Genomic DNA, 46,766 nt, shown 5'->3' with positions numbered 1-46,766 from the left:
CGCAAGGAGGCCGCGCGATGATTGCCCCCCTCTCCTGGAAGACCGTCCTCGCCGCCGTCCTGCTCTCCTCGGGCCCGGCCGCCGCCCAGGGCACCACTCCTCCGAAGCCCGCCACCGCGACCACCGCGGCCCCCCAGGGCGTGACTCTCCCCAAGCCCACCACCGTCACGCTGAAGAACGGCGCGCGCGTGCTGCTGGTGGAGCGCAAGGACCTGCCGCTCGTCGCCTTCAGCGCGTGGCTGCGCGGCGGCGCGCTCGCGGACCCCGCTGGCAAGGAGGGCCTGTCCGCCCTCACCGCGGAGCTGCTCCAGAAGGGCGCGGGCACCCGTGACGCCCGCCAGTTCGCCGAGGCCGTGGACGGCGTCGGCGGTGTGCTGGAGACGCGCGCGGAGCTGGAGAACCTGGTCGTCAGCGGCCAGTTCATGTCCCGCGACAGCGCGCTGATGGTGGAGCTGCTCGCGGACCTGCTCACCCGCCCGCGCTTCGCCCAGGACGAACTGGAGAAGACGCGCGCGCGCATGGCCTCCGAAATCACCGCCGCCAAGGATGGTGACCCGCGCGGCCTCATCAACACCTACTTCGAGGCCTTCCAGTTCACCGGCCACCCCTACGGCACCCCCGTGGACGGCACCGAGGCGTCCCTGCCGGGCCTCTCCCGCGACGACGTGCTCGCCTACGCCAAGAGCCAGCTCGGCGGCGACAGGCTCATCCTCTCCGTCGTCGGTGACTTCGACAGCAAGGCGCTCGCCGCGAAGCTGGAGGCCGCGCTCGGCGGCTGGGCCCGCGCCGCCAGCCCCGCCCCGGAGGTCGCCACCACCACCGTCTCCAAGGGCCGCCGCGTCCTGCTGGTGGACAAGCCCGACGCCACCCAGACGTACTTCTCCATCGGCAACACCGGCATCGCCCGGAACGACCCGGACCGCGTCACCGCGAACCTGGCGGGCACGGTGCTCGGCGGACGCTTCACCTCGCTGCTCAACACCGAGCTGCGCGTGAAGTCCGGCCTGACCTATGGCGCCCGCGCCGGCTTCTCCCCGAGCGCCCACCCCGGCCCGTTTGTCATCAGCTCCTTCACCCAGACGGACAAGACAGACAAGGCCATCGACATGGCCCTGGATGTCTTCACCCGCTACCGCAAGTCCGGCATGGATGACGCCATGCTGGCGTCCGCCAAGTCCTACGTGCTGGGCCAGTTCCCGCCCCGGCTCGAGACGGGCGGCCAGGTGGCCGACAAGCTTTCGGAGCTGGCCTTCTACGGCCTGGATGCCAGCGACGTGGATGGCTTCGCCACCGCCGTGGCCGCCACCACCCGCGAGGGCGTGGGCACCGTCATCCAGCGCGCGCTGCCCGCCCCGGAGAACCTCACCTTCGTCCTCATCGGCAAGGCCTCCGCCATCCGGGAGATGGCTCGCAAGTACGGCCCCGTCACGGAGATGAAGATTTCAGACAAGCGCTTCTCCCCGCCGCCCGCGCCCACCAAGCGCTGAAGCAAGCTCCCACGTCATCCGGGCCCGACACACTTGAGCACCCGTCGGGCCCGGGTGTCACACATGGCGCGCAATGCCTTGCGCCGTGAACACGAATGCCCCTGTTGGGCCTCCCCGATGCCATCGGCTAGGGTTGACTGGCCTTACTTGAATTGGGGGCTTCACGTGAAGATGCTGCGTTTTTCTTTCCTGCTGGGCGCGACGTGTGTCGCGGCGCTGGCGGGGTGTGGAAGTGATTCGTCCGTGCCAGGGGGACTCGGAGAGGGCTTGTCCTCCGTGGACACGGATTCCAATGCCTCGGGTGACGGGACGTGGATGGGGGAGCCCGTCGCCGAGGGTTGTGGGCCGGATGCGGGAGTGCCCGGGGATGGTGGCTCGCCCGACGCCGGCGTGGATGGAGGGCCTTCGAATCAGCGCGCGGTGCTGGTGAAGGACACCACCCGCTTCTACACGTCGGTGGGCGTCGCCGAGCGCGAGGAGGACCTGTCAGCGAATCCTCCCGAGGTGCTCGTGTTCAACGGGTCCACCTTCACGCTGTTCCTGGGCTCGGCGGCGAACGGAGGGTGGCTCTTCACGGGGGTTCCGCCGGGGCCGTTCTACCTGCGCACGGGGGGGACCTACCTGGTGACGTCCTCGCGCTACGTGGACATCGGCCGCAACCGCCTGGGCCGGCCGGATGCCGAGTACGCGGATGTCTCCATCTCGCCCCTCCAGGCCAACCTGCTGGGCCTGGCGCCGTGGAAGCCCTACACGGGCAGCTTCCAGCATGGCTCCAGCCTGCAGCTCACCTCCGGGCAGGTGGACCTGTATGCGTCTCCCTTCTTCTACGAGGGGGTTGCCGACGGAGCCACCTCCATCGTCACCTCCCAGGCCGAGCTGGGCTCGAACCTGGGCCACTTCCCCGTCTTCGAGGCGGACCGAGGGGACCGGCTGTACATCAATCAGCTCAGTGAGTTCAGCGCGGGCTCGCTCCCGGATGGACGTCCGCTGGGGTACTCCGCCGTGGAGCGCGCGGTGCAGGCGGGTGCTTTCGACCACAGGCCCGACGGCATCACCCCGATTCCCGTCACGGGTCTGCTCCAGCCGGTGCGGATGCGGGAGTTCCCCCTCGAGTGGCGCCTGCCGGAGTTCGCCCGGCTCACTTCGGAGGTCCATCCCAACGCGCTGCCCGGACTGCCCCGGTTCGATATCGTGCCTGGCCCGCACGGGCTGGCGGACGGGTGGATTGGTTATACCGGTGAGCTGCTCACGGTGGACCTGCCCCGGGGGGCCGCGTATGACTTCACGGCCCGCCTGAAGTTCGGCAATCCCTATCCGTCGAACTGGGGCCTGGTCGGCGTGGTGTCCTACTCGTTCCGGAATCAGGAGGCGCTGCCGGATGGCTCGGGCAGGCTGGGCAGCATCTCCGGGAGCTACACGGCCTGGGATGAGTTTGACCACCTCATCGCGGGGCCCGTGGTGCCGCGGGTGTCGCCGCCCCGGTCCTTCACCATCGACGGCGTGCCCGCGAGCGCTCCGCGCAAGGTGGGCACCGCCAGCCCCGTGCTTGCCTGGGTTCCGCCGGCGATCGGCACGCCCGCGGCCTACCGGGTGTCCATCTCGCGGCTCGACCTGGAGTCCGGCTTCTCATCGACGTGGAGGGCGTTCTACCTGCCCGGCTCGGCCACCCAGCTCCGGCTGCCTCCGGAAGTCCTGGAGCCCGGCACCACGTACCACGCCACGGTGGCCGCCATCGACAGCCCCCAGCTCGACATCGAGTCGTACCCCTTCAGGACCCTGGAGCGGCTGCCCTACCGCTCCGCCAGCACCGTGAGCTCCTACTTCACCACGCCGTGAAGCGTGCGTGACGGTTGATGGAATGACACCCCGGCCCCGGCGTTCTTCATGACGCCGGGGCCTTCGTGTGTCTGGTGTTTCCGGTGGCGCACGCCCCGCGCGCGCGAAACGCTGGTCGCCTGGAGATGTCTCAGGGGCGTCTCAAGTACTTGCGTGGTGAAGGCGGGTCAGGCGTCCCTGGGAGGCTCCATGGTATCGGGAGGGGAGCACGATTCCTCCTGAGACAGGTGTTTCTTCATGATGATGCCGCGGATGTCTTCCCTGCTGGGCACGACGTGTGTCGTGTGGCTGGCGGGGTGTGGAAGTGGTGCGTCCTCCTCCGAGCGGGAGCCCCAGGCGACAGGCCAGACGCTGCTCGCCGATGACACGGTGCTGGTGACGAGCACCACGCGCTTCTACACCTCGGTGGGCATCGCCGAGCGCGTCGAGGACCTGTCGGCGAGTCCTCCTGAAATCTACACCTATGACGGGGTCCGCTTCTCGCGAAACACCGGCTCCGCGGTGCCGGGCGGGTGGCGATTCACGGGCGTGCCGCGAGGGGAGTACTACCTGCGCGCGGACCGCGACAACATGACCGACATCCTCACGTCCGCGCGTCACGTGGATATCGGCATCAACCGTCTGGGGCGTCCTGATGCCGTCTATACGGACGTCGACTGGCTCCCCCTCCAGCTCGACCTGCGAAACCTGTCGCCCTGGGTGCCGTGGACGGGCGACTACCAGCAGGGCTCCAGCTTTCAGGTGGTCTCCTCGGAGGTGGACATGTTGGGGGAACTGGCCCTCTTCGAGGCTGTCCCCGAGGGGGCGACCTCCCTCGTCACCAATGAAGCGGGGCTGCTCTCCTATCTCTGGACCAACATCCCCGTGTTCCAGGCGGACCGGGGGGACCGGCTGTACGTCAATCAGTTCAGTGAGCTCATCGCGGGCAGGACGTCCGATGGGACACTGGTGGGCTACTCCTCCTTGACGCGCTCCGTGCGACTGGCGCCCTTCGACCTGGTGCCGAGCTGGGAGGAACCCTTGCCCCTGCCCATCTCCACGGAGCTCCAGCCCGTGGATGAAAGGGAGGTCTCTTTCGATTGGCGCCTGTCCGAGTTCGCTCGAATGGCTCCGGAGGCCCACCCGCGCGCGGTCCCCAGGGGGTCCTCGTTCGCGGTCCGGCCCGCTCCCCATGGACCGGCGGATGGGTGGGTTGGCTATGCGGGGGAGTTGCTCTGGATGAACATGCCCCAAGGGACGGCGTCTGACTTCCCGACTCGCCTGCGGTTCGGCAACCCGTACCCTTCGAACTGGGGCGTGGTCAGCAGTGTGTCCACCGTTTATTTCTCTCCGACACAACTGCCGAGCAACCCGGCGCGTTTCATCAATCTGGGGAGTTCCTATACCGCGACCGAGGCGATCGAGGACCTCACCGCCGGCCCGGTGATTCCGAAGGTGTCGCCGCCTCGCTCCTTTCGCATCGACCGGAAGCCGGCCAGCGACCCTCAGCGGGTGAGCTCGCTCAACCCCATGATCTCCTGGGTCCCTCCCGCCGTCGGCAAGCCCACGGCCTATGAGGTCAAGGTCAGGCAGTACCTCCCCGAGTTCGGGGCCATGCTGGACCTGGGGTCCATCTATGTCCCCGGCTCGGTCAGGGACGTGCGACTGCCCCCCGGAAAGTTGGAGCCGGGCGCCGAATGCTACGTGACGGTGACCGCCGTCTACGCGCCCCTGTGGGACGTGGAGCATGCTCCGTTCAGCACGCGGGACACGGTGCCCTACCGCTCCGCCGGCGCCTTCAGTTCCTTCTTCACCGTGCCCTGAGGCGGCGCTGATGGCCCCGGCGTTCGTCGTGACGCCGGGAATGTCACTTGGGGCGGGTGACGTTCCGGGGCGGGGCGGGCGGCTTCGTCAGCGCGCTGTAGCGGCCCTGGCACTTCTGGAAGCGCGCATCCACCGAGCGCGCGAACCACGCCGTGGTGCGCTCTCCCTTCAGCTTGGGGCTCTGGAGCGTCACCTGGGGGAGCTGGGCGTACGCGGGGGATTCCCCTGTCTGGTTCGCGTACACGCGCTTCACCGCGCGGAAGGTCTCCGTGGACTCGAAGTCCTCTTCCTTCTCCTTCTTCACGTCGCGGCGGACCTGCCGCTCGCTCAGCTCCGGAGCGTGGTCGCGACGGAAGGCGAGCAGCGCCGCCAGGGATTTGCTGTCCTCCGAGCGGGGGTCGCCGTTCTTGTCATAGAGTTGCAGGTCTCCGTCCAGCACCAGCGACACCCGGGTGAGTTGGCCCACCTGGGCCTGGAGCGCGGCGTTGCGCGAGGCGTAGACGCCAGCGTTGTAGTCGGCGAAGCGGAAGAGGGGCTGGGGATACGCGGCCTCGTAGCCGATCAGCCGCGCCGTGCCGAAGCGCACTCCACCCGCGCGCGTGTACAGCGACTCGCGCACCTTCACCGGGTCCGCGTCCTCGCCTTCCTTCTCCACGGCGTACCGGACGCTCACCTGCATGGAGCCCGCGGTGGTGACGGGGTTGAGGTCCTCCAGACGCCGCGAGGAGAACAGGGCGCTGGCCAGGTTCATCGTCGCGAACGTCGTGGGGTACTCGGCTTCGTAGTACGCGAGCATGTCCCGGAAGAGTCGGTCGAGGTCTCGTTCCGTGCGCACGGTGCGCAGGCGCTCGTCGAAGGTGCGCTTCTGGCCGGCAGCCTTGCCCGCGAGCACCGAGGCCAACGCCTTGTGGCCCAGCGGGCCCAGCGTGTCCGCGTGCTCCTCCAGTCGCGTGCGGACCATGCGCGGGAGGTTCGGGACCGCGGGGTCCGACTGGAAGCCGGATTCCTGTTCGATGACGGCGAGCACGGAGCAAACGGCCGAGGGCGACGGCGGCACGTCCTCCGCTTCCAGCGCGGCGAGGACGTCTCGTGCCCAACCCTCGCGCTCCTTCACGTGGGGCGGGAGGAGCTGGGTGACCTGCTGGACCGAGAGACGCGGCGGTGGTGGCACGGTGGGCTCGGGCGTGCCCACGCCTCGCGGTGTACACGCGGCGAGTGCGCAGACCAGGGCCCAGGCGACGCGTGCACGTCCGCGCCGCCGCGTTCCGGTTCCACCTGGGCCTGGGTCATCCATCCGCTTTGCCTCCGGGCACGACACGAGGTTCCACCGAGGTTCGACGGTGGAACAGCCGGCGCGGCGACATCGTCCCGCCGCCGTGTTCCTCGACGGCGGGGCAGCGGGGCCATTCAGTCCGTGACTCGGGGCGTCATCCTACCTTGCCCCGAGGTGGCGGAGGGAGTGGGTTTCAGGCGGACTTCGGCTCAGCGGCGGATGCGCACGTCGCGCGCCACGGAGCGCCCACCCATGAGGACGAAGCGCGCTCGCACGGGGGTGCCTGCCTGGAGCTGGCGCAGGGAGACGCGCCGTCCCTGGCGCACGCCCTGGCTGCGCTCATCGAGCGTCAGCACGTAGTCGCTGCCGTCGCTGTCGCGCACGGTGATGGTGTCGCGGCTCACGCGGGTGACTCGGCCGCTCACCGCGCTGGAGGCGATGACGACGTCCTCGAGCGCGCGGTTCGAGGTGTTCTCGGGGAGCGCGGCCTGCGCTGCGCGCGCGGCGCCCTTGAACCAGTCTTCATCGTCGCTCGCCTGGACCGCTTCGGTGCCGATCATCACCCTGCCGGCCCCGGGGGCCTGGGTCGTCGTGCCGGCCGTGGCGGTGGTGCCGGTGCCCGTTGTGTTGCCGGCCGCGGTGGTGCCGGTGCCCGTTGTGTTGCCGGCCGCGGTGGTGCCAGTGCTCCTCGTGGCGTTGCCGTTGCCCGGTGCATTGCCGGTCGACGTGCTGCCCGTGTTTTTCGCGGCGTTGCCGGTGCCCGTCGCATTGCTGGCCGACGTGTTGCCCTTGCTCCTCGTGGCGTTGCTGGTGTTCCGCGCCGCCGCGTTGCCCGTGTTCCCGGTCGCCGCGTTGCCAGTTCCCGGTACGGTGCCGGTGTTCCTCGCCGCGTTGCCTGGAGCTTCAGCGGAGTCCCGCGTGGCGCCAGTCTGGCCCGCGACTCCTCCCGCCATGCTCGGAGGTGGCACCGCCTGCTCCGACTGTCCACTCGCGGACCGCGCGCTCGTCGCGGGGTCCTGTCCTTGCCGCTCGGCACACCCAGACACCCACGCGCAGAGCCCCAACATTCCCACCCACGCCCATCGCCTGCCCATCCAGTCACCTCGCGTTCCCATTCCGCGTTACGTGCCAGGAGACCTGTGCAAGAGGCGTGCTCCTATCGACCAGGGCGTGGGCCTGAGCGCTCGTGAGGGCTCACCGCGAAGTGCCTCGGGCAGCCGAGGGACCTTCAACGCTCGGTCGCCTGCTCGCGAGGTGGGGCGGCTGGGGCGCGACGTCCGCGTCGTTCACGCCGTCATCGTGCGAGCCACGGCCTTCACGTGCGTGCGCACCAGTTCCCGCGCCGCCATCAACTCCGTGGCGTTGGCGGGCGTGTATCCCAGGCACAGCACCACGTCGTCCTCGGGTGACGCCCGCACGCCCAGCTTCATGTAATCGAGCATTCGCGGCACCGGCTCGCCCTCCGTGTCGCGCGTGAAGCGGCCGAAGACCGCCGCGTTCGGGTCTCTTCGGGGCGCGGTCTCCTTCAGCGCGAACAGCCGCCGTGTCGCCGCGAGCACGTCCGGCTTCTCCACCATCCGCTCCGGGCGCGCCGGTCCCGCGAGCTCCCACTCAAGCAGCCGCAGGCAGCCGCGCACGAACTCCACGTCGGTGATGACCAGGCCGTACAGGTACCAGTCCGCGCACGCGGCAAGCACCAGTCGCGCCTGCGCGTCCGTGAGCCAGCCGAAGGAGGGGCAGGTGAAGGTCTCGCACACCGATGAGCGGTAGACGCCGCAGTCGCGCAGGTCCGGGCCCCCCGTCACCTTCGGATGCCCCAGGCACCCCACCTGCTTGCGCTCCTTGTCCAGGAAGCCCAGCAGCGGACACACCCGGACGGCGGCGAACATCGGCGCGGCGCGCCGTGCCTCCACCAGCTCCCGCGCCGCCGCATGCCACGACTCCGGCTCCATCGGCGCTCGACGCAGCCGCTCCGTCTGCATGGCGAGCTGCTCCGTCAGCGCGACGCGCGAGTGGTCCTTGAAGTTGTAGAGGCCACAGCAGGCGCCGCACGAGGCGCCTCCACCGGGCTGACACAGGTGGAAGGAAACCGTCACGAGTCACATCTTACGAACACCAACGATTTATGCAGCGGAATCGTAGCGAGCAGGCGGGCAACCGGCCCCAGGAGGGCAGGCGAGCGGGCGCCTCGGCCTGCCTTGGAGGCTCGCTCCACTCCTTCGAGGGTCGCCCCCCGGGAGAAAGACTCCCGGGACTCGGCGTGGCTTCACCCCTTCACCCGGCGGTGGGCGGTGGGCTCAGAACCACTCGGGGCGCATCCGGGCGTAGGAGTCCTCGCCGGTGCGGCACAGGTGAATCAGCAGGGGAATCCGGGGCAGTTCCACGGCGAACCAGTACTGCGCCGTCGCGAGCTTGCCCTCGTAGAAGTCCGCGTCGCCCTGGCCCCGCGCGAGTCCCTCCTTCGCGGCGGCGGCCTGCTCCAGCCAGCGCCACGCCACCGCCAGCACGCTGAACAGGTCCAGGAAGTCCGCGCTGTGGCGCAGCATCAGCTCCACCTCTCCCGCCGCCCCTCGAGCACCCAACTCCGCGACCAGCTCCGCCACCTCGCCCGTGGTGCGCTCCAGCGCTTCACCCCACGTGGCCTCCACGCCGGCCTTCCGGGCCCGCGCCACGGTGCGGCCCACCGCGTCCGCGAACGTCGCCAGCGCCGCGCCACCACCCGCCACCACCTTGCGACCCAGCAGGTCGAGCCCCTGGATGCCCGTGGTGCCCTCATGGATGCTGTTGAGCTTCTGGTCCCTCAGCCACGCCTCCGGCAGGTACTCACTGGAGTAGCCGTAGCCGCCGTGCACCTGCACCGCGAGCGCGTTGGCCTCGAAGCCGCGCTCCGCGGGGAAGCTCTTCGCCACGGGCGTCAGCAAATCCACCAGCAGCCCCGCGCCGCGCCGCGTGTCCTCGTCCTGGGCATGCGTCGCGAGGTCCGCCTGATACGCCGCCGTCACCAGCAGCGACAGGCCGCCTTCGACAATCGCCTTCTGACGCAACAACATGCGCCGCACGTCCGCGTGCTCGATGATGGGGTGCTGCGGGCGCGTGGCGTCCTTGGCTCCCACGGGGCGGCCCTGGGGCCGCTCGCGCGCATAGGCCACCGCCTCGTGGTACGCGACGGACGCGGTGGCCACGCCGTTGAGGCCGACCATGATGCGCGCCTCGTTCATCATCTGGAACATGCACGCCAGCCCGCGCCCGGGCTGCCCCACCATCCACCCCCGGCAGTCGCCCGACTCACCGTAGTTGAGCACGAGGCTGGGGATGCCCTTCCAGCCAATCTTGTGGATGACGCCAGCCACGCGGACATCGTTGTCCACCAGCGCGTCACCCTCGCGCCGCCGCGCCGGCACCGCGAACAGGGAGATGCCTCGCGTGCCGCTCTCCACGCCCTCCGTGCGCGCCAGCGTGAGGTGCACGATGTTCTCGCTGAAGTCCTGGTCCCCACCGCTGATGAAAATCTTGGAGCCCTGGATGCGCCACGTCCCATCCGCCGCCAGGGTCGCGCGCGTCCTCACGTCCGCCAGGCTGCTGCCCGCCTGCGGCTCGGTGAGGGCCATGGTGCCCGTCCACTCGCCCCGGTACAGCGGCTCCATGAAGGCCGCCTTCACCTCCGCGGTGCCGAAGGCCTCCAAGAGGTGCGCGGCGCCGTGCGTCAGTCCCAGATAGGCATACGCGCTCAGGTTGGCCGCCATCAGATAGGCGCTGGCCAGCGCGTGGACGGTGAGCGGGAGCTGCTGTCCGCCGACTTCCGGAGGCCTTGTAGCGGTGAGCATCCCCAGCTCCACCAGGCGCGGATACAACTCGCGCATCAGCGGATGGACGCGGACTCGGCCGTTCTCGAATGTAGGCGGCTCCGCGTCCAGCGTCCGATACGTGGGGTAGAGCACCTCGCGAGCGAAGCGACGCGCGCTGTCCAGGAGCAGGCCGAAGGTCTCTCGTGAGTGCTCCGCGAAGGCGGGCAGTTCGCACAGGGCGGCGACACGCACCACCTCGTCGAGCTGGAAGTCCACGTCGCGGTCCGACAACAACGGATTGGGGCGGGGCGCGGTCATGCCCCGGTTGTTAGCAGGAGCATTACCAGGAGGCGATGGCCACTTCGAAGTCGAGCGCCTCCTCGTCGTGCTCTTCACCCGCCCCGCCGCCGCGCGTTCGCAGTGCGGAACGTCGCCAGCGCTTTCCCGGTCCGCGCGGTGACTGGTGTCGCTCACCCAGGGCTTCCAGAACGGCGAAGGTCATCGGCTCCACGCCCAGTCCCCTGCTGCCCGAGGGCCGACGCATCCGCCCCAGGATTCGGCGCCTCCGAGGTCCTTCATCCCAGCCCGACGCTGATGTGCTCCACATGACAGGCTCCTGCTCCTCGGAGGCATGCGTTTCCACTTGCACGTCTGGCGGCTGAAGTTGGGTCTGCACCTGGGTCCATGCCAGTGTGGGGAGCGCTCGCCCCTTCGCCGTCAGTAGGGAGGGCAACGGAGAGGCCGAGCGATTGTCTGCTCGTCTGCCATGACTCGCCGACCACTCACCCCGAGGACTCGACCGTCCGTCGTGGCTGCCCGCGCGGCGCGGTGTCGGGCACCGGATACTCCCGTCCATGCGACGCACGCTCATGCTCCTGGCCACGGCGCTGACGCTGGTCGCCGTCTTCCTGCTGCTGCACCTGCTGGGAGGACGCCAGTACGTGGGCGCGCTGTCCGGCACGAGGGAGGGCGGCGCGCTGGGGTTCGTCCTGGGCCTGCTCTACGCGCTGGCGTGGTTCGGCGCGGTGCTGTTGGCCCCCATCCTGTTGCTGGCGGGACTGGCGGGAGCCTCGCTCCAGAGAGCTCCCCCCACGCGACGCGGTTGAAAGTCCGCGCGAGGCCCGCGCGTTCTCGCGCATCATCGGGCGCATGAACCGCCCCGCGCTCGGAGCCGTCCTCGTGTCCGTTCTCTGCGTCCTCACTGGCTGTGCCGGCACCGCGCCGAACGTCCGGCACGTTCCCGAGGTGGACGCGCTCTTCGCGGACTACAACGGCCCGGAGCGGCCCGGGGCCAGCCTCGTCGTGCTGCGGGAGGGGAAGGTCGTGCTCAGCCGCGCCTATGGCCTGGCGGACGTGGGCACCCGGACGAAGGCCACGCCGGAGAGTCATTACCGGCTGGCCTCGCTCACCAAGCAGTTCACCGCGATGGCCATCCTGCTGTTGGTGGACGAGGGCAAGCTCCGGCTGGAGGACCGCGTGGTGGACGTGCTCCCCGGGTTCCCCTCGTACCTGGGCGAGGTCCGCATCCACCACCTGCTCCAGCACACCTCCGGCATCTGGGACTACGAGGCGTTCGTCCCGGCCACGCAGACCGAACAGGTGAAGGACCGCGACGTGCTCCAACTGCTTTCGCGCGCGGACCGCACGTACTTCCCGCCGGGGAGCGCGGTGCGCTACAGCAACTCCGCCTACGCGGTGCTCGCCCTCGTCGTGGAGCAGGTGAGCGGCACGTCCTTCGCCGGCTTCCTGCGCGCACGAATCTTCACCCCCAGCGGCATGGCCTCCGCCGTCGCCCACCAGGAGGGTGTCTCCACGGTGTCCCAGCGGGCCTACGGCCATGCGAGCCGCGAGGAGGGTTTCGTCCCCAGGGACCAGAGCAACACCAGCGCCGTGCTGGGGGATGGCGGTGTCTATGCGTCCGGGGTGGACCTGGCCGCGTGGGATGTCGCGTTGGATTCACACGCGCTGGTGGACGCGAAGACGCAGTCGCTCGCGTGGACGCCGGTGAAGCTCCCGGATGGCGCCTCCGGGCGTTATGGCTTTGGCTGGTTCGTCGACGAGGACCAGGGCCGCACGCGCCTGTCACATCACGGTGAGACGTGTGGCTTCACCAACGCCATCGTGAAGTATCCGGACCAGCGTCTCACCGTCATCGTCCTGACGAACCGCGCGGGCGGTGCGCCGTGGACGCTCGCGCAGCAGGTCGCCGACCTGTGGCTGGGCACGGCCGCGACGCCGCGCCCCTGGCCTTTCGAGAGCATGGCCAACGCGCACTGAAACAGCGCGACAAACCTCAGTGGCTCAGCCGCTCCGTCAACCAGACGCGCGCGTAGGCCCAGTCTCGTTTCATCGTGGCCTGCGACACACCCAGCGCCGTCGCCGTCTCGGGGAGGCTCAGGCCCGCGAAGTAGCGCAGCTCCACCAGCCGGGCGAGCCGGGGCTGGAAGGTCTCCAGCTCCGACAAGGCCCCCTCCAACTGGAGGACCTCCAGGTCAGGGCCCGGGGCTTCCAGGTCCAGGTGGCGGATGCTCAGCCACTCCCGCCGCGCGTCGCGACGCTGATGGAGTGAGGCGCGGGCCCGGTCCACCAGCACCCGCCGCAGCGCCTGGACGGCGACCCCGAAGAAGTGGCGACGGTCCTCGGGTTGGAGCGCATCCGTCCCGAACAAGCGCGTCCAGGCATCCTGAATCAGCACGGTGGGCTGTAGGGGATTGTGGGGAGCCATCTCGGGTTGGACGGCGCGGGCCATCCGCCGCAGCTCCCGATAGGTGGCCGCCGTCAGCGCGTCCCTCGCGCCCAGGTCTCCCTCTCGTGCTCCCTCCAACAAGATCGCCAGCTCCGTCGTGCTCATGGTGTCCCCCGCGGCTCCAACCGCGCCGCCCCACGGAAGCTCTCTCCGCGTCCCTCCTTAACGACGGATTCGCGGGAAATCCTTGAGTGGCCGGAAAGTACCCCTCACGCGGAAACCATCAGGCAAGGCCCGGAGATCGGGGTGGACGCCCGGAGCACGGCGCCGGGAGGTCGCGAGCGCTCGGCGGCCGTCCGCGCTTCGATACATCCCGAGTTGATACATCGACACGGACGCGGGCGGGCTTGTCACCGGGCTCAACGCAGCTCGTCGTTTGATGACAGGTCGCTGTTCCATGAACACAGTGGAGTTCTGCTCCAGATGTCGAGCCTGTCGACATGTCACAAGGTATCGCGCGAGGAGTAGACGGGCGGGGCGAGGAGGACCCGTTTACATTCGTGTCCAAGAAGCCCGAGCATCGTGTTCATCCATGCTTTTGCTCCGCGGTTCGTGTCACGTGTCGACAGCTTGTCGTGTCTCGGGTTTTTCAACGTGTCCCCCTGTGCAGGGTGGTTTCGCGGGGAGGGCCGTCTCGGGGTTGGCGAGGCTGGGGTGGATGGTGCTCATGCTGCTCGTGCTCGCGCCCTCGGCGCGGGCGGAAGGCCCGGGCGCGCGGAGCGTGGAGCTGGAGAGCGGGTGGCGGTATCGCTGGGGTGACTCGCCGGTGGGGCCGGATGGCGTGCCCACGTGGGCGCATGAGGCGGACGCGGAGGACTGGCGGCCCATGGTCGCGTTGCGTGAGCCTCCAGGGAAGGGGTCGAACACCTTCCTGTGGCTGAGCCTCCCCGTGCCGCACGGGACGTGGCCGGAGCCCGCGCTCTTCCTGGGCACGGTGGCGAATGCGTTCGAAGTGTACGCCGGGGGCCGCCGCGTCTACGCGAGTGGGACGCTGAATCCGTCGGGCCATGAGTCGATGGAGAACATGGCGTGGAATCTGGTGACGCTGCCTCCCTCGGTGCCAGGCACGCGGGTGCTGCTGCGCATCCAGAGCACCGGGCAGACCATCGGCGCGAGCCGGGAGGCGCGGGTGGGCTCGCGGCACGAGCTGGCCGCGCGGGTGACGCGTGACGGGCTGGCGCCCTTCGTCATGGGCACGCTGCTGCTCGTCGTCGCGGCGGTCTCCGCGGGGGCGGCCCTGCTGCGGCGCCAGAGACGGATGTTGGTGGCGCTCACGGTCTTCGCCGGAGGTTCGGGGCTGATGTTGCTGGGCTCCAGCGGGCTGCTGGTGTCCCTCTGGGACGCGAAGCTCTTGAGCAGCCAGCTCACGCTGCTGGGCGCCTACCTCCTCCTGCCGGGACTGGGGTGGTTCATCTCCGACAGCATCCTGGAGGGCCAACTGCGCTGGTTCCGCTGGGGCGCGACGGTGCTCTCCGTGCCCGCCGCCCTCCAGAGCCTGATGTTGTTCGTGGACCTGGGGACCGTGTATCGGCAACTGCACCTCTTCACGTTCTACTCGCTGCCGTGCCTGTTCCTGTGCGTCATCGTCGCGGCCCGCGCCGCGTGGCGGGGGAGCATCGACGCGCGCATCTTCGTCGTGGGCCTGGGCGTGCTCACCTTCGTGCTGCTGCTCAGCACGCTGCCTTTGCTCGGGTTCACGGAGGTGACGGGCACCTACCACCACTGGGGCTTCATGGCGCTCACGGTGTCCCTGGTGGGCATCGTCGCGCGGCGCTCGACGATGGTGGTGCGCTCATTGGCGTCACACACGCGCCAGTTGGAGGCGCGGAGCAAGGACGTGCGGGAGCTGGCCACGGGCATGGGCCGCGGCGCCGGGGAGCTGGCGACGGTGGTGCAGCAGCTGCGCACGTCGAGCGAGGAGCAGACGGTGGGCATTGGCCGTCAGGCGACGGCGCTCAAGGAGTTGGAGCAGACGGTGCAGGAAATCCGTCAGGGCTCGCTGGTGACGGCGGACAAGACGCGCCTGCTGGCCAGCTCCATCGTCGTCGCGGAAGAGGCGGGTCGCGACGGCGGCGCGGCCATCGACCGGACGTTGAGCAACCTGGAGGCCATCCGGGTGGAGGTGTCGGAGATGGCCCGGCGCATCCTCGCGCTGGATGCGCGCACGCGGGAGATTTCCGGCATCGTCGACACGGTGAAGGGGCTCGCGGACCAGTCCAACATGCTGGCCGTCAACGCGGCGATTGAAGCCGCGCGCAGCGGTGAGCACGGCCGGGGGTTCGCCGTGGTGTCGCGCGAGGTGCGCAGCCTCGCGGACCAGTCCATCCTCGCCACGCAGCGCATCCGCGAGGTGCTGGAGGGGGTGAACACCAGCATGCGCGAGGCCGCGAAGATGAGCGAGCAGGGCGAGCAGCGGGTGAAGGTGAGCCTGGACGCGGTGCGCGTCTCCGGCTCGCAGCTGCAGAAGCTGGCGGGCATCATCGGCGACACCAGCAGCAGCGTGCGGCAGATTTCCATGGCCGTGTCCCAGCAGGACGCGGGCACGTCCCAGATAGCCATGGCCATCCAGGACCTGTCCGGACAGATGCAGCAGACGCTGCGGGTCGTGGAGGAGACGCAGCGGGTGTCGCGCTCGGTGCAGACGCTGGCGGAGAGCATGTCCGGCGCGGCCGGCAAGGCGCTCCAGTCGGGCACGCTGGGCGCCTGAGTGCCCGTGACGACGCGTGGCCACGTGCAGGTGCGTGCCGCCATGGTCGAAGCGCGTTCCCGGCGCGGCGACGAGGGCCAGCGTGGAGTGGGTGTTCACACACGCGGCCAGGGTGATGCCAGGCCGCGTGGTGAACGGGTGCTCCTTCTCCATGCCCACGCCCGGTGGGCCGAGCGAGGACAGGCCATGTCCCAGCTCAGTTCAGCGAGTGGGCTGGCCCGGACAGACGCCGCTCCAGTACCCGACATACGGCGTCGAGGTGTCACCCCACGTGACGACGGTGCCTCGGCACTTGCAGATGATTCCGCCCACCTGCTCGAAATGGGAGGCGTCGCTGTAGAAGTTGTACTCCCACAGCAGCGTGCCGTTGCACGCGTCGAGCGCACCCACCTGGCTGACGTTGGGGGCCTGCTCCGAGTCTTCCTCGCCCGTGACGCCGCACCCCGAGAGGACTCCGAACGCCAGCATGGCTCCGATGAGGTGACGCGACTTCATGTCGAACTCCGTGGGTGGAAGGTCTGATGCCACTGCGTGGCGATAGTAATCGAAGTCAGGGGTCGATGGGGGCGGGGCAGAGGGGGATGACGGAGTCGCACGCGAAGCGCTGGGTGCAGTAGCCGCCCGCCTGCGTGGGCCAGGCGTAGGCCGTCCCGTAGGCGGAGCCCGGGGGACACTCCAGGGTGTGCTCACTGACATGGCACCATTCAGCGGGGTCGCACTCCCAGGGGCCGGAGAGCGACTGGCGGACCGCGGCCTCGGCCTCGGGGACTTGCGATTCAGCGCCTCCTCCACAGCCAGTCAGCAGCAAGGCCACCACGAAGGCACCGCTCCACGTGTGACGATTCATTGAACGCTCCCGGGGATGAGGGAGTGCGACTTCACTTCCAGTGGCGGCTGGCGCCAAGGAGAATCGAGGGGTCGGCGGTCCTGGCCGGGCGCGTCACCACCCGTTGGAGCCACCCCTGTCGCCAGCGCGCGCGTCCCGGCGCGTGTCCCCGAGGAGGCCTGCTCGCTGGGGCATTTGCGTGATTGCCTCGCGAGTGTGGTCGAATCTCCCAAGAAACAGCGCCTCGGGACTCCTAGGGTGGCTCATGGGAGGCCCGGGTAGAGGGAGTGGTTCGCATGCGGCGCATTCGTGTCATCGACAGTCATACCGGGGGTGAGCCCACGCGCGTGGTGACGGACGGAGGCCCGGAGCTGGGAGCGGGCGATCTGGCGAGCCTGCGCGAGCGCTTCCGCGAGAAGTTCGACGCCTTTCGCAAGGCCATTGTCTGCGAGCCTCGTGGGTCCGACGTCATGGTGGGCGCGCTGCTGTGTCCGCCCGTCAGCGCGGCGAGCGTCGCGGGCATCATCTTCTTCAACAACGTTGGCTATCTCGGGATGTGTGGCCACGGGACCATCGGCGTGGTGAAGACGCTGGAGTACCTGGGGCGCATCGGTCCTGGTGTCCACTCGCTGGAGACCCCTGTCGGCGTGGTGAAGGCCACGCTGCATCCGGACGGGCGCGTCAGCATCGCCAATGTGCCGAGCTACCGGTGGGCGCACGACGTAGCCGTGTCCGTGCCGGGGCATGGCGAGGTGCGCGGCGACATCGCCTGGGGTGGCAACTGGTTCTTCCTCTCCCGCGCCACGCACCTGCCGCTGGAGCTGTCACGGACGCCCGCGCTCCTGGCGTACACCTCCGCCATCAAGCAGGCGCTCGCGGACCAGGGCATCACCGGGGAGGGCGGCGCGGAAATCGACCACGTCGAGCTGTATGCCCCGTCTCCGACGCCGGGGGTGGATGCTCGCAACTTCGTGCTCTGTCCGGGGCTGGCCTATGACCGGTCTCCGTGCGGCACCGGGACGAGCGCGAAGGTCGCGTGCCTGGCCGCCGAGGGTGTGCTCGCGGAAGGCGCGACGTGGGTGCAGGAGAGCATCATCGGCAGTCGCTTCGAGGCGCGTTACGTCCGTGACGGTGCGCGCATCCTGCCCACCATCACCGGCACCGCGTCCGTCAACGCGGAGGCCACGTTGCTGGTGGACCCGACGGACCCGTTCGCCTGGGGCATTGGATGAGCGCCTTCGACTGCGTCATCGTCGGCGGTGGCATCGTCGGCGCGGCGCTCGCGGATGTGCTCAGCGCCGACGGTGTGTCGGTGGCGCTCGTGGAGGCGCGGTCCATCGGCGCGGGGACGACGGCGTGTGGCATGGGCCACCTGGTGGCCATGGATGACAACGCGGCGGAGCTCGCGCTGACGTCGTGGTCCGTGTCACTGTGGCGAGAGCTCGCCGATGGACTGCCTCGCACGGTGGAGTACGACGCGTGTGGCACCCTCTGGCTCGCCGCCGATGATGAGGAGATGGCCGCTGTCTCCGCGAAGGTGGCGAACTACCGCGCCGCGGGTGTCCGTGTCGAAGTGCTCGACAGCGCGGCGCTCTATGAGGCCGAGCCCGCGCTTGCTCCGGGACTCGTGGGGGCGCTGCGTGTCGTGGATGATGCCGTGCTGTATCCGCCGCTCGCCGCGCGGACCTTCGCGCTGCGTGCCCAGGCCCGTGGCGCGCGGCTGATGACGGGGTGTCCGGTTCGGGAGCTGCGCCCGGGAAGTGTCGTGCTCTCCAACGGTGACGTGCTGACGGCACGGCACATCGTGCTCGCGGCGGGAGTGGCCAGTCCCGCGCTCTGCCCTGGGCTGCCCATCTCTCCGCGCAAGGGACACCTGCTCATCACCCGGCGCGGGGCTCCCGTGGTGCATCACCAGTTGGTGGAGCTGGGTTACCTCAAGAGCGCGCACGGCACGGACGGCGCTTCCGTGGCGTTCAATGCCCAGCCACGTGTCACGGGGCAGCTCTTGCTGGGCTCGTCGCGACAGCCGGGCGATGCGACGCGCGAGGTGGACGCGGCGCTCCTGGAGCGCATGCTGAAGCGCGCGGCCATGTTCCTGCCGGGGCTCGATGGCTTGCAGGCGCTGCGCGTCTGGACGGGGCTGCGTCCGGCGACCCCCGATGGGCTGCCGTTGCTGGGGCCGCATCCGGAGAAGCCGTGGCTCTGGCTGGCGTGTGGCCATGAGGGGCTCGGTATCACCACGGCCACGGGCAGCGCGCGACTGGTGGCGGACCAACTGCTCGGGCGCACCAGCGCCATTGATGCGCGTCCGTATTCACCCGCGCGCTTCCTGACGGCGTCTTCTCGGGAGACTGCTCATGCGTGAGACAGCGTCGAAGGCCGTCACGCTCGTCACCCTGCGCATCAACGGGCGCGCTGTCACGGTGCCGGTGGGGACGTCTGTCGCGGCTGCGCTGGCGATGACGGACAGCTTCGTCAGCCGCGCGGACTTGAGCGGGCGCCCTCGTGGGCCCCTCTGTGGAATGGGCGTCTGCTTCGAGTGCCGAGCCACCATCGATGGCGTGCCCGAGGTCCTCATGTGCCTGACGCCGTGCCGTGAGGACCAGGAGGTGGTGACCGATGCGTGAGGCCTGTGACCTCTTGGCTGGTGCCGGTCTCGGAAGGTTCGCCGCGGCTTGCCGCTCGGATGAGGTGCGCACCCATGCGTGAGGCGTGTGACCTCTTGGCTGGTGCCGGTCTCGGAAGGTTCGCCGCGGCTTGCCGCGCGGGTGAGGTGCGCACTCATGCGTGAGGCCTGTGACCTCGTGGTCGTCGGCGCAGGACCGGGCGGACTCGCCGCCGCTTGCCGTGCGGCCGAAGCTGGGCTGGATGTCCTTGTCCTCGACGCCCAGCCAGAGCCCGGTGGTCAGGTCTGGCGAGGCGAGGCCCGAAAGGGCACGAATCGTCTCGCGCGTCGGTGGCTCTCCCGCTTCTCCGCGTCGGGCGCTCGTTTTCGTCCAGGCGCCCGCGTCGTCGCCGCCCCCGAGCCGGGCGTGCTCCTGGTCGAAGAGGGTTCCTCCTCGTTCGCGGTGCGCTACGGCCGCGCGGTGCTCGCCACCGGCGCTCGCGAGCGCTTCCTCCCGTTCCCCGGTTGGACACTGCCGGGCGTGCTGGGCGTCAGCGGCCTCCAGGTGCTCGTGAAGGATGGCCTCCCCATGCGCGGCAAGCGCGTGGTGCTCGCCGGCACGGGCCCGCTGTTGCTCGCCGCCGCCGCGACGATTCACGCCCACGGTGGCGAGGTCCTCTACATCGCCGAGCAGGCCTCCGCCGCGAGCCACTGGAGCTTCGCCCTCCAGCTCTGGCGACACCCGGCCAAGCTGCTCCAAGGCGCCCTGATGTCCGCGACGCTCATCAGCGTGCCCACGTCCACGGACGCCTGGGTCATCGCCGCTGAAGGCGAGGACCGGTTGGTGTCGGTCCGCCTGTCCGTACGCGGTCGCGAGGAGCAACTCCAGTGTGACTACCTGGGCGCGGCCTATGGGCTCGTGCCCAATCTGGAAGTGGCCCGGCTCCTGGGCTGTGAGACCTCGGCGGGAGCGGTGGTCGTGAACGAGCGCATGGAGACACGCGTCCCCAAGGTCCACGCCGTGGGCGAACTGCTCGGCATCGGCGGCGTGGACCAGGCGCTCGTCACCGGAGAGCTGGCCGGACTCGCCGCCGCCGAGCAACCCATTCCCATCGAGCTGGAGCGCACCTGGCATCGCGTCCGCGCGTTCGCCGCCCGGCTCGCGCTGCATGACGCGCCCCGCGCGGAGCTGCGACGACTGGCCACGCCCGACACGCTGCTGTGCCGCTGCGAGGACGTGCCCATGTCCGCGCTGGAGGGCTGTCAGAACCTGCGCGAGGCCCGGCTGTACGCCCGGCTGGGTATGGGCGCCTGTCAGGGCCGCACCTGCGGAACGGCGGCGCAAACCCTCTTCGGCTGGTCGGGCGAGGACGTGCGCCCACCGTGCCTCCCGGCGCGCATCGGCAGCCTGCGCCTTCCCTCGGAAGTTTCCTCTACCCACACGAGAGAGTCATGAGCCTCTGGACTGGTGTCCTCCCCGCCATTACCACCCCCTTCAACACGGACCTGTCCGTCGACCACGGCACGGTGCGCTCACACGTGCGCTGGCTGGTGTCGCAGGGCTGCACCGGCATCATCCCCTGCGGCTCACTGGGCGAGGGCGCGACGCTGAGCCTGGAAGAGAAGGCCGCGGTGATGCGCACGTGCGTGGACGCGGTGAAGGCGCCCGTCATCCCGGGCATCGCCGCGCTGTCCACCGCGGAGGCCGTGCGCCTGGCTCGCGCCGCGGAGGAGGCGGGCTGCGCCGGGCTGATGGTGTTGCCCCCGTATGTCTATTCCAGCGACTGGCGCGAGATGAAGGCCCACATGTCCGCTGTCCTGCGCGCCACGAAGCTGCCGTGCCTGCTCTACAACAACCCCGTCGCCTACAAGACGGACTTCACCCCCGCCCACCTCGCGGAGCTGGCCGCCGAGCATGACAATGCGGTCGCCGTGAAGGAGTCCTCCACCGATGCCCGTCGCGTCACCGCCATTCGCGCCCTCCTGGGAGACCGGCTGGCCTTGGGCGTGGGCGTGGACGACTGCCTCGTCGAGGGCGTGGACGCGGGCGCGCGCTTCTGGGTGGCGGGATTGGTCAATGCGTTCCCTGCCGAGTCCGTGCGACTGCTCGAGCTGTCCCTCGCCGGAAAGAAGCAGGCCGCGTTCGAGCTGTACCGCTGGTTCCTGCCGCTCCTGCGCCTGGACACCGTCACCAAGTTCGTCCAGCTCATCAAACTGGTACAGCAGGAAGTGGGCTGGGGCCACGAGCGGGTGCGTGGGCCTCGGCTGGAGCTGGCGGGTGCCGAGCGCGAGGAGTGCCTGCGCGTGTTGCGCGAGGCCCTGGCGAACCGGCCCGCGCTGTAGTGGCCGTTGCGCGGTGCGAAGTGTCCTGTATCGAAGCTGGAGGGGCGATGGGCCCCTCCCGGAGTGAGGTCGCTGCATGAGCTGGATGGGACTGTCCTTGATTGGCGCCGAACGCGGCGAGCCCGGTGGGCCGACATTCACCGGCTGGAATCCCGCGGAGGGCGTGGCGCTCGAGCCTCGCTTCCACGGTGCGCGGCCCCAGGAGGTGGAGCGGGCCTGCGTGCTCGCGGAGCAGGCCGCCCCCACGCTCGCGGCGCTGTCCTCGCGTCAGCGCGCCGTGTTCCTGGAGCACATCGCCGAGGCGCTCCTCGCGGCGGAGGCGGACTTCCTCGCCGTGACGCCGAAGGAGACCGGCCTTCCCCCCGCGCGCATCCAGGGGGAGCTGGGCCGCGCGGCCGGACAGTTCCGTCAGTTCGCTCGGCTGCTGGAGGAAGGCAGTTGGGTGGATGCACGCATCGACCGGGCCCTGCCCGAGCGCCGTCCCCTGCCGCGTGCGGACCTGCGCTCCCTGCTGCGCCCCGTGGGGCCCGTGGCCGTGTTCGGCGCGAGCAACTTCCCGCTCGCGTTCTCCGTCGCCGGAGGTGACACCGCGTCCGCGCTGGCCGCCGGCTGTCCCGTCGTCGCCAAGGCCCATCCCGCGCACCCCGCGACGTCGGAGCGCGCGGGCCTGGCCATCCGCGCGGCCGTGGCGGCGTGTGGGCTGCACGAAGGCGTGTTCTCGCTGCTGTTCGATGCGGGCACGGAGGTGGGCGCCTCGCTCGTGCGTCACCCCGCCATCCGCGCCGTCGGCTTCACGGGCTCTCGTGGCGGAGGTCGCGCGCTGATGGCGCTGGCCGCCGCCCGGCCCGTTCCCATTCCCGTCTTCGCGGAGATGGGCTCCATCAACCCCATCTTCCTCCTGCCAGAGGCGCTGGCCGCCCGTCCCCAGGCGATGGCGGACGCGCTGGCCGCGTCCATCCTCCAGGGCGCGGGCCAGTTCTGCACCTCGCCCGGATTGCTCGTGGCGGTGGAGGGCCCGGGGTACGAGGCCTTCCGCGCGCGGCTCGCGGAGAAGCTGGGGGCCGCGGCGGCCGCGCCCATGTTGTCGCCCGCCATCGCCGAACGCTTTCGAGAGGGCGTGAGCCGTCTCGCCGCTCGCACGGACACGCGGACCTGTGCGCGGGGGGAGTCGAAGGCCGCGCTGGGCGCCGCCGCGCTGTTCGAGGCGGAGGCTCGCGTGGTGCTCGCCGAGAGCGCGCTCACCGAAGAGGTGTTCGGAAGCTGCGCGGTGCTGACCGTGGCGCGTGACGCGGCGGAGCTGGTGCGCGTGGCCTCGCGACTGGAAGGCCAGCTCACCGCGACGGTGATGATGGATGCGGGAGACACGGCGCTGGCCTCCGAGCTGCTCCCCACGTTGTCGGACCGCGTGGGGCGAGTGCTGATGAACGGTGTCCCCACGGGCGTGGAGGTCTGCCCGGCCATGGTGCATGGCGGTCCCTTTCCGGCCAGCTCGGATGGCCGCTTCACCGCCGTGGGAACGGGCGCCATCCGCCGCTTCGTGCGGCCGGTGTGCTTCCAGGATGTGCCGGACGCGCTGCTCCCTCCGGAGCTGCGCGAGGCGAACCCCCTGGGCCTGTGGCGAACGGTGGAGGGTGTACTGCGGCGGGAGTGACTCCCGGGTGCCCCGTCTTCACCCGGGAGTCACTCCCGGGCTTCACGGCGTCGCGTCGAAGCGGGCCTCCAGCTTCACGCCCGCGAACGCCGCGCGGGCTCTCACCATGGCGTAGTAGTAGACGCCGGTCTGCGGCGAGGGGATGTCCACCACCTCGTTGTTGCCGGCCAGATACGGGCGGTAGTCATACGCCGTCGTCGACGGCCACTGGTTGGCGCGGATGTAGAGGTCCGCGTTGCCCGTGCCGCCGCTCATCTGGAAGCGCAGGTTGCGCGCGCCGGCGGGCACCCAGAGGTAGAAGTACTGGATGTTGTTGCCGGCCAGCGGGCCCCGGTAGCAGCCGTTGTCCAGCATCCGCGTGTCCGCGCCCGTGCACGCCGTGCCGGTGCCAGGACCGGGGCCCGGGTCCGGATTCGCGCAGGTGCTCGGGTCGGTCGCGGTGGAGACGCAGTCGATCCACTGGTGGAACTCAGCGTCGTACGCCGAGCCCAGGCCATCCAGCGACGTGCGATACCCGGTGTAGTTCCCCGCGCGGAACTGGCCGACGAAGGTGTCCACCTGCGTCGAGTGGCGCTCGAACATGAAGCGCACCGCGAGGTAGCCCCAGTAGTACACGCGCTCGGTGCCACTGTTGTAGTCGTTGCGCAGAACCTGGCTGAGCTGGAAGCTCTTGCTGGTGCCAATCTCCACCGCGTCCGCGTTGTCGTCCTTCTTGGAGACGTACTCACCCAGGCCCTCAATCCACCAGATGGTGGGCTGGCTGATGCTGTCGCCGAAGTCGCCCTTCATGTCGAAGCGGCCGTCCAGGTAGTGGACGTACTCGTGGCGCAGGTTCCAGATTTCGAACGCGGGCCGAACCCACTCCGCCTCGTAGGCGATGAAGCGGGCCTGATTGCCGGACGCCGCCGGGTCTCCCTCCAGGTACATGCCACCGTTGTTGGTGTCGATGCCGAACAGCGCGCCGGCATACGTCTGGTAGTCCAGGCTGCTGTCGAAGATGACCATCTCCAGCGACGTGTTGTTGTCACTGGCGACGGGCAGGCGGCCCGTCTTCAGCTTGTCGTGGAAGTAGGTCTCCTGCGTGGCGAGCAGGCCACAGCTCTGCGTGAGCTGCGTGGCCGTCATCTCCTGGGCGCGCATGCGCAGCGTGGCGCCGCAGTTGTGCGTCACGCGCAGCACCGCCTGCTCCAGCGTCCTGCGGAAGTCGCAGATGCCGTAGTACGCGCAGTTGGTGCCGTCGTAGTAGTCGGCCATCTCCGCCGCGCCCACCCAGACGCCCGCGGTGGGGCCCGTCATCGAGTGGTTGGTGATGAGCGCCTTCACCTTGGGGCGCGTCTTCGTCTGCACCGTCCCCGGGTACTGGAGGAAGCGGGACAGCTCGCGGGCCGCGTTGACGGTGAGGTACTGGTTGTCGGTGCCCAGCAGGTGCTCGGTGCGCAGGCCGAAGGAGTCCAGCGAGTCGATGATGGACGTGTCCTGCTGCACGGCCGCCACGAAGTCGTCGTTGTAGTGGCCGCGGAACAGGCCGACGAAGACGTTGTTGGTGGCGCTGCGCATGTACCAGGAGGCCAGGGCGGTGTTGTTGAAGCGGTCCAGCAGGCCCTTGAAGGTGCCCAGGTGCCGCGCGTTCTCGCTCGAGCTGTCGATGAGCGTGACGAACTCACTGAGCACCGCGCCGTGGTCGTCGTTGACGTCCCGGAAGTGGCTGTTGGCCACGAAGGCGGCCAGGGCCGGGCGGATGGCGTTGGCCAGCGCCGTGCCGTAGCTGCCCACGACGTCTGGGGCGTAGTACTGCACGTAGTACCCCGCGCGCAGGAACATGATGAGCTGGAGCGTCTGGCCGCTGTTGTTCCCCACATAGGCCTGCGCGCTGGGGGTGAGCGCGTTGGCGATGGTGACCATCTTGCTCTCGATGAACACCTGCCGGGCGAGCGTGCCCGAGACGCTGAACAGCGTGTTGATGCAGTCCGTCGGGGAGCCCTTCACCAGCGTGACGAGCGCCGTGCCGGAAGCGGACCCGAAGGCCGCCGCGTCACACGCCAGCAGGGAGCGCTTCGGCGCGGGCGGGGTGAGCGCCTGACGCAGCTGTTCTGGGGAGACATCCGGCTGCCGTTCGTCGGGCTGGATGCGTTGGTGCGCATGCTCCAGTCCATGGACGCGCTGAGCAGGCTCGGCCGGGGGAGGACCTCCTGGGCGGGCGTCCGCTCCGGGTGCGAACAGGGTGAGACAACAGATGGCGAGGACGATGTGACAGCGACACCAATCCGTGATTGGACTGCGCATGGCTTCGTGCTCCTCGAGTGGGGGGCTTGCCGCACGGTGTCGTCCCTTCCGAGTGACACCGACGTGGGTTTCACGCGGTGTTCAAGGTATTCCTGAGCACGTGTGACGTTCTTGTGTCTTTCCCTTGTGGGGACGAATGGAAACCACCAAAACGCGTGAAACCTTGGAACACTGGCGGATGGGCTTCATGGGGCGGGTGGCGAATCCGCTGTTCGCGGAGGAGCTGTTCGACCGGGTGCCGGACATCGTCTTCTCGGTGAAGGACATCCGGGGGCGCTACGTGTGCATCAGCGAGGCGTGCGCGGAGCGCTGTGGCCTGAAGAGCAAGGCGGCGGCGGTGGGGCGCACGGCGCACGAGCTGTTCCCGCAGCACATGGCGGACCGGTACGTGCGACAGGACGAGAAGGTGTTCCGGACGGGGCGCGCGCTCGTGGACAACCTGGACCTGACGTTGTTCAACAGCCGCGAGCCGGGCTGGTGTCTGACGAGCAAGGTGCCGCTGTTCGACGCCACGGGCGAGGTGATGGGGCTGGCGTGTCTGTCCAAGGACGTGCACGAGCCGGGGCGCGCGGGGCTGGTGGACGAGCGCTTCGCGGGGACCATCGACTACATCCAGGCGAACTATGGGGAGCGGCTGCGCATCGACTCGCTGGCGCGGCGGGCGGGGATGTCCGCGGCGCAGTTCGAGCGGCGGATGCGGCGCATCTTCCAGCTGTCGGCGGGGCAGTTCATCATGAAGACTCGCATCGACGCGGCGGCGGAGCGACTGGTGGAGGATGCGCAGCCCATCGCCGCCATCGCGCTGGCGGTGGGCTTCTGTGACCAGAGCGCGCTGTCGCGCCAGTTCAAACAGGTGACGGGGTTGAGCCCGCGACAGTACCGGCAGCTCGTCGTCGCCACGTCCGTGTCGGGAGCGCCCCGGGGCAAGCGGGCCCGCTGAAGGGAGGGGGCCTTCCCCAAACCCTCGCGGATGTGGTGCGCTGGCGGGCACCGATGAAAGCGACCGCGTTCCCCGTGTCCACCGTCGCATTCCATGTCGTGGCGCTGGCGTTCTTCGGCGGCTGCGCGGCGTGGCTCGTCCAGGAGTCGCAGGCGCTCGGCGGGCGTCGGGGGATGATGGCCCTGGCGGTGGCCGTGGCCTCGGGAGGACAGGTGTTGCTGTCGCTCGTGGCGCTGGTGTCGCTGCTGCGGGCGCGGGCGGTCGTCGCGCTGGGCTCGCGGGCTCGGATGGGGACCTATCTCCAGATTCTCGCGGGGATGGGGCTGCTGGCGCTGCTCGGCGTGCACCTGGTGTATTCGGAGGCGCGGCCGGCGCTGGGGAGCTTCTGTCTGGGGTTGGCGGTGTGGCTGGGCGCCATCGGCCTGCACCTGGTGCCGGGGTTGTTCCTCGCGGGTGACGGCTTCATCGACCCCTTGGGGCGGCGCACGCGCTTCTCGGAGCTGGAGTGGTTCTCCTTCCAGAAGGGCGACGGCGAGCCGCCCCGGGTGTTGCTCCAGGCGGGACGCGGAGCGTCGCTGCGCCTGGAGGCGCGGCTCGCGCACGACGCGGTGGATGACGTGCGAGGACGGCTGCTGAAGGTGGGGCTGTCTCCGCGCGCGCCCGGGCGCTGAGGCTCACTTCTTGGACGGTGGCGCGGGGAACATGGCGGGCGTGGTCCGCTCCTTCCACGGGTCTCCGCCCACGCCGAAGTCGACGAGGTGGAACGGGTTCTCTCCGCCCATGCGCACCAGGCCCAGGCCGGGGACGGCGGCGGACCACTCGGCGGTGATTCCTCCGGAGAAGGTGTACTCCAGCACCTCCAATGTCTTTCCGGCGACGGTCTCCGTCGTCTTCTGGAGGAACTTCCCTTCGCGTCTGGATTTGGCCGCGTCCTTCTTGAAGGGCTCGGCTGTCTCGCGGGACTTCTCTCCGGGAATGGTGGCTCTCATCAGCAGGACGTTGTTGGAGCCGAAGCGGTCGCCCTCGACGAGGAATTGGATGGTGATGCGGCCCGAGGAGGGGACCTCTATCTCCATCTCGAGCCATCGTCCGCGCTTCTCCTGATAGCGCCCCGGCGCGCCGACCTTGACCACGAAGCGCGAAGGGCCGTCCGTGGCGAGGGCTTCGTAGCGCGCCCAGCCTCCCTCGCGCGGAACGATGGGGAGCTCGGGAAAGCCCTGGGGAGTCGCCACCTGGGCCTGGACCAGCACGGCCAGCAGGGAGAGCAGCGCCGCGGCACCCATCATCCACATCCTTCCCATTCGCAACCCCTCGCAGTGGAGGAGGTCTCCAAATCAAAGACATGCATCGGATTGGGGCGCGAGGGGGAACCATATAGGATTGCCCCATGTCCCGCATTCCGACGGCCTTGAGTGTTTCCTTCCTGCTGTTCGGTGCCTGCTCCGACTCCCGGCGGGGGGCGGAGGACGCCGGGCAGGGATTGGCCCTGGTTCCCCTGACGCCGCCGCCCGCCCCACTTCCGGTGGCGGAGGTCGAGGACGCGGGAACCACCGCCCCGGCCGCGCCCATCATGGTGGACCCGTCCCGCCTCAAGGAGGCCCGGGCGCTGGTTCCCGCGCCCTTGCTGTATGGCCAGCTTCGCCCCGTGCTCGGGGCGTGGGTCGACTATGCGCTGCGAAGCAAGGAGACCCAGTCGCGGGTCCGTATCTCCCTGGTGGGGGAGACGGTCCGGGAGGATGGCACGCCGCTGTATCAGCTGGAGCTGGACCATGAGACCTCGCCGCGCACGCTCGTGGTCCTCTGGGTCCGAGGCGGAGCGCGTCCCTTCGTCGACCGGCTCGCCATCTCCGTGCCGCCCCATGCGCCCCTCTCCATTCCGGTGGACCTCCATGTCGACCAGCCAGAGCTCAGGGGTGTGCTGGAGGGGGAGCGGGACACCGTGCTGCGCGAGGGGCCCTTCGCGGGCAAGGCGCGCGAGCAGACCTTCCGTCGGGAGGATGGAGGCCTCGTGGGTGTGGTGAGCACCGAGCGGGTTCCGCTGCTCGGCGTGGAGTCCATCCGCGATGCGGAGACGACCTGGGTGGTCCGGGCGACGGGGACGGGCGCGAAGCCCGCGCTGGACTCGGTCCCCATCGCCATTCCCCGCGTGCCCGGGCAGTGAGGGCGTGCCACTCAGCCCAGGGGATAGCCGAGCACGACGTAGAAGCCGCGCACGTAGATTGTGTACACGGCGAAGATGTCCGGCGCGAAGGCGGACAGACCCAGGGTCCCCACGATGAGCGCCGCCAGCAGCAGGGAGAACTCCGTCAGCGCCTGTCCGCGTGAGCGAGGGCGGCGCAGCCAGCGGTAAGAGGAGGTCAGCCATCCGTTCATGTTCAGGGCTCCTGAGCTGAGTCGGTCCGTTCGAGGACCACGGTCACGAGTGTCTCCCCCGACTCCGGGCCACCCATGGGGGACAGGGACAGGGAGATGCGCTCCCCGGGCTTCTGGAAGTCGAGCAACTGCACGCCCTCGGCTTCGGAGCGTGCGTCCTTCTGGACGTAGCCGCGCTGTTCGAACTGTTGCTGGTAGAAGCTCGCGAGGCCGACGGGCGTGCCTTGCGCCACCTCGGTGATGGTGGTGTTGCCCTCGGTGGGACCCTTGTTGCGGTCCTCGAGGCGCAGCATCGTCGTGGCGCCAGGGGGGCGCGGCAGCGAGGCGGGCACCACGGCCTTCAGGTGCATGCCTTCGGGAGCATCGATGATGGAGGGGAAGACCTGGGTGCGGGGAGGCTTGCCGCCGATGCCCACGGTGGTGACGGAGACGAGTGCTCCGCGCTTCGCGTCGTAGTAGCTGATGGCGCCACCCCCGGCCCCATCCGGCTCGGTCGCGGTGCGGTGGCCCTGCCGGCGGAACTCGCGGGCATAGAACTCCATCACCTCTCCGGCGGAGTCGGTCGTCTCGAAGTACGCCATCTCCATCGGGTTGCCGTTGGCCTCCAGCCGTCCCATGGGAATGGCCTTCGCGCGCGGATAGGCGGGGAGGAGTCCCTGGAAGCGCTTCGTCATGGGCTGCGCGTTGGGCGGCGCGGAGACCAGGGCTCCCGTCGTCGTCGGAGGCTTGGGGCGCGGAGGTGGCTCGGGAGGAGGCTCACGGAGGGTGGCCGCCGTGGCCACCACCAGCAACACGCCGCCCAGCCCGATGACGCGCGTCAGGGCGCCCGTGCGGTCCGTCAGGCGCTTCATCGTGTGCCCTCGGAAATGGAGACCCACGTGCGCACTCGCGCTACTCCTCTTTCTTCTCGGAGCACGCGAGGTCTCCGTAGGTGAAGTAGTCCTCGCCCTTGCGCTTCGAGCGCGCGTATTCGGACTCCGGCTCCTTGGAGTCCACCGTGCCCTGGAAGTATTTGCCTCGGCAGTTGTAGGCCCGCATGGGCCAGTTGAAGTGGCCATACTCCGTGCGTGCCCTCCCGCGCTTCTCCTTGATTTCGTCGGGCTCGCAGCTGTCGAAGCACGCCCGGGTGTCGTTCTTCCAGTAGGCCGCCAGGAGCTTGTCGCCGGGGACGGTGCGCGTGTCGCCACCTCGGGGCTTCCGGACGGCATTGTAGCGGCCCCCTTCCTTCACGTGACGGATGAGGACCGAGTCGCGGATGTAGTCTGACTTCAGGGGGAAATCCAAACCCAGCACGGAGAGCACCGCGCCAATGGTATCGAGCGCACCGCCTTCGGACGCGAGGCCCGCGTAGGCGATCTGCTTCACCCGGTCATGGGTGAGCTGCTGGACGCGAGGATACGAGTTGGCGGGGTCGTCGCCATGGCCCCAGGCGCGCCACGTGTCGTGGACCAGGAAGAACGTCTCCTTGAAGTTCAGGTCCAGTCGGTCGTCGTCGATGCGGCTCGTGAGGAAGGCGATTTGCGGGGGGATGATGCCGTTCTCGATGTGGACCTCCACCTGGGCGCGAACGGCGCCCTCGTCGGGGTCCAGGCCCATGGCCTTCGCGACATAGCCCGCTGTCGAGCCCAGGACTCCCAGCACCTTGCCCATGAACTGGGTTGCTCCTCCCTTGCTCCCGCGTTCGGAGAGGGATTCCTCCTGGAGCGCCGCGTTCGCGTTCTCGACGCGCACGTTGAGCGTGAGCCGGTTCTGATGGCCCAGTCCGGTGGGCAGCTCTCCCGTCTTGGTGGAGCCGTCGAGGTCCTGGTAGCGCTCCTGCGCTTCGGCGGTGATGCGGCCCAGGTCCGGGCGCACGGTCCGCTCGAAGGCGACGTAGCGCGCGAGCTCCGCGGCCTTGAGGCGCACGTGCTGCACCTCCCAGAAGTAGCTCGTCCCCAGGATGAGCACCACCATGACGGGGGCCAGGAGGGCGAACTCCGTCGTCGCCGCCCCCCGGCGTGCGCGCCTGCCTGGTTGCCAGCTTCTTCGCTTCGTGGCGATTGGAGTCGTCATGGCCATCCCGTCAGTAGTTGAGGGCGTCGGCGAATTCCGACTCGGCGGTGTGCCACCCATCAATCAGGTCGCCCAGGGCGCTCTCCTCCCAGTGGGTCTTCGCGGGCGCCAGGCGGGCGGTCCACAGGGGGTTGAAGAAGTTGGGCTCCTCCTTCCAGTCACCCGGGCGGTGGTAGATGGCGCGGCCCACGGCCATGGCCATCATTCCCCCCGTCTCCTCGCGGAACTTCTGGGCCTTCTTGTCCTGGACCCCGCCCGCGAGCCTCCAGGTGATGTCGAGAAAGCCTCCGGTGACCTTCTCTTTCTTGTCGTCGTGCTTCCCGGAGCTGGAGCCCGCCATGAAGCCCTTCTGGCGCATGCCCTCGAGGTGGAACGGCGGGATTTCATCCCCCGCGCTCTTGGGAATCATGTTCTTGGACAGGATGGTGAGGTTGCACGGATAGCTGAAGTGGTTGTGCCACGGGTCGACGAAGCTGGTGTCCGACGTGAGGAAGGGCGTGAGGCCCCACCAGTTGTGATGGTCATCCGTCTTGCGTCGACCGTAGGTCTGGTGGAAGCCGCCCTGGTTGTCCGCGGCGACCCGGAAGTTGATGGACAGGATGTTGTTCCAGCCATCCTCCCTGCCGCCGAAGAGATAGGGGCAGGGGCTTCTCCACTGAATCTTGATGTCGTCGGAGGCGAAGAGCTGGTCCCTGCGGTTGTCCTCGAACCCCTCGTCGAAGCTCTTGACCTGGCTGTCCGCGACCTTGGCGACGCGCAGCTCCACGAGCAGGACGCAGAGGTTCAAGGACCACTTGCGGCCAATGAGAGGAATCTCCTTGCCCACGGCCGTCCATTCTCGCCGTGCGCCATTGACGAGGTTGCCCATCAGCAGCCGGTACTTGGCCATGTCGGGCTTGGACAGCTTGTTGTCGTCCTTGCTCAGGAGCTTGGAGCGCTTGCCCAGGCCCGTGGGGTCGGTGAGGTCGAACGTCTTGTCCTTGCTCGCGGGGCCGTCGTCGATGACGTGCAGGAAGTTCTTCAGGTTGGAGAAGTTGACGTTGTACTTGCCCATGATGGCCCCGAGCCCCGGGCCGGCGGACATGACCGAGCCTGGCCTGGCCTTGGGGTCCGTGCCTCGGATGACGCCCTCGCTCGAGTTGAGCAGCAGGTCCTTCATGGTCCCCAGCATCATGGCTTCCTGGGCGAGCCATAGGCCCACGTTGAGCGCCGATAGGATGGGGATGAGGAGTCTGGCGACCCACTCCACGGCTTTCTTCCAGGCTTTGATGACCTGCTCGACGGCGGTGAAGATGGCGCTGACGACCGGGATGTACTTGGCGTACTTGGCGATCTTCCCGATGGTCATGTCCAGGTACAGGGCATGGCTCACGTACGACATGAAGGTGAGCATGGCCGAGTAATGAACAATCATCGCGCGGTTGGTGTAGGCCAGGAAGTTGTAGGCCCGGGCTTCCTTCACCGCGAGGGAGTACGCCTGCGCGTCGGCGGCGTCCTGGAGCTTTATCTTTTCATAGACACCGTGGCCAATGCTGACGGAGGCCATGACGGTGACGGCGAGCACGAGCATGGCGACGGTGCCGATGACCAGGGCCTGACCCCGTTCGTCCCTGCGCAGCCTTCGAAGTAGCGAGAACATGGTCATCCCCCGGGAGCGGTGACGGGTCAGCCGTCGACGGCGCACCGACCAGGTCCGTGCTGGTCATTGTTGAGATAGTTGGACTGCATGCGCATGGACCAGGTGGCGACCAGCGGCATCACGTACTTGCTCTTGTTGCCGCCCAGCCGTGCCAGCGACACGATCTTCCCGTGGTCCGGGCTCAGGTTGCGGCCTCGGTCCTGGAGGTACTGGGTCGCGTTCCTGCCACCGACGCGCTGGCTTTCGAACTGGAAGCCCTTGAGCTGATCCAGATAGTCGCGCCCCAGATAGAAGCTGTGGAGCTGCCAGTTGGCGAAGGGGATGCGCAGTTCGTAGAAGTAGGTGAGCCGCACCGAGAGGAGGTTCGCCTCGATGACGCGGTCATCCCGGACGTCGTCGTAGTCGATTTCTCGCGCATCCAGGTGCGAGCCGTAGGTGCCGAAGAGTTCGTCCAGCTCCCCCTTCTTCGGGTTGACGACGTCGACGCGGAACAGGGGCAACCCCACGTCCGTGTAGAACATCTTCATCACGCTCGTCGCGAGCAGCTTCCGTGAGTAGGCTTTGTGGACACCCACCGCGTACTTCACCGTGTCGACGCGGCCTTCCTTGCCATCGAGCGGCGGCAGCGTGGGCAACAGCGACGCGAGCGCCGCCTTCTCCATCAGCTTGCAGTCGCCGTGATTCACGATGCCAGCCCGCACCGCGCGGTAGGCGCCGTACTCGGTCATCAGTCTGGCGTTGTGCACCATGCCGAGCTGGATGATGCCCAGCACCATGAACACCATCATGGGCGCGATGAGGGCCGTCTCGACGGCGGCTTGTCCGGACTGTCCGGAGGCGACTCCAGGTCTGTCTATCGAGCGCATGGCCCTCCTCGGGCACGACTTCACTGCACCCCCGGCCCTCCCCACCCGCTGAACCCAGACTCTATGGAAGAACGCGCTACGAAGGAAACGTGTGGCTCCATTTGAAGTCGCAAGGATTCTGGAAATCCGCCAGTTCGTGGCTTTTGCAACACCGTGGCTATGACGTCAGGGTTTCCCGGTGGGTGTGCGGGGCATCCCCGGTCCGGCGAGACACCGGAGGCACCGGAGACACCGGAGACACCGGAGACACCGGAGGCACCGGGTCCCTGGGGACCGATTGTCGGGTGGTGGAAAGCGCGCGGGGCCCGAAAGGGTGGCGCGGGTGCGGGCTGTTAATGTGAGGTGCGTTCCATGTTTCCGTCCCATCCCCGCCCGGAGAAGGTGGCCGAGGAGTTCGCCGTGTCGTCGGAGCTGTCCCAGGGAGCGTTGTCCTGGCAGGTCCTGGAGAGTCTTCCCCAGCTTGTCTGGATGACGCGGCCGGATGGGCAGCACGTCTATTTCAACCGGCGCTGGTACGAGTTCACCGGCCTGTCCCCCGAGCAGTCGCTCGGCGACGGCTGGCGGCGCATCTTCCATCCGGACGACATGGCGGAGGCGGACAGGCGCTGGGCACACTCCCTCCGCACGGGCGAGCCCTACGAGGTGGAGTTCCGCTGCCGGCGCCATGACGGGACGTGGCGGTGGATGCTCGGTCGCGCCAATCCGCTGCGGGACGCCGAAGGCCACATCCTCCAGTGGTTCGGCACCACGACGGACATCGAGGAGCCGAAGCGGGCCTCGGAGTCCATGCGCTTCCTCGCCGAGGCCGGCGCGCTGCTGTCCTCCTCCGCGCTGGATTTGGAGGGCACGCTGTCGTCACTGGCGCGGCTCGTCGTCCCGAGGCTTGCGGACTGGTGCGCCGTGGAGTTGGTGGAGGAGGACGGCCGCTCACGCCAGGTGGCGGTGGCCCACGTGGACCCCAGCCGGGTGCGGCTGGCCGAGCAGGTCCGAGAGCGCTACCCGCCGCGCCCGGATGACCCCCACGGCGTGCTGGCCGTCATCCGCACCGGCGCGCCCGTGTTGCAGGAGGTCATCTCCGAAGAGACGCTGGTCTCCGGCTCCCGGAGCGCCGAGCACCTGGACTTCCTGCGGCAGCTCGGGCTGCGCTCGGCGGTGATTGTCCCGCTGAAGGCGCGCGGACGCATCCTCGGCGCGCTCACGCTGGTGACGGCGGAGTCCGGCCGGCGCCTGGGCCCGCAGGACCTGACGCTGGGCGAGCAGCTCGCGTCGCGCGCCGCGCTGTCCGTGGACACCGCGCGCCTGCACCGCGAGACGCAGGAGTCGCTGCGCCGCAGTCAGGAGGAGCGCCGCACCGCGGAGACGTTGCTGCGCATCGGCGTCTCGCTGTCCTCGGAGCTGGACGCGGCGGTGCTCGTCCAGCGCATCACCGACGAGACGGTGGCCCTCACCGGTGCGGGCTTCGGCGCCTTCTTCGAGAACCGGGTGGACGAGCGCGGTGAGTCATACCTGCTCTACACGCTGTCCGGTGCGCCCAGGCAGGCCTTCGCCCACATGCCCATGCCGCGCAACACCGCCATCTTCGGCCCGACGTTCCGGGGCGAGGGGACGCGCCTCTACGACGACGTGACGCTCCAGCCCGACTACGGCAAGAGCGCGCCCTTCCACGGGATGCCCCCCGGCCACCTGCCGGTGCGCAGCTACCTCGCGGTGCCCGTGAAGGGCCGCTCCGGCGAGGTGCTCGGCGGCCTGTTCTTCGGACACGAGGAGCCCGGGCGCTTCCGGGAGGAGCACGCGCGGCTGGTGGAGGGCGTGGCCTCGCAGGCCGCGGTGGCCCTGGACAACGCGCGCCTGTTTCGTGACGCGCGACGGGCCGAGGAGCGCTTCCGCTCGCTCGTCACCGCCACCGCCCAGGCGGTGTGGGTGACGCGCCCGGATGGCCTCATCGAGGAGGACAGCCCCTCCTGGCGGGCCTACACCGGGCAGACCTATGAGCAGTGGCGGGGACAGGGGTGGCTGGACGCCATCCACCCGGAGGACCGCGAGCCGGCCGCCCGCGCGTGGCAGGCGGCGGTGACGGACGTGCGCCCCTACGAGGTGGAGTACCGCCTGTGCCGTCCGGACGGCTCGTACTCGCCCACGCTGGCCCGCGCCGTGCCCGTGCTCAACGTCAGCGGCACGGTGCGCGAGTGGGTGGGCACCAACACGGACATGACGGCCCAGCGCCGCGTCGAGGAGGGGCTGCGCCGGTTGGACCGCGAGCAGGGGGCGCGACGGCTGGAGGCCCTGCGCGCGGAGGTCAGCGGCGCGCTTTCGCGCGAGGGCACCGTCGGCGAAATCCTCCAGAGCTGCGCGGAGGCGCTGGCCCGTCACCTGGGCGCGCAGGTGGCGCGGCTGTGGATGTACTCGCGGGACGCGGCGATGCTGGAGCTGGTGGGCAACGCGGGGCCGTCCGCCCCGCCTCCGGACCGCTGGGCCCGCGTGTCCCTGCATGGCCCGAGCCTGGTGGCGGAGGTGGCCCGCAAGCGGGAGCAGGTCTGGGTGGACCAGATGGAGCTGGATGCCCGCGTCCTGGACCGGGCCTGGGTGCGGGAGCAGGGTGTGCGCTCGTTCGCCGGCATTCCCTTGCTGGTGCGCGGTCAACTGGTGGGTGTCATGGGCCTCTACAGTCGCGACGTGCTGGGCGAGGACGCGATGGCGGCGCTGGCCACGGTGGCGGACGCGCTCGCCCAGGGCCTGGAGCGCCGCAGGGCGGAGGAGGCGCTCCGGCTGCGCGCGCGGGAGCTGGCCCACTCCAACGAGGAGCTCCAGCAGTTCGCCTACGTGGCCTCGCATGACTTGCAGGAGCCCTTGCGCATGGTGGCCAGCTACACGCAGCTGCTCGCCCGTCGCTACCAGGGCAAGCTGGACGCGGACGCGGACACCTTCATCCACTACGCGGTGGACGGCGTCACCCGCATGCAGCAGCTCATCCAGGACCTGCTGGCCTACTCACGGGTGGGGACGCAGGGGCGGGAGCCCAGGCCCGTGGACGCGAACCAGGCCCTGGCCCGCGCGAAGGCCAACCTCCGGGTGGCCCTGCAGGAGTCCGGCGCGGACTTCCGCGCGGGGCCGCTGCCCACGGTGCTCGCGGACGAGACGCAGCTGGCGCAGCTGTTCCAGAACCTCATCGGCAACGCGCTCAAGTTCCATGGCGATGCGCCCCCGCGCGTGGAGGTGACGGCGGAGGCGCGAGGCGCGGAGGTCCGCTTCTCCGTGCGGGATTGGGGCATTGGCATCGACGCGCAGGACTTCGAGCGCATCTTCGTCATCTTCCAGCGCCTGCACGGCAAGGAGGCCTTCGCGGGGACGGGCATCGGGCTGGCCATCTGCAAGAAAATCGTCGAGCGGCTGGGCGGACGCATCGGCGTCGAGTCGCGGCCGGGGGAGGGGAGCACGTTCTGGTTCACCCTGCCCTGGCCGGCGGCCGGAGCCACGGTGTCCGAGGCGTCGTCATGAGTGAGATTGGCTCGAACGAGCGTCCCCTGCGCCTCTTGCTGGTGGAGGACAACCCGGGTGACGCGCGGCTGCTCCAGGAGGAGCTGCGCGAGGTGGGCACCACGCGGTTCGAGGTGCTCCACGTCGAGCGACTGGCGGACGCGGTGCGCGTGGTGAGCACCGACCCCCAGGTGGACGCGGTGCTGTTGGACCTGTCGCTGCCGGACGGACACGGGCTGGGCAACATCCCGCCCCTGCTCCAGGCCGCGCCGTCCATCCCCCTCGTCGTGCTCACCGGCACCGACGACGAGCGACTGGCGGTGCGCGCGGTCCACGAGGGCGCGCAGGACTATCTGGTGAAGGGCCAGGTGTCGGGCCCGCTGCTGGTGCGCGCGCTGCGGTATGCGATTGAGCGCAAGCGGGTGGAGGAGGGCCTCAAGCGCGAGGAGGCCGCGCGGCGCACGGCGGTGTTCCGCGAGCAGTTCCTCGGCATCCTCGGCCATGACCTGCGAAACCCGCTCCAGGCCATCTCCGGCAACGCGTCGTTGCTCTTGCGCCACGGCGGCCTGAGCGAGCCCCAGCGCAAGGCCATCAACCGCATCTCCATCTCCGCGGACCGCATGGCGCGGATGATCAACGACCTGCTGGACTTCACCCGCACGCGGCTGGGCTCGGGCTACGTGCTCGAGCGCGCGCGGATGAACCTGCACGAGGTGCTGCGCCAGGTGGTGGAGGAGCTGGAGGTGGCGCACCCCCGGCGTCGGTTCGAGTTGAGCCTGACGGGCAACGGCTGGGGGGACTGGGACGCGGACCGCATCGCCCAGGCGGCGTCGAACCTGGTGGGCAACGCCGTGCAGTACTCGCCGGAGGACACCTCCGTGCGGGTGATGGTGGCCGACGCGGAGAGCGGCGTGAGGGTGGAGGTCCACAACTGGGGCCTGCCCATTCCCACCGAGCGGCTGTCCTCCATCTTCGACCCCTTCGTGCGCGCCCAGGACATGCGCAGCGCCCAGCGCAACGGCCTGGGCCTGGGGCTCTACATCACCCACGAAATCGTGCGCGCCCACGGGGGCCTGCTGGGCGTCTCCTCCTCCTCCGAGGAGGGCACGTGCTTCTGGCTCGGCCTGCCGCGCCAGTACGTCGCCTCGGGTCTGGGCGGTTGAGCGACGACGCACGGCGCCTGCCTGCCCGTGGTGAAAGCAGGCGAGCCGCGAGGGAGGAAGTGAGCGCGTGTCGCGGCGCGCGGAGGGAGGACCCATCTTTGACGGGTGCATTCAACCCGGCCGTCGTCTCCAGGCGGCCCCCTTCCTGGAGGTCCGGCGATGGTGATGCTCGGTGCAGCCCTCTTTGGTACCCTCTTCTTCCTCGTGGCCCTCTTCGCCGTCATCCTGCTCGGCGCCGCGGGCAACAAGTGGGAGAAGGACATTCGCGCGGTGACGGAGCGTGAGCGCGCCAACGGCCTGCTCGGTGATGTCACCTTGAAGGACCCCGACATCGCGCGGGGGCCCCACGTCCACGCGCACGCCTGAGCCACGCGGGCTTCAGCGGGGCCGCGGGCTGTAGTAGCGACGCAGCCAGCGGCTCAGCCCGTCCAGGCCGGGGAAGAGCACGCGCTCGGTGACGTTGGCCTGGTCCAGCTTGTCCCGCACCTCCCACTTCAGGGCCGCGGGGATGATGAGCTTGCGCACGCCCTGCTTCTGCTTCTCCAGGAAGGTGTCCAGGCGCAGGTCCGGCCCGTTCATCACCGAGAAGAGGGCGAACTGGTTGACGATGCGCGCGTCCAGCGACGGCGGCTCGAAGAAGAGCACGAAGGGGTGCTGGGTCAGCCGGTCCAGCTCCGCCATGGAGCCGGCCGCCGCCGCCAGCATGTCCCCGGTGAACACGTCCGCTCCCTCCTTGCGCAGCTGCGCCTTGAGGGGGCGGGGGAGCAGGCGGTTCGTCTCCCGGTAGTCCACGCACCACACCACGCCGTCCGCGCCGGCCAATTCGCTGTCCTCGGTGAGGAAGTGCAGCGCGACGTAGGGGCTGAACGTCCAGTCGAGCATCCGCGTGGGCAGGCCGTGGTGCTGGGCCAGGGCCAGCCAATCCCAGACGGAGTCCAGGGGCTCGCGAGGCGTGCCCCGCGCGTACTTGCGAAAGGCGCGCAGGAGGTCGCGCTCCTGGCGGATGAACATGCCCTGGCGGTTGAGCGCGGTGGACAGGTCGTGCTCGACATGGGGCATGCCCCGGAAGACGAAGTTGGAGCGGTGACGGCCGAGCGCCTCGTTCCAGGAGTCGGAGAACAGGGAGTCCTGGAGCTCCAGCCACGTGGTGACGCGATGCTCTTTCATGACGAGGGCGGGCAGTGCCCTCGGGCCCGCTGTCCGCGAAGATGGGGCGTGCCGGGCGGGGACGGAAGCGGGCGTCAGGCCACGCGTTGGTCGCGGGGCGCCACGGTGGCCGGAGGCGGGCCCGGCTGGGTGAGGCGGTGCAGGATTCGCGACAGCTCACCTGGGGCGAAGGGCTTGCGCAGCAGGCACACCGCTCCCTCGAAGCTGGGCAGCTCCAGGTCGAGCCCCGTCGTCAGGACGATGGGCAGCTCCACCAGCGAGCGCTGCGCGTGCAGCATCCGGATGAGGTCCTGGCCCTCGATGTCGGGCAGCAGCCAGTCCAGCACCAGCACGTCCACGCGAGGCTCGGAGAAGAAGGCCTTCAACGCGGTGAAGCCGTTCTCACAAGCGAGGACCCGGTAGCCCTCCAGCTCCATGGTCTCGGCCATTGCGTCTCTGAGGAGGCCATCATCCTCGGCCAGGACGACCACGGGGCGATAAGGCATGCGCAAGGCTCGCGAAGACCGGAGGAGAAGGGCTCAAGCGGCGCGCGGGTCCGGGCTTCCCACCGCCACCGTTGGGCAAGAACCCCGGAGGCGGTGCGCCTCGTCCCGGCCTCCACGCGAAGGTGGAGGGCCGGCACGTCGGCTGCTCTTCGAACCGGGCTAGGGCCTGCCCGTGTCCGCTGGCTGGTTGAAGGCGTACTGGTCCGCGCCCGGCGCGGCGTCCTGCTGGAACATGGGGCACTTGGCGCAGGTGAAGCTGTCCCAGTCCTCACGCACCGCCATGTCGATGCAGCCGCCATAGAAGCGGCAGTGCACGTTGCGGTGGTCCTCGACGGAAAAGGACTCCGCGCGCATGGGCAGGCGGAACTCTGTGGGACGCGGTTGTGGACAGGACATGTTGTCTCTCTTGCCCCCCTCGTGGGTGCGTTGAATCGTCTACCGGCTGTTGCGACGCGTCATTCCCGGGGCGGACTCCCAGGCCCGCGCGATTCACGGCGAACCTCATAAAGGCCAGCAGCAGGGGTTGCCATCCACGCCGGCCGTCCGGCCGTGGGGCGGGGGACCGGGCTCGGGGCGCCTCCGAGGCGCGACGGGTGGTGGATCACGCCCGACAAGCCCGCCGAGGGGGCCAGGCAGGGGGCGTCGACATGCGAACACTTCACCCGGTGCCGGCTTTCCCGGAAGATGCGAGGCGTGTCCGCCCCCCTTCGTCCCCTTCGTTCGGCTCCTGGCGCATCTCGTGGCGTGCTCGGCGCCCTGGCCCTGGCCTCGCTGCTCGTCCTGACGGCCTGTTCGGCCTTCTCCCGCGCCGTGAAGGAGGGCGACTCGGCCAGCCAGCAGCAGAAGTGGGCGGAGGCGGAGGCGGCCTACCTGCGCGCGCTCGCCGCGGACCCGGAGGCGTCCGAAATCACGGTGAAGCTGCGCGAGGTGCGCCGCGCGTGGAGCCAGGTGGTGCTGGAGGAGGCCCGGGGCGTACACGACGCGGGGGACCTGGATGGCGCCATGAAGCGGCTGGTGCGCGCGCTGGAATTGGACGCGGAGAACACGGCCGCGCGAGAGCTTCTGGGGGTGACGCTGGATGAGCGCGTCGCGGCGGGCCTGGAGGCGCTGAAGGCGGACAAGCTCCAGGAGGCGCGCGCGGAGCTGGACGCGGTGCTGTCGGTGGCGCCGGACCACGCGGGCGCGAAGAAGGGCGTGGACCTGGTGCAGGTGGCGTGGGCGAAGCGCTGGTTCAACACCGGAGACGGCCTGGAGAAGGCCGGCAAGCTGGGCAACGCGCTTGTGGCCTACGTGCGCGCGGACCAGGAGCGCGTGGGCGCGACGGCCGCGCGGGAGCGGGCGGAGGCGGTGCGGCAGAAGCTGCGCGACGAGGTCGCCTTCCTCGTCGTCGCGACGCCGGTGGAGGACAACGCCGGAGCGCCGGACGTGGCGCAGCGGCTGGCGGCCGGCAGGCTCGCGGCCATGCTCCCCACCCAGCTCCCCCTGCGCGTGGTGACGGAGGCCCCCGAGGGCCGCGAGGGCGTGAAGCTGGACCTGTCCCTGGAGCGGGTGCTGCCCCTCAAGGCGGTGGAGGACTCGCAGCGCTCGCACCGCTACCTCGCCGGCAAGACGTCCGTGCCCAACCCCCGCCGCGCCGGCTTCGAGACGAAGCTGCTCCAGTCCGAGCGCGCCCAGGAGGAGGTGGACCGCAAGCAGGCCGCCGCCCTGCGCGAGTACCTGCGCATGCAGACGGAGATGAACCTGCTGCGCGCGGGCGCCGAGCGCTGCCGTGAGCGCGAGCGCCGCGAGTGCCTGGAGGCGCTGCAGGAGTGTGGCGAGGCCGCGCGCGAGGCGGAGAAGCCCGGCACGCTGCCCGGCGAGTGCAGCCCCGCGCGCTGCGCCAGCGGCCTGTGCGCGAAGGAGGAGCAGCTGCTGACGCTGATGGTGGTGGCGGTGAAGGACAAGGAGACGAAGCTGGAGGCCGCCCTGGACAAGTCGGAGTCGCAGCGCATCGAGGTGCAGCGCCACCGCGATACGACGTTCCGCGAGCCCGTCACCGTGGAGGAGCCCATGTTCTCCGACTTCGTCTACGACGTGCAGCTGCACCGCCTCACCGTGACGGCCTCCGTCACCGCGGTGATGCGCGATTTGCTCAAGGCCCAGGTCCCCGCGCCCCACACCGACGACTTCGCGGTGACGCACGAGGATATGGCGCACAAGGGCTACGACAGGTACGGCGTGCTGGCGGACCCGGTGCAACTGCGCAACGAGCTGGAGCTGCGCGTGGAGGTGGGGGACAAGGCCGTCTCCGACCTGGCTCGCCGCGTGAAGGAGCGCTTCGACGCGTACCGTGGCAAGCGCGTGGAAGATGCCCGCCGCGGCATGGTGCGCCCCGGCGCCGAGGACGTGGTGGAGACCGCCGTGCGAGCCCTGCTGCTCACCGCGGACGCGCCCCCGCCGGATGTCCTCCAGCCCCTGGCCCGCGCCCGCGGCCTCAACCGCCCCGAGACGCTCCTGGGCCTGTAGTCCGGCCTGACCCGCGACACTTTACAACGGGGGTGTCCTCTTCCTGGACACCTCCGCCGCGGCGTTCCAAACATTTGAAATCAAAGGAGTTTTGTTTCGGAATGTTACGGGGTTTTACAGCCGGGGCGTGAAACGTGGAGTCAGCGTGCTCCGGGTATCTCCAGCGTTTCCGTGAAAAGCGTGAGGGAAATCCACTAGTTGCGGGCTTGGCATGGCGGCTGCTTCGTCGCCGGTCCCCGAGCTGTGGGAGCTCTGGCAGTACCCCCTCTGCAAGAAGGATGTTCATGTCCCAGTCCAAGTTGATCGGTGCCCTCGCGGGCCTGGCGCTGCTGGCCGGTTGTGGTGGCGGCGAAGGGTCCACCCCCGCCCCCGAGGCCGTTGGCCAGGGGATGTCGTGGGAGCAGTTCCTCTCGGTCGTCTACCAGGAGCCGGACACCGGCATCTTCATCGCGGATGGCGACACGACGTTCGCCAACGAGAAGCTGCTGCGCGAGTTCTACGAGAACAACGTTCGTAACGGGCAGCTCATCGTCCATACGGCCGGCGGCGCGGATGCCGCGTGGAACGCGACGCAGAAGAAGAACATCACCTACTGCGTGAGCACGACGTTCGGCTCCAACTACAACGCGGCCGTGCAGGCGATGGCGAACGCGGCGGCGGCGTGGGAAGCGGCGGCCAACGTCGACTTCGTCTACGTCAGCGCGCAGGACGCCAGCTGCACCGCGAGCAACGCGAACGTGGTGTTCGACGTGCGTCCGGTGAACTCGGGTGGCCAGTACCTGGCGCGCGCGTTCTTCCCGAACGACACCCGCGCCAACCGCAACGTGCTCATCGACAACACGGGCTTTGGCAACACGTCGCCCTGGACGCTGACGGGCATCATCCGCCACGAGCTGGGCCACACGCTGGGCTTCCGCCACGAGCACACCCGCCCCGAGTCGGGCACGTGCTTCGAGGACAACAACTGGCGCGCGCTGACGACGTACGACTCCGCGTCCGTCATGCACTATCCCCAGTGCAACGGCTCGCAGACGGGTGACCTGGTCCTGACGGCCAAGGACATCCAGGGCGCCGTGGCGCTCTACGGCGCGCCGGGTGGCACGGACCCCGAGCCGCCGGGTCCGGGCACGGGCACGCCGACGACGGAGACCCGCTCGGGCTCCGTGGCGACGGGCAGCAACACCAGCTACGGCCCCTTCAACGTGGTGGCCGGCACCAGCTTCAGCGTGGCGATGACGGGCACGGGCGACCCGGACCTGTACGTGCGCTTTGGCGCGGTCCCCACCACGACGACGTATGACTGCCGTCCCTACCTGAGCGGCGCGTCGGAGTCCTGCAACGTGACGGTGCCCGCGGGCGTGACGACGGCGTACATCATGGTGCGTGGCTATGCGACGGGCACGTTCAACCTGACCATCAACTACACCAAGCCCGCGGCGGGCGGCACGCCGGCCACGGACAGCAAGACGGGCAGCGTCGCGGCGAACACCAACGTGAACTTCCCCGCGTACAGCGTGCTGGCCGGCTCCACCTTCCGCGTGGCGATGACGGGCACGGGCGACCCGGACCTCTACGTCCGCTTTGGCGCGGCGCCCACCACCGCCACGTACAACTGCCGTCCGTTCCAGACGGGCGCCACGGAGACGTGCGAGCTGACGGTGCCCGCGGGTCAGACGACGGCGTACGTCATGGTTCGCGGCTACACGGCGGCCACGTACAACCTGGCCATCAACTACACCAAGCCGTAGTCGCTTCCGGCTTCCGGTGTGGAACACGGGCGGTCTCCCTCGCGGGAGGCCGCCCGTTGTTTTCGTGGCGTGGCGCTTTCAGTCGATGAGGGGACTCAGGTCCGTGCGCACCGCGCGCTGCGAGTCCAGGCGTCGGCGCCGGGGGCCCGCGATGGCCAGCTGCCAGACAGCGCAGACGAGCCCCAGCGCGAGACAGCCGAGCCACAGCGCGGACGTGCCGGCGCGGCCGAGCACCCAGCCCCCGAGCGCGGGCGCGGCGCTGGACGCCAGGCCCCAGAGCATGTGGTACGCGCCCTGGTAGCTGCCGCGCAGTCCGGACGGGGCCAGGTCCGCGACGACGGAGGGCGCGACGGGGGCCTGGGCCATCTCTCCCAGCGTCCAGATGGCCACGGCCAGGGCCGCGAGCGCGACGCTGCCCGTCAGCGCGTGCAGGCCAAAGCCGATGCCGGTGAGGACCGCGGCCAGGGCCAGCGCCTGGGCGCGGCGCAGGCGGCGCAGCACCGGGTTCGTGAAGGGCTGGAGCGCGACGATGAGCAGGCCGTTGACGGACAGCACCGCGCCGAACTGCGCCTCCGTCAGCCCGCGCGAGCTCAGGTCCATCGGGAGCGACACCTGGCTCTGGTAGAAGATGAGCGCCACGCCGAAGTAGGGGACGGCGAAGGCGACGAAGCTCGGGTCCAGGAAGGGGGCCAGCAGGGAGCCCATGGCGCCCGGTGCCTGGGTGTCCGACGTGGCCGGAGGCTTCGCGGGGCGCGTCTCCGGCAGGAGCAGCCAGATGCAGCAGCCATAGGTGAAGGTGGTGATGGCGTCGACGATGAAGAGCGTCAGGTAGCCGTAGCGGACCATCAGTCCGGCCATGGGCAGGGCGATGGCGAAGCCCACGTTGACGACCCAGTAGAGCAGGCCGAACGCGCGCTGACGGTCCTCGGGGGAGACGACGTCCGCGACGGCGGCGGACACGGCGGGACGGTAGACCTCTCCGCAGATGCCCAGGCAGAAGGCCGCCGCGGCGATGGCGGCGGGCTCGCGCGCGAAGCCGAGCAAGAGCATGCCCACCGAGCCCAGCCACAGTCCGCCGGCCAGGGTGATGCGGCGGCCCACGCGGTCCGCGAGCATGCCGCCCAGGGGACTCGCGATGACCGCGCCCACGCCGTAGAGCGACACGGTGAGCCCCGCGCGCTCCACGCTGAAGCCCCGCTCGCGCGTGAGGTACAGCGCGAGGAAGGGGACGACGAAGCTGCCCAGCCGGTTGACCAGCGTGCCCACCCACAGCACCCAGTACGTGCGAGGCAGTCCGCCGGCCATCTCGCGCAGCGCCCGGCGCAGCGCGCCCGTCATGAGCGCCCTCCCTTTGCTGCCGCGAGGAGATGCGAGGGGCACCGGAGGACGAATCGAGAAGCCATGGCCGCGCGCGAGCATGCGTCAGCGTGTCTCGCGCTCCAAGCCATCCCTGCATAGGGCGCCAGAGTCAGGAGAGTCGATGTCTTGCTTTGGGTTCCGAGCATTTGCGCGGGACGGACGAAGACCCCGGGCCGCGCCTGAAAACGCGTCCGGGGCCTGGGGAGTCCGACGCCGCGTGGGGGGCGGACCCACGCGCACCGTCACCTCAGGGGCGCCGTCATCGCCGTACGGCCGCGACGGCGCATCCCATGCCAGGGCTGACGCGCTTCAGTGCTTGACGACGGGGTGGGTGGCCAGGGCTTGCGGACGCTTCTCCGGGGCGCACAGGTCATTGTCGGCGGGGCGCTGGCCAAAGAAGAGCTGGGTGCCTTCCACCTTCACCACGTCGTGGTCCCTGCCGCACTCGGTCAGCGGCTTGAATGACAAGCACGCGCCAGGGACGGGCTGCTCCACGCCCACCGTCCACGCGCCCGTGCCGCAGCCCGACTGGGTGAAGACGTCCGCCAGCGGCTGCAGGTGCGCGGTGAGGTAGCGCTCGCCGAAGGTGAAGGTGCCCTCGGTCGCGCCCGACACCTTCTCCGAATCCTGTCCCAGGCTGTAGGGGCCGACGACGCGCGCGGTGAACAACTTCGTCTGGCAACCCGCGTCGCGGAAGAAGTCCAGGCGGAGCGTCCAGTCGGACTCGGTGAGCTGGAAGTGGCGCTGGAGGTAGTTGTTCGAACCGTCGCCGTTGGGGACGGCTTCACATGTGGCGCTGTCCCAGGTGCCGGCGAGGTCCTGGGGGCGGACGTGGGACTTCGCTCCTCCGCACGCGGCGGCGCAGAGGGTGACGAGGGCAATGGCGAGGATGCGCATGGCGAGACTCCGTGGGTGGCTCGGGAGACCGCGAGTCGCGGCCTGTTTCCGGTGACGCCATGAATGCGCCAGGAGGCGGCCTGCGGAAACGCTGGAGGTTGCAGGGAGGGGCTGCGAGATTGCAGGGCACCATGCTGGACTGGAACGACCTGCGGTACTTCCTGGCGGTGTCGCGAGAGGGGACGCTCGCGGGCGCGGCGCGGGCGCTGAAGGTGGATGCGACGACGGTGGGGCGCAGGCTGGCCGTGTTGGAGGAGACGCTGGGGGCGCGGCTGTTCGAGCGGACTCCGGGGCGGCTCGTCCCGACGGCGGCGGCGCGAGGCATCCAGGGGCCCGCGGAGGAGATGGAAGGGGCGATGCTCGCGGTGGAGCGTCGAGCGGGAGGGGAGGACGCGCGGCTGGAGGGCGTGGTGCGGGTGACGACGACGGAGGCGTTCGCGGTGAACACGTTGTTGCCGCGCTTCGCGCCGTTCCGGGAGCGGCATCCGGGCATCGAGGTGCGGTTCCTCACGGACTACGGCGCGCTGGATTTGACCCGGCGCGAGGCGGACGTGGCGGTGAGGCTGACGCGGCCGAGCGAGGCATCGCTGGTGGCGCGCAAGGTGGGGGACATCGCGATTTCGCTCTATGCGTCGGAGGCGTACGTCGCGCGCCGGGGGTTGGCGGACCCGGCCACGGGGTTCGCGGGGCATGACGTGATTGGGTACACGGGGGCGGCGGCGAAGTGGCCAGAGGCGCGGTGGTTGGAGTCTG

The 46,766-nt window shown here is 69.6% G+C and carries 41 protein-coding genes; 21 read left to right on the top strand and 20 right to left on the bottom strand.

Annotation, left to right across the window (positions count from 1 at the left end; all coding sequences use genetic code 11):
- The first annotated feature begins 17 nt into the window (after positions 1-17).
- From HR086_RS09295 to HR086_RS09285, 3 genes are all read left to right on the top strand, one after another.
- Complete coding sequence (locus tag HR086_RS09295; RefSeq protein ID WP_174465396.1) at positions 18-1,487, top strand: pitrilysin family protein; 1,470 nt, start codon at positions 18-20, stop codon at positions 1,485-1,487.
- 171 nt (positions 1,488-1,658) lie between these two features.
- Positions 1,659-3,323 (top strand): fibronectin type III domain-containing protein, encoded by a 1,665-nt coding sequence (locus HR086_RS09290; protein WP_254623670.1) that lies wholly within the window; start codon positions 1,659-1,661, stop codon positions 3,321-3,323.
- 252 nt (positions 3,324-3,575) lie between these two features.
- Entirely contained in the window at positions 3,576-5,126 is a 1,551-nt protein-coding gene (locus HR086_RS09285) for a hypothetical protein (RefSeq protein ID WP_174465395.1), read from the top strand.
- A 43-nt stretch (positions 5,127-5,169) separates the two neighbouring features.
- Here the strand turns inward: HR086_RS09285 and HR086_RS09280 are convergent, their stop codons facing one another.
- From HR086_RS09280 to HR086_RS09260, 5 genes are all read right to left on the bottom strand, one after another.
- The gene (locus HR086_RS09280) at positions 5,170-6,420 is read right to left on the bottom strand and encodes a DUF1615 family protein (protein ID WP_174465394.1); all 1,251 of its coding nucleotides are present in this window, start codon (positions 6,418-6,420) and stop codon (positions 5,170-5,172) included.
- Between the two features lie 188 nt (positions 6,421-6,608).
- The gene (locus tag HR086_RS09275) at positions 6,609-7,493 is read right to left on the bottom strand and encodes a hypothetical protein (protein ID WP_254626263.1); all 885 of its coding nucleotides are present in this window, start codon (positions 7,491-7,493) and stop codon (positions 6,609-6,611) included.
- Positions 7,494-7,685: 192 nt separating this feature from the next.
- Complete coding sequence (locus HR086_RS09270; RefSeq protein WP_174457371.1) at positions 7,686-8,495, bottom strand: hypothetical protein; 810 nt, start codon at positions 8,493-8,495, stop codon at positions 7,686-7,688.
- Positions 8,496-8,696: 201 nt separating this feature from the next.
- A complete protein-coding gene (locus HR086_RS09265) occupies positions 8,697-10,502 on the bottom strand; it encodes an acyl-CoA dehydrogenase (RefSeq protein WP_174457370.1) in 1,806 nt (601 codons plus the stop codon).
- 22 nt (positions 10,503-10,524) lie between these two features.
- The gene (locus HR086_RS09260; protein ID WP_174465393.1) at positions 10,525-10,791 is read right to left on the bottom strand and encodes a hypothetical protein; all 267 of its coding nucleotides are present in this window, start codon (positions 10,789-10,791) and stop codon (positions 10,525-10,527) included.
- 247 nt (positions 10,792-11,038) lie between these two features.
- Between HR086_RS09260 and HR086_RS09255 the strand changes: the two genes are divergently transcribed.
- Together HR086_RS09255 and HR086_RS09250 are read left to right on the top strand one after the other, a co-directional pair.
- Positions 11,039-11,290, top strand: a complete 252-nt coding sequence (locus HR086_RS09255; RefSeq protein ID WP_174457368.1) for a hypothetical protein — start codon at positions 11,039-11,041, stop codon at positions 11,288-11,290.
- Between the two features lie 73 nt (positions 11,291-11,363).
- Positions 11,364-12,461 carry a serine hydrolase domain-containing protein gene (locus HR086_RS09250; RefSeq protein WP_373564281.1) on the top strand — a complete coding sequence of 366 codons (1,098 nt, stop codon included), beginning with the start codon at positions 11,364-11,366 and terminating at the stop codon, positions 12,459-12,461.
- A gap of 16 nt (positions 12,462-12,477) precedes the next feature.
- On the opposite strand, the gene HR086_RS09245 is transcribed toward HR086_RS09250, so the two are convergent.
- Positions 12,478-13,035, bottom strand: a complete 558-nt coding sequence (locus tag HR086_RS09245; RefSeq protein WP_174457366.1) for an ECF-type sigma factor — start codon at positions 13,033-13,035, stop codon at positions 12,478-12,480.
- A 553-nt stretch (positions 13,036-13,588) separates the two neighbouring features.
- Between HR086_RS09245 and HR086_RS09240 the strand changes: the two genes are divergently transcribed.
- Entirely contained in the window at positions 13,589-15,637 is a 2,049-nt protein-coding gene (locus tag HR086_RS09240; protein ID WP_174459897.1) for a methyl-accepting chemotaxis protein, read from the top strand.
- Positions 15,638-15,838: 201 nt separating this feature from the next.
- Here HR086_RS09240 and HR086_RS09235 read toward each other — a convergent pair whose 3' ends face one another.
- Both HR086_RS09235 and HR086_RS09230 read right to left on the bottom strand, forming a co-directional pair.
- On the bottom strand, positions 15,839-16,132 hold the full coding sequence (locus tag HR086_RS09235; RefSeq protein ID WP_174457364.1) for a hypothetical protein: 294 nt from the start codon (positions 16,130-16,132) through the stop codon (positions 15,839-15,841).
- 55 nt (positions 16,133-16,187) lie between these two features.
- Positions 16,188-16,484 carry a hypothetical protein gene (locus tag HR086_RS09230; RefSeq protein WP_174465391.1) on the bottom strand — a complete coding sequence of 99 codons (297 nt, stop codon included), beginning with the start codon at positions 16,482-16,484 and terminating at the stop codon, positions 16,188-16,190.
- 275 nt (positions 16,485-16,759) lie between these two features.
- Here HR086_RS09230 and HR086_RS09225 point away from each other — a divergent pair, with 275 nt between their 5' ends.
- The 6 genes from HR086_RS09225 (at position 16,760) to HR086_RS09200 (ending at position 23,062) form a co-directional block, all read left to right on the top strand.
- On the top strand, positions 16,760-17,695 hold the full coding sequence (locus HR086_RS09225; protein WP_174457362.1) for a proline racemase family protein: 936 nt from the start codon (positions 16,760-16,762) through the stop codon (positions 17,693-17,695).
- Positions 17,692-18,828 (top strand): FAD-binding oxidoreductase, encoded by a 1,137-nt coding sequence (locus tag HR086_RS09220; protein WP_174465390.1) that lies wholly within the window; start codon positions 17,692-17,694, stop codon positions 18,826-18,828. Before HR086_RS09225 ends, HR086_RS09220 begins: the two co-directional genes overlap by 4 nt.
- Entirely contained in the window at positions 18,821-19,090 is a 270-nt protein-coding gene (locus HR086_RS09215) for a (2Fe-2S)-binding protein (RefSeq protein WP_141643005.1), read from the top strand. Before HR086_RS09220 ends, HR086_RS09215 begins: the two co-directional genes overlap by 8 nt.
- A 156-nt stretch (positions 19,091-19,246) precedes the next feature.
- Positions 19,247-20,524: an FAD/NAD(P)-binding oxidoreductase gene (locus HR086_RS09210; RefSeq protein ID WP_174465389.1), complete on the top strand. Its 1,278-nt coding sequence runs from the start codon at positions 19,247-19,249 to the stop codon at positions 20,522-20,524.
- Positions 20,521-21,411: a dihydrodipicolinate synthase family protein gene (locus HR086_RS09205; RefSeq protein WP_174457358.1), complete on the top strand. Its 891-nt coding sequence runs from the start codon at positions 20,521-20,523 to the stop codon at positions 21,409-21,411. Before HR086_RS09210 ends, HR086_RS09205 begins: the two co-directional genes overlap by 4 nt.
- 76 nt (positions 21,412-21,487) lie before the next feature.
- Positions 21,488-23,062 carry an aldehyde dehydrogenase (NADP(+)) gene (locus HR086_RS09200; protein ID WP_174465388.1) on the top strand — a complete coding sequence of 525 codons (1,575 nt, stop codon included), beginning with the start codon at positions 21,488-21,490 and terminating at the stop codon, positions 23,060-23,062.
- A 42-nt stretch (positions 23,063-23,104) separates the two neighbouring features.
- On the opposite strand, the gene HR086_RS09195 is transcribed toward HR086_RS09200, so the two are convergent.
- A complete protein-coding gene (locus HR086_RS09195; protein ID WP_174465387.1) occupies positions 23,105-25,345 on the bottom strand; it encodes a M9 family metallopeptidase in 2,241 nt (746 codons plus the stop codon).
- Between the two features lie 178 nt (positions 25,346-25,523).
- Between HR086_RS09195 and HR086_RS09190 the strand changes: the two genes are divergently transcribed.
- Positions 25,524-26,285, top strand: a complete 762-nt coding sequence (locus HR086_RS09190; RefSeq protein WP_254625313.1) for an AraC family transcriptional regulator — start codon at positions 25,524-25,526, stop codon at positions 26,283-26,285.
- A 53-nt stretch (positions 26,286-26,338) separates the two neighbouring features.
- Positions 26,339-26,956: a hypothetical protein gene (locus HR086_RS09185; RefSeq protein ID WP_174465386.1), complete on the top strand. Its 618-nt coding sequence runs from the start codon at positions 26,339-26,341 to the stop codon at positions 26,954-26,956.
- Between the two features lie 3 nt (positions 26,957-26,959).
- Here HR086_RS09185 and HR086_RS09180 read toward each other — a convergent pair whose 3' ends face one another.
- A complete protein-coding gene (locus HR086_RS09180) occupies positions 26,960-27,571 on the bottom strand; it encodes a hypothetical protein (protein ID WP_174457353.1) in 612 nt (203 codons plus the stop codon).
- Positions 27,572-27,672: 101 nt separating this feature from the next.
- Between HR086_RS09180 and HR086_RS09175 the strand changes: the two genes are divergently transcribed.
- The gene (locus HR086_RS09175; protein ID WP_174465385.1) at positions 27,673-28,446 is read left to right on the top strand and encodes a hypothetical protein; all 774 of its coding nucleotides are present in this window, start codon (positions 27,673-27,675) and stop codon (positions 28,444-28,446) included.
- Positions 28,447-28,457: 11 nt separating this feature from the next.
- Here HR086_RS09175 and HR086_RS09170 read toward each other — a convergent pair whose 3' ends face one another.
- The 5 genes from HR086_RS09170 to HR086_RS09150 are packed head-to-tail and all read right to left on the bottom strand — an operon-like array spanning position 28,458 to position 33,215.
- On the bottom strand, positions 28,458-28,658 hold the full coding sequence (locus HR086_RS09170) for a hypothetical protein (RefSeq protein ID WP_174457351.1): 201 nt from the start codon (positions 28,656-28,658) through the stop codon (positions 28,458-28,460).
- 2 nt (positions 28,659-28,660) lie between these two features.
- Positions 28,661-29,509 (bottom strand): hypothetical protein, encoded by an 849-nt coding sequence (locus HR086_RS09165; RefSeq protein WP_174465384.1) that lies wholly within the window; start codon positions 29,507-29,509, stop codon positions 28,661-28,663.
- 40 nt (positions 29,510-29,549) lie between these two features.
- The gene (locus HR086_RS09160; RefSeq protein ID WP_174459890.1) at positions 29,550-30,710 is read right to left on the bottom strand and encodes a TadE/TadG family type IV pilus assembly protein; all 1,161 of its coding nucleotides are present in this window, start codon (positions 30,708-30,710) and stop codon (positions 29,550-29,552) included.
- A 10-nt stretch (positions 30,711-30,720) separates the two neighbouring features.
- A complete protein-coding gene (locus HR086_RS09155) occupies positions 30,721-32,349 on the bottom strand; it encodes a TadE/TadG family type IV pilus assembly protein (RefSeq protein WP_174465383.1) in 1,629 nt (542 codons plus the stop codon).
- A gap of 26 nt (positions 32,350-32,375) precedes the next feature.
- On the bottom strand, positions 32,376-33,215 hold the full coding sequence (locus HR086_RS09150; protein ID WP_174457347.1) for a TadE/TadG family type IV pilus assembly protein: 840 nt from the start codon (positions 33,213-33,215) through the stop codon (positions 32,376-32,378).
- 351 nt (positions 33,216-33,566) lie between these two features.
- On the opposite strand from HR086_RS09150, the gene HR086_RS09145 reads away from it, so the two are divergent.
- The 3 genes from HR086_RS09145 to HR086_RS09135 all read left to right on the top strand — a co-directional run bounded on the left by HR086_RS09145 (position 33,567) and on the right by HR086_RS09135 (position 38,218).
- Positions 33,567-36,710, top strand: coding sequence for a PAS domain-containing protein (locus HR086_RS09145; RefSeq protein ID WP_174459889.1), 3,144 nt, complete (start codon positions 33,567-33,569; stop codon positions 36,708-36,710).
- Positions 36,707-37,852, top strand: coding sequence for a HAMP domain-containing sensor histidine kinase (locus tag HR086_RS09140; protein ID WP_174465382.1), 1,146 nt, complete (start codon positions 36,707-36,709; stop codon positions 37,850-37,852). Before HR086_RS09145 ends, HR086_RS09140 begins: the two co-directional genes overlap by 4 nt.
- 159 nt (positions 37,853-38,011) lie before the next feature.
- Positions 38,012-38,218 (top strand): hypothetical protein, encoded by a 207-nt coding sequence (locus tag HR086_RS09135; protein ID WP_174459888.1) that lies wholly within the window; start codon positions 38,012-38,014, stop codon positions 38,216-38,218.
- Between the two features lie 12 nt (positions 38,219-38,230).
- Here the strand turns inward: HR086_RS09135 and HR086_RS09130 are convergent, their stop codons facing one another.
- The 3 genes from HR086_RS09130 to HR086_RS09120 form a co-directional block, all read right to left on the bottom strand.
- Positions 38,231-39,019 carry an FRG domain-containing protein gene (locus tag HR086_RS09130; protein ID WP_141643021.1) on the bottom strand — a complete coding sequence of 263 codons (789 nt, stop codon included), beginning with the start codon at positions 39,017-39,019 and terminating at the stop codon, positions 38,231-38,233.
- A 74-nt stretch (positions 39,020-39,093) separates the two neighbouring features.
- Entirely contained in the window at positions 39,094-39,504 is a 411-nt protein-coding gene (locus HR086_RS09125; protein WP_256433617.1) for a response regulator, read from the bottom strand.
- Between the two features lie 159 nt (positions 39,505-39,663).
- Complete coding sequence (locus tag HR086_RS09120) at positions 39,664-39,900, bottom strand: hypothetical protein (RefSeq protein ID WP_141643023.1); 237 nt, start codon at positions 39,898-39,900, stop codon at positions 39,664-39,666.
- A 288-nt stretch (positions 39,901-40,188) separates the two neighbouring features.
- Here HR086_RS09120 and traC point away from each other — a divergent pair, with 288 nt between their 5' ends.
- Together traC and HR086_RS09110 are read left to right on the top strand one after the other, a co-directional pair.
- Complete coding sequence (gene traC / locus HR086_RS09115) at positions 40,189-42,009, top strand: outer membrane exchange accessory lipoprotein TraC (RefSeq protein ID WP_141643024.1); 1,821 nt, start codon at positions 40,189-40,191, stop codon at positions 42,007-42,009.
- Positions 42,010-42,293: 284 nt separating this feature from the next.
- Positions 42,294-43,757, top strand: a complete 1,464-nt coding sequence (locus HR086_RS09110; protein WP_174457343.1) for a M57 family metalloprotease — start codon at positions 42,294-42,296, stop codon at positions 43,755-43,757.
- Positions 43,758-43,835: 78 nt separating this feature from the next.
- On the opposite strand, the gene HR086_RS09105 is transcribed toward HR086_RS09110, so the two are convergent.
- Together HR086_RS09105 and HR086_RS09100 are read right to left on the bottom strand one after the other, a co-directional pair.
- Positions 43,836-45,095, bottom strand: coding sequence for an MFS transporter (locus HR086_RS09105; protein WP_174457342.1), 1,260 nt, complete (start codon positions 45,093-45,095; stop codon positions 43,836-43,838).
- A 330-nt stretch (positions 45,096-45,425) separates the two neighbouring features.
- Positions 45,426-46,013 (bottom strand): hypothetical protein, encoded by a 588-nt coding sequence (locus HR086_RS09100; RefSeq protein ID WP_174457341.1) that lies wholly within the window; start codon positions 46,011-46,013, stop codon positions 45,426-45,428.
- Between the two features lie 131 nt (positions 46,014-46,144).
- On the opposite strand from HR086_RS09100, the gene HR086_RS09095 reads away from it, so the two are divergent.
- A partial coding sequence (locus HR086_RS09095) for a LysR family transcriptional regulator (RefSeq protein ID WP_174465381.1) occupies positions 46,145-46,766 on the top strand: 622 nt, incomplete at its 3' end.

The organism is Myxococcus sp. CA039A, assembly GCF_013336645.1.
GTDB lineage: Bacteria > Myxococcota > Myxococcia > Myxococcales > Myxococcaceae > Myxococcus > Myxococcus llanfairpwllgwyngyllgogerychwyrndrobwllllantysiliogogogochensis.
The sequence above is the reverse complement of the archived record's forward strand: the minus strand, read 5'-3'. Positions and strand labels throughout refer to the sequence as shown.

Coding starts and splice junctions, on each gene's coding strand:
- HR086_RS09295 (WP_174465396.1), top strand. CDS start 18: ATGATTGCCCCCCTCTCCTGGAAGACCGTCCTCGCCGCCGTCCTGCTC.
- HR086_RS09290 (WP_254623670.1), top strand. CDS start 1,659: ATGCTGCGTTTTTCTTTCCTGCTGGGCGCGACGTGTGTCGCGGCGCTG.
- HR086_RS09285 (WP_174465395.1), top strand. CDS start 3,576: ATGTCTTCCCTGCTGGGCACGACGTGTGTCGTGTGGCTGGCGGGGTGT.
- HR086_RS09280 (WP_174465394.1), bottom strand. CDS start 6,420: ATGGATGACCCAGGCCCAGGTGGAACCGGAACGCGGCGGCGCGGACGT.
- HR086_RS09275 (WP_254626263.1), bottom strand. CDS start 7,493: ATGGGCAGGCGATGGGCGTGGGTGGGAATGTTGGGGCTCTGCGCGTGG.
- HR086_RS09265 (WP_174457370.1), bottom strand. CDS start 10,502: ATGACCGCGCCCCGCCCCAATCCGTTGTTGTCGGACCGCGACGTGGAC.
- HR086_RS09260 (WP_174465393.1), bottom strand. CDS start 10,791: ATGTGGAGCACATCAGCGTCGGGCTGGGATGAAGGACCTCGGAGGCGC.
- HR086_RS09255 (WP_174457368.1), top strand. CDS start 11,039: ATGCGACGCACGCTCATGCTCCTGGCCACGGCGCTGACGCTGGTCGCC.
- HR086_RS09245 (WP_174457366.1), bottom strand. CDS start 13,035: ATGAGCACGACGGAGCTGGCGATCTTGTTGGAGGGAGCACGAGAGGGA.
- HR086_RS09240 (WP_174459897.1), top strand. CDS start 13,589: ATGGTGCTCATGCTGCTCGTGCTCGCGCCCTCGGCGCGGGCGGAAGGC.
- HR086_RS09235 (WP_174457364.1), bottom strand. CDS start 16,132: ATGAAGTCGCGTCACCTCATCGGAGCCATGCTGGCGTTCGGAGTCCTC.
- HR086_RS09230 (WP_174465391.1), bottom strand. CDS start 16,484: ATGAATCGTCACACGTGGAGCGGTGCCTTCGTGGTGGCCTTGCTGCTG.
- HR086_RS09225 (WP_174457362.1), top strand. CDS start 16,760: ATGCGGCGCATTCGTGTCATCGACAGTCATACCGGGGGTGAGCCCACG.
- HR086_RS09220 (WP_174465390.1), top strand. CDS start 17,692: ATGAGCGCCTTCGACTGCGTCATCGTCGGCGGTGGCATCGTCGGCGCG.
- HR086_RS09215 (WP_141643005.1), top strand. CDS start 18,821: ATGCGTGAGACAGCGTCGAAGGCCGTCACGCTCGTCACCCTGCGCATC.
- HR086_RS09210 (WP_174465389.1), top strand. CDS start 19,247: ATGCGTGAGGCCTGTGACCTCGTGGTCGTCGGCGCAGGACCGGGCGGA.
- HR086_RS09205 (WP_174457358.1), top strand. CDS start 20,521: ATGAGCCTCTGGACTGGTGTCCTCCCCGCCATTACCACCCCCTTCAAC.
- HR086_RS09200 (WP_174465388.1), top strand. CDS start 21,488: ATGAGCTGGATGGGACTGTCCTTGATTGGCGCCGAACGCGGCGAGCCC.
- HR086_RS09195 (WP_174465387.1), bottom strand. CDS start 25,345: ATGCGCAGTCCAATCACGGATTGGTGTCGCTGTCACATCGTCCTCGCC.
- HR086_RS09190 (WP_254625313.1), top strand. CDS start 25,524: ATGGGCTTCATGGGGCGGGTGGCGAATCCGCTGTTCGCGGAGGAGCTG.
- HR086_RS09185 (WP_174465386.1), top strand. CDS start 26,339: ATGAAAGCGACCGCGTTCCCCGTGTCCACCGTCGCATTCCATGTCGTG.
- HR086_RS09180 (WP_174457353.1), bottom strand. CDS start 27,571: ATGATGGGTGCCGCGGCGCTGCTCTCCCTGCTGGCCGTGCTGGTCCAG.
- HR086_RS09175 (WP_174465385.1), top strand. CDS start 27,673: ATGTCCCGCATTCCGACGGCCTTGAGTGTTTCCTTCCTGCTGTTCGGT.
- HR086_RS09170 (WP_174457351.1), bottom strand. CDS start 28,658: ATGAACGGATGGCTGACCTCCTCTTACCGCTGGCTGCGCCGCCCTCGC.
- HR086_RS09165 (WP_174465384.1), bottom strand. CDS start 29,509: ATGAAGCGCCTGACGGACCGCACGGGCGCCCTGACGCGCGTCATCGGG.
- HR086_RS09160 (WP_174459890.1), bottom strand. CDS start 30,710: ATGACGACTCCAATCGCCACGAAGCGAAGAAGCTGGCAACCAGGCAGG.
- HR086_RS09155 (WP_174465383.1), bottom strand. CDS start 32,349: ATGTTCTCGCTACTTCGAAGGCTGCGCAGGGACGAACGGGGTCAGGCC.
- HR086_RS09150 (WP_174457347.1), bottom strand. CDS start 33,215: ATGCGCTCGATAGACAGACCTGGAGTCGCCTCCGGACAGTCCGGACAA.
- HR086_RS09145 (WP_174459889.1), top strand. CDS start 33,567: ATGTTTCCGTCCCATCCCCGCCCGGAGAAGGTGGCCGAGGAGTTCGCC.
- HR086_RS09140 (WP_174465382.1), top strand. CDS start 36,707: ATGAGTGAGATTGGCTCGAACGAGCGTCCCCTGCGCCTCTTGCTGGTG.
- HR086_RS09135 (WP_174459888.1), top strand. CDS start 38,012: ATGGTGATGCTCGGTGCAGCCCTCTTTGGTACCCTCTTCTTCCTCGTG.
- HR086_RS09130 (WP_141643021.1), bottom strand. CDS start 39,019: ATGAAAGAGCATCGCGTCACCACGTGGCTGGAGCTCCAGGACTCCCTG.
- HR086_RS09125 (WP_256433617.1), bottom strand. CDS start 39,504: ATGCCTTATCGCCCCGTGGTCGTCCTGGCCGAGGATGATGGCCTCCTC.
- HR086_RS09120 (WP_141643023.1), bottom strand. CDS start 39,900: ATGTCCTGTCCACAACCGCGTCCCACAGAGTTCCGCCTGCCCATGCGC.
- traC (WP_141643024.1), top strand. CDS start 40,189: ATGCGAGGCGTGTCCGCCCCCCTTCGTCCCCTTCGTTCGGCTCCTGGC.
- HR086_RS09110 (WP_174457343.1), top strand. CDS start 42,294: ATGTCCCAGTCCAAGTTGATCGGTGCCCTCGCGGGCCTGGCGCTGCTG.
- HR086_RS09105 (WP_174457342.1), bottom strand. CDS start 45,095: ATGACGGGCGCGCTGCGCCGGGCGCTGCGCGAGATGGCCGGCGGACTG.
- HR086_RS09100 (WP_174457341.1), bottom strand. CDS start 46,013: ATGCGCATCCTCGCCATTGCCCTCGTCACCCTCTGCGCCGCCGCGTGC.